This window comes from Paeniglutamicibacter antarcticus (assembly GCF_039544305.1).
GTDB classification, from domain to species: domain Bacteria; phylum Actinomycetota; class Actinomycetes; order Actinomycetales; family Micrococcaceae; genus Paeniglutamicibacter; species Paeniglutamicibacter antarcticus_C.
In genome coordinates this window covers 1-56,001 of the sequence record NZ_BAABLK010000012.1, presented here as the reverse complement: position 1 = coordinate 56,001, position 56,001 = coordinate 1, and the positions used below count along the sequence as shown (strand labels likewise).

Sequence of the window (56,001 nt, the reverse complement as noted above, 5' to 3'; positions counted from 1 at the left end):
CGCCCCGGCGCACATGGCGCACGGTTCCAGGGTGACCACCAGCGTGCAGTCCTCCAGGCGCCAACTGTCTCCGCGTTCGGCGTCGCGCAGTGCACGGGCAGCACCACGGATCGCTACGAGCTCCGCGTGGGCGGTGGGATCGCCGTGGGCCTCGCGCTCGTTGCGGCCGGTGGCAAGCACCTTCGAATCGGGGCCGATGACCACCGCACCAATGGGGACGTCCCCTGTGGCAAGGGCGGCCCGGGCCTCGGCAAGAGCGATGTCCATGAGCGGGAGATGAGAAGAATCAATCATTGTGCACCCCATGCTAGTTTGCCCACCCCGGCCCGGAGACGGCTGCAATGGTGGGAATCACCCGGAGAGAGTCGGCGAAAGCCGGGAACAGAAGGCATTCGGCTGGTAGATTTTGGTGCATGCGCGTACAGGTAATCGACCACCCGTTGGTGGCCCATAAGGTATCGGTCCTCCGGGACAAGAGCACTCCGTCGCCGGTTTTCCGGCAGTTGACCGACGAGTTGGTGACCCTGCTGGCCTATGAGGCCACGCGTGAGGTCAAAACCGTCGAGATCCAGGTGGAGACGCCGGTGGCGATGACCAAGGGAATCGCGTTTGCCAAGCCGACCCCGCTGGTGGTTCCGATCCTCCGGGCCGGCCTGGGCATGCTCGAGGGAATGACCCGGCTGGTCCCCACCGCGGAGGTGGGATTCCTGGGCATGGCACGCAACGAGGAAACCCTCGACATCATCACCTACGCCGAACGCTTGCCCTCGGACCTGACCGGACGCCAGGTCTTCGTGCTCGATCCGATGCTCGCCACCGGCGGCACATTGATCGAATCGATCAAGTTCCTCTTTGACCGTGGAGCAGCCGATGTCACCTGCATCTGCCTCATTGCCGCACCGGAGGGCCTGGCCCGTTTGGAGCAGAGCTACGGCGGGAACGACAAGGTGCACCTGATCCTGGGAGCCCTTGACGAGAAGCTCGATGAGAACGCCTACATCGTTCCCGGACTCGGAGATGCCGGGGACCGCCTCTACGGGGTGGCCCACTAGGCAACCGGGGAAACCCTCACCATTGAGCGGCGTCCAGCAGGCATTCGGAATCCTTCCCGAAGCCTGGTAGGCGCCGCTTCCTTGTGCGCTCTCGTGGGGGCCTCAGCCGTTCGTTGGCCTCGGTCCGGATGCGGGCTTGGCTGCAGCGGGCAGCGGCAGGCGCACCTCGAAGACGGTGTTCCCCGGGGCGGAAGAAACCTCGATGCTGCCCCCGTGCGATTCGACGATGGCCTTGGCGATCGGCAGCCCCAGCCCGGTGGTCCCATCGGCGCCCGATCGGGCGGCATCGGCACGGGTGAAGCGCTTGAACACCTGGGGCAGGAAATCCGCGGCGATGCCTTCGCCGTTGTCGGCCACGCGCAGCATCGCCTTGCTGGCGGTGGCATCGCGCTCAACGCTGACGGTGACGGTGCTTCCCGCCGAGGTATGCTTTCGGGCATTTGCCAACAGGTTGGTGATGACCCGGCGAAGGGCGGCGGCATCACCGGATACGACCAGCCCGTCATCGGGGACCGTCGGGATCCAATGGTGGGACGAGGCCGTGATGGCGAAGTCCTCGGTGATCTCCGCTGCCAGCTTTCCCAGGTCGACCGGAACCTTCTTGATTTGGTGTTTCTCATCCAGCCGCGCCAGCAGCAGCAGGTTTTCCACCAGGGAGCTCATCCGGGTGCTCTGTTCGAGCACGCGGTTCAGCGAACGCTGCCCGTCGTCGGAGAAATGCTCCGTGGCGCTGATCAGTTCCGTGTAACCGCGGATGGCCGAGAGCGGGGTGCGCAGCTCATGGGACGCATCGGCCACGAACTGGCGCATTTGCGCCTCGGAGGCCTCGCGTACGGCGAAGGCGGTGCCGACATTGTCCAGCAACGCATTCAACGCTCGCCCCACTTCCCCTGATTCGGTGCCCGGAACCGAGTCTTCGGGAGTTACGCGCGCCTCCAGCGCTGCGGTGCCCGACTCAAGTTCGGCGGTGGCCACTGAGGATGCCACAGCGGAGACGCGCTGCAAAGGAGCCAAGGACCGGCGAATGATCAGCGATCCGATCAGCCCGATGCCGATCAGCCCGGCCAGCGAGATGGTCAGGGTCAGGACTCCCAGCGCTGCCAGGGTCCGTTCGTTGGGTTCCAGCGGCAACCCCGTGACCAGGGTTCCATGGGACCCGGGGTCCTTCTGGGCAGAGAGCAGGTAGTCCCCGATGCTCAGGTGCTTGATGACCGGGGGAGCATCCAGGGACAACGAGGACAGCGGCAACACATCGGCTTCGGTGATCTCCTTGCGCTCGCCGGTCTTGGGGTCGAGCACCGCCCCGAAAATCAGGAAGCCGGGGACGATCCTGGCGTTGAGCGTGCCCGAGGCCTGGCCGGGGGCAAAAAGCGGGCCGGATGAGGCGTCGGGGCCGTTTTGTGCCGAATAGGTTGCCGCGCGTTCCGAGGCGAATCTCAACTGCTCGTGTAGCTGGGTGGCCAGGGACTGGCGCATGCCGGTGTTTAGCAGCAGCCCGATGAGCGTGCAGATCAGTGCCAAGGAGCCGATGAGCGCCAGCAGCAGCTTGCGCTGCAGGGTGAGCCTGCCGATCCATTGGCCCAGGCGCAGGTGAAAGGGAACCTGCAACGGCTTTGCCGGTGGGCCAGGACTCGGTTCCACTTCGCCGTTCTCCGGCACAAGGGGTGCTCGTTGGCTCATGAGGCGGGCTTGAGCATGTATCCGGCTCCTCGCACCGTGTGGATCATCGCTGGCCCGTCAGCTTCGATCTTTTTGCGCAGGTAGGAAATGTAGAGTTCGACAATATTGGCCTGTCCACCGAAATCGTAGTGCCAGACGTTGTCCAGGATCTGGGATTTGGAGACAACCCGACGGGCATTGACCATCAGGTAGGAGAGCAGGTCGAACTCGGTGGCGGTGAGATTGATGGGCTCGCCGGCCCGGGTGACGTCGTGGGAGTCGCTGTTCAGGACCAGGTCGCCCACCACCAGTTCCGCGCCGTCCGCGGCGGTGGCCCCGGACCGTTCCACAAGCTTGTGCAGGCGTAGCAGGACTTCCTCGAGGCTGAATGGCTTGGCGACATAGTCGTCGGCGCCGATGCCGAGTCCTTCGATACGGTCCTCCACTGCGTCCTTGGCGGTCAGGAACAGCACCGGGACCTCGGGAAGGAAGGTGCGTACCTTGCGCAGCACCTCCGGGCCCTCGAAACCGGGCAGCATCCAGTCGAGCACCAGAACATCCGGTGCGGATTTGCGGCAGGCTTCGACCGCGGAGGGGCCGTCGTAGGCGACCGTTGCCTCCCACCCCAACATGCGGGTGCCCATGGAAACGAGCTCGGCGAGCGAGGGTTCGTCGTCGACAACAAGCACCCGGATGGCTGTTCCGTCCGGGTGGGTCAGGCGGGGCAACTGCGTGGGAGAAAAGCGTGGGCTGGGCATGTTCTTAACTTTCCCTCCTGGGTGTAGGCCGGTCCTGTGGCACGGCTGTGTGCAGGCTGTGAGACCCGCTGGTTCAAGCCTAGGGCCTGAGAGCAATAGGGGGAGGAGCGCGGTGGGCCAACGCAGGGTGGGGTCGTTGCTTGGATCCGGATGCGGGTGTAAGTCCCGCGGCTTGAGCACCGATGGCATTGGGTATTGATCACATTGTCACTTCTTGAAGAGATGACTACGCATACCGCATTGCGTGGAATCGGTACAGCGTACATCTGTGCAATGTGATGCTAATCACGTTAAGCGTCTGCTGTGTCACATCGTGGACTGCATCGAGGTTTGTTACTTGCGGGTTCCTAATATTACGAGGAAACTAGAGATTGTGAATAGCGCATCAGCAACACCCAAGGGCCTTTATCAAGGCATGGCGATGGACCATCGCCGGAGTTGTTGTCGAATGCCCAGCTGAGTGTCGGATCCTTCCAACGCTCAGTGACACTCGCATCGCACCCGCCCCTCGCACCGGCGATCAGGCGAGGCAATCAAGCATTCGCGCCATTCCGTGGCATTCACACGAGTTAGAGGTAAAGAAGCATGTCGGTAACGTCCGGATACGTCCATGTCTCAATCCGCAACGCCCAGTCACGCGCCGCTGCAGCGCAGCGCAACACTGCCCCAGGCGGCTACGCCCCGGCAGGCTATCGCCAGCTCCATGCGGTGTCTGCCACCCATGAGACTCGGCCGATGACGGCTCCGACCCCTGTTGTGACACCCAACGGAACCCCCGGCCCTCAGCCGGTTGCCGGTGACACCACGGCACGCGGGTTCGTGCTCTACGTAGGCCTCGACGAGTCGGTGGCCCAAGCCCAGGGAACCACGCTGGGCAAGCTGGCCACCCAGGTTCGCGCGTTTCTCGCAACGCTGTCCCCGGATGCGCAGACCCACGCGGCCGTCGCACTTGCCCCGTCCAGCGCCCAGGGCGAAAACATCGATGTCGTGCGCCAGGCGCTGGGGGATCCCACCGTCAACCGACGCCCACGGGTCGATGCCCGCCCAGCAGTTCCGCGCCCCTCGGGCGTGCTGATCGATTTGTCTCGCCGTGAAGTGCACCTTGACGGGGAGACGCTGAACCTTACGTTCAAGGAATTCGAACTGCTGAACTACCTGGTGGAGAACGGCACCCGCACAGTGGGGCGCGACGAGCTGCTCACCAACCTGTGGCGCAACGCCGAAGAGGTCCCGAACGAGCGCACCATCGACGTGCACATCCGTCGCCTGCGTTCCAAGCTGGGCCGACTGGCCAACACCGTGCGCACCGTGCGCGGACAGGGTTACCGTTTCTACGAGCACCCCGAGGTCGTCGTCTGGGCAGCCCCGGAATACACGATCTAGTCTGATTCCCTTCTTCCCTGTGGGCCCGGCATCCGTGGATGCCGGGCCCACAGGTGCTTAAGCCCAGGCGGGCCCTAAACTTGTGTGCATGAGTGAACACCACCTGAAGCGACTCGTATTGCTGCGCCACGCCAAGAGCGACTACCCGTTGGGTGTATCGGACCATGACCGGCCGCTGGGCGCCCGAGGAAACAGGGAAGCCCCTGCTGCGGGGGCATGGTTGCGCGAGAACCAAATGGTCCCCGACTACATAGTGCTCTCCGACGCCCAGCGCACCCGGGCCACCTGTGCCTGGGTCATCAGCGAACTGGGCGAAAAGGCACCGACGCCCTACCTGGATTCGCGGATCTATGGTGCCTCAATCACCGCGCTGTGCTCCATCATCAACGAAACCCCCGAGACCGTCACGACCCTGCTGGTCATCGGGCACCAGCCGGTGCTGCAGGAACTGGCCATGTCCCTGGCCTCGGTGGACTCCGACGAAGAGGCAGTCTACGAGCTGGCCATGGACTACCCGACGCTGGGACTGACGGTGTTGCAGACCGACAAGGACTGGGCCGAGATCGACGGCCGCGATATGCGCGTGACCAACTTCGAGGTTCCCCGCTGATCAGTTGCCGGGCAAGGACCGGCGGTTCAGCGCAGAGGTGCGGTGAAGGCCATGACCGCCTGCACGCAGCTTTCAACGCTGCGTTCGGGATGGAAGACCAGGCGGTCGCGTCCCAGGATCAGTGAGGCACCAAAAATCGCCGTGGCCAGCGTATCCAGGTCCACCGCCGGTTCGCTGGGTGTAGGGTCCCCAGCCGCGGCGATCCTGGCCAGCGAATGGCGCACCAAGGCAATCACCTCGTGGCGCATGGTGGCCAGCAGAGATGCCCATTCACTGTCCGTCTGCCACTGCTCGGAGATCCACAGCTGGGCAAACGAGGGGTACTCGGCGATGAACTCCAGCGCATCGACCACCATCAATCGCAGGCCGTTTTCCGGGTCGGGATCTTGGGTTCCCTTTTCGAAACGCTCGAGCAGGATCGCCATGCCGTAGTTCAGTAGTTCCCCGATCAGCTCGGACTTGGAACCGAAGTTGTAGTAGACCGTTCCCTTGGAGACCCCGGCAGCCTTGGCGATCTCGTCGACGCTGACCGCATGGTGGCCGCGCGAGCCGATGAGCTCCATGGAGGCCGCGAAGAGACGGTGTTTAGAGTCGGTCGCCCGTACCCGGGCACGTGGGGTGCTGGACTCGCTCATGCGCTCAGCTCCGGATGCAGTGTCTTCAGCGTCCAGGTCTTGTGCAGGCGTACGGCCACCGTGCTGGCGAGAAGTCCCAGGATCGTGTAGCCGATGAGGCCGGCAACGATGGGCCCGAGCACGCTGAGGTCGGCACCGTACATCAGGTGGCGCAAGCCGGTGACGACGTGTCCCATGGGGAGCCAGCGGTGTGCCACGTGCAGGACCTCCGGTGTGGTTTCCCAGGGGAAGGTACCGCCGGAGGAGACCAGCTGCAGCACCATGAGAACCAGCACGACCATCTTGCCGGGAGTGCCGGCCAAGGCACAGATGCCCTGGATCATGGCGGTGAACGCCATCGAAGCCAGCAGGAACAATCCCCATGTCAACCACGGGTGGGCAGTGCTTAGGCCAAGCCAGAACAGGACAACACCGTAGAGGATCGAGGCCTGGACGATGGAGATCCCCAGGAACGGCAGCCAGCCTCCGATGGCGATCTTCCAGTTCGCGGCGTTGGAGGCCAGCGCGCGCTTGGTGATGGGCCGCATGATCTGCACCAGCATGAAGGCGCCGATCCAGATGGCCAGGGTCATGAAGAACGGTGCCAGGCCCTCGCCGTACACGCTGGCCTTGGCCTGGTCGGTCCGGGTGATGTCGACGGGGTCGCCGATGACCGAGGAGATCTGGTCGCGGGTGGAGGCATTGGGGTTGGGGACTTCATCCGTTCCGTCGGCCAGCTTGGTGGAAAGCTCCCCGGCACCGTCCTGGAGCTCGGTGGCCCCCGAACCCAGGTCGCCGACGCCCGCGCCCAGGTCCTTCACCCCGGAGACCAAGGATCCTGTTCCGTCGTGAAGGGTGTTGGCTCCGGCCGAAAGGGTGCCCGCCCCGGAATTGAGCTTCTTTGCGCCGGCCAGGGCATCTTGCTCGCCAGAAGCCAGGGTGTTGGCGCCGCCGGCCAGCGTCTTGGCTCCGCCGTTGAGCTTGTTCGCTCCGGAGGCCGCAGAGGAGATGCCGTCTTTCAGCGCCGGCATGGCGCCGGCAAGCTGGCGGGTGCCGTCCGAGAGCGTCGAGAGGCCGCCGGAAAGTTCCTTGGCGCCGTCCGCCACCTGGGCCGAGCCGTCGGCGAGCGCGGAAATCTGCGACTGCGCGGTGGCCAGCTGCGCCTTGGTCTCCTTGACCTGTGAAGCGACACCGGAAGATGCGGCCGCGTCCTTGACGTCCTTGCGGATGGCGTCTGCTTCGGAATCGGTGAGGATCTTGGCCTTGACCAAGGCGTCAAGTCGGGAGTCCAAGGCATCCGCGGCGGAATCGATGCGCTTGTGGCCATCTTTTTCCAGTGCGGTGAGGGTTTCGGCAGCCTGGCTGACCTTGTCGTCCAGTGCCTTGTTGCCCGCCGCGACCTCAGCGGCGCCGGAGGAGAGCTTCTTGGAGGCATCGGCGGCCTTTTGCGCACCGCTGTCGAGCTGCTTGGTCTTTGCCGGCAGGGCGGCGGTCTTGGACTTGAGCTCGTCCAGCCCGGCGCTGAGGTCCTTGGCACCCCCGGCCAGCGTGCCCGCACCGCCGGCGAGCTTGTCGGCGCCGGCGGCCAGCTTCTTCTGGCCATCCACCAAGGTGCCGGTTCCCTCGTGCAGGGTTCCGGCACCGGCGCTGAGGTCGCCGGCTCCGGTGTTGAGCTTGGTGCTGCCGTCCTTGAGCGTGTTTACTCCGTCGCCCAGGGTGGTGACGCCGTCGGATAGCTTCACGGTTCCGGTATGCAATTCACCGGCGCCGTCGGCTGCCTTGGCCATGTTGGTATGGATCTGCGAGAACCCGGTCAGCAGTGCGTCGGCCGTCTGGGTGCCAACCTCCTTTGCCACGGTGTTGTGCACCTGGCCAGCGAGCTTGTCGGCGAAGGTGCCGACCATGTAGTTGTTGGCGTCGTTGGTGGTGATCTTCAGGATCGCCTGCTTGGCTTTCTCGAAATCGCCCGGGGAAGCGAGGTTCTTGGAGAAGTCCTTGGGGATGGTCATGGAGAACGCATAGTCTCCGCTGGCAACCCCGGCGCTGGCTTCGGCATCCGAGGTGAGAACGGACCAGCCGAACGTGCCGTCCTCGAGCAGTTCCTTGGTCACGTCGTCGCCGACCCGCAGTTCCGTGCCGTCCTTGGACGAGCCTTCGTCGAGGTTCACGATGGCTGCCTTGACGTTGTTCAGGTGGGCGTAGGGATCCCAGTTGGCGTAGAGGTACAGGGAGCCGTAGAGCAGTGGGACCATGCACAAGGCGATGATGGCCAGCCGTGGCAGGCGCCCGGAGGTCATGCGCTTGAGTTCGGAGAGGGCGAGGCGCAACGTGGTCATGAAAGTTCCTTCGGTGCGTTAAGAGGCGTGGCGGGTTCCGCCGGCCCGGTGGCGGGCGTCGGTTCGATGCTGCGCTCCTGGAGTCTTGAGTCGGGTGCGGGTTCCCCTGCTGCCTCCGGCGTTGCCTCGGGTGCCTCTGCCGTTGTCTCGAGGTCGATTGCCGGGGGAAGGGCTGCGGCCACGGCAAGCTTCTGCTGCACCTGGCCCGCGTAGGCGGTGGGACCGGTCCAGTTCTCCGGGATGCGTTGGACCACGGCCACCACGGCCGGGGCGCGGCGTCCGGTGGCCACTGAGTCCAGGTACCAGAACCATTGGTCCTCGGGGATGCCGTGGCGGTCGGGGGAGTCGAAGACCAGTAGCTCGATGCCGCGGTCCTCAAGAGCCAGGTGGGTAAGCAACGTGAGACGCTGGATCGGTTCGATGGCGTCGAGCCATTCATTGGCCAGGTCGTCCATGCGGTGCTTTTTCATCCAGGCGTCGATGCCGCTGCGTCGCCAGATCGGCCCCGGCTGCAGTGCAAGGTCCTCTGCCACCAGGTCGCGGACCTTCAGGTGCGCCTCGGGTTCGTTGATTTCCGGGGAGTCGACCAGTGCGCTGATCAGCCTCACCGAACGGGTCGCGGGGATTCCCGACCAGCTCACCGTGCCCCTGCCCGGGACCATGCGCGCGCTGAGCGCCAGGGACAGCGCAGTGCGGGTGGGTTGGGGTTCGGCCTGGACCAGCAGGAGTTCGCCGCGCGCGACGGCGAGGCTTGTTGGTTCCAACAGAGGCAGGTGGCGTCCGGCAATAGCCAGGTTATCGGCGATGAGCACACATTGATTCTAAATCATACTGACCAGTCAGTGCAAATAGTGCGATCATCGGATCGGACACGTGAATGACTCCGGCTAGGGATACATAACAACACGATCGGACATCATTTTGGCACCGAGGGGCATGGGTGCCGGTTGACGAGGCAGGATTGATGCATGGACAAGAAGTTTTGGGTTGGCGGATACTCGCCGGACGGTGGCGGTGCGAGCCTGGGCATCCGAGCAGTGGAAATCAGCAACGGCGTCCTGCGGGACCTGGGGCTTGCCCACCATGCGGATTCGCCGTCGTGGATCGCCACCCACCCGAAGCTGCCGGTGATCTATGCGGCGCTTGAACCCCGGGGCGAGGTCGCCGCCTATGCCATCATCGACTACGACCGACTCGAGCTGTTGGGCAAGCCGGTGCCCGCCGGAGACCTGGTATGCCACCTGACCGTTGCGGGCAGCGCGGGCCCGCTTATCGCCAGCTGCTACGGCGACGGGCGGGTGTTGGCCTTCCCCGTCAACCCAGACGGATCCCTGGCCAAACCGGCCGTGGCCCCGGCCTCGAAGGATCCCTTTGCCGTTCCGGGGCATGACGCGCGCGCCTCGCGTTCACACCAGAGCACCGTGTTGCGATCGGGCCGGATCATCACCACCGATTTGGGCCATGACTCACTGCGGGTCTGGGACTTGGACGCAGGGGAGTTGCGGCTTCGCCAACAAATCGCCTTGCGCAAGGGGGACGGCCCTCGCCACCTTGTGGAACACCCCTCGGGTTTGATCTACGTGGTGACGGAGCACGGTGCCGAGGTCGTGGCCCTCCAAGCCGATTTGACAGGCATATACAGGGAAGTTTCACGCACTGGCCTTGGCGAAGCGATTTTTGCCGGCGAGCATTTCCCCGCGGAGATCTCCCTGGACCCGAACACCAACAGGCTCTACGTCGGGGTGCGTGGCGCCCGGGTCGTGGTGGTGCTCGGGTTGAACGCCGGGAGGCCTTTGGTCTTGGGCAGCGCCCCGTGCGAGGGAGAGTGGCCGCGACACCACTTACAGGTAGGAAGCTCCCTTTTGGTGGCCAACCAGCTTTCAAACACCATCCAGGTCCTAGGGATGGACCGCCAGGACGGGTTGCCCAGCAAACGCCTTGGATCCCTGGCCATTGACAGCCCAACCTGCATCGCAGCCCAGGTGGCCGGTCGATAAATGGGGGTCGAGGAATGCGCCGAACACGGGAACCGGATGAGCCAACTCGCGCGGCCCTGGTGGTGGGCGCTGGACTACCTCTATGCCGGATGGCGACAGGTGGTCTCGGTGCTCCGTCGCCGTCCCCCGGGGAACTACGAGGCTGGGGAGTCGTCGCGCCCGGCCGTCGTACTGCTTCCAGGGGTCTACGAAACCTGGTTGTTCCTGGAACCCGCGGCCCAGCGCCTCGTTGATGGCGGGTACCGCGTCTACACGGTTCCGGGACTGGGATTCAACAAACGCCCCGTTCCCGAATCCGCGCGGCTTGTGCGGCAGCGGCTGGAGGAACTGAGCCGGATTCACGGGGTCCGGGAATGCGTGTTGCTCGCACACAGCAAGGGCGGGCTGATCGGGAAGCACGCGATGCTCGATGGGTTGCTGCCCGTGAACAACGGTTCAACCGAGCCCTTGGTCCCCCGGATCCTGGGGATGGTGGCCGTGGGGACACCATTTGCAGGATCGGCCTATGCCAAGTTCCTGTTCTCCCGCACGCTGCGCCAGTTCTCTCCCCGGGATGCGGTGCTGCTGTCGCTTCAGGCCCAGCAGGAAGCGAATGACCGAATAATTTCCATCTTTGCGCAGTTCGACCCACACATACCCGGGGGCAGCGCGCTCGCCGGGGCCAAGAACCTCCGGCTCCCGCTATCTGGACACTTCCGTACGCTGCGCCAACCCCTGGTGCTGGCTGCCGTCGAGGAATCGGTGGCAGCACTGGAAACTGGGAATGGCCGGTCTTGAAACTGTGGCCCAAGCAGAAACGTCAAGAGCTACAATCTTTCGATTGCGGCTCTTGACCAATGTGTGCGCCCAAAGGGATTCGAACCCCTGACCTTCTGTTCCGTAGACAGACGCTCTATCCAGCTGAGCTATGGGCGCATATTCATTTTTTGTCCGACCTCGCGGCCCGACCTCGAATAACTATACATATGATTTGCCCTCCGGTCGATCCAAAAATACGTACCGTGCCCCATCTCACTCCAACGGAGTTCCGTTGCCGCGGGCCCCGGTACCCGATGCCAGTGGGCCACGCAGGAACTGGCCTCGAAGCAAACCCGCCGGGCACCTAGCACGGGGCGACCTGTCGCGCCGATAATTGAAAGACCAAGGTCGGCAACTCGGAGTGATCCTTCCGAAGTCCCCTGTGTCCCGGCCGCGCAAGTGCAACGAGGGAGCGGAACGATGACAGTCGCCAATCCTGCCTCGCCAGGGATACCTGTTCCGGCACAGCCCGGACGGGACCACCGGCCGGTGGACTGGTACGAGCTGTTCTTCGACCTGGTCTTTGTTGTCGTTATTGCCGTCTCCGCGGAAACCCTCGAAGGAGACACCGGATTAGGGGCAGTCGGCGCATTCATGCTCCTGTTCTTTCCGCTGTGGTGGGCCTGGATCAACCTGATGGTCACCAACAATCTCTATGGCCGACGCTATTCATCCATGGGCGTGCTTGTCGTCGCGGCCATGCCCGGCGGTATCGAGGAATACGCGTGGTTGTACGCTGTTGGCGCCGCCTGGGTCCGTATCGTGCTTTTGGCCATGTGGCTCTTCCCGTTTGTGACACGGGCGGTGTCGGTTTCCCCGTGGCGTCCACTGGGATTAAAACCTCGCGGCGGCGGCGTTGTGTCTCGGCTTGATTTTCCGGGAGAGTCCCTACCGCTACCTGTTGTGGGTGGTGGCCGTTATTCTCGAAATGCTCCTGTTGGTGCTTCGTTGCGGCTTTGCCGTCGAGATCTATGAGCAGGTCTCCATCTCGCATTTGCTTGAGCGCATCGGGTTGTGTGTCGTGGTCGTGATCGGCGAAGCCTTCTATCTCAGCGTGACGGGCCTTGCGGAGCATCCACCCATTGGAGGTGCGACCTCGGCGATGTTCGGTTTCGTTTCCTGGGCCTTGCTGGCGAGGGCGTTCTTCCGGTGGGCGGCTCCCATCACGGAGTCCGGGCTTGCTGCGGCCCGGAACGCTCGGTCCTATGGAGCCATGAGGGACGTGGTCATGTATTTCCCCCTTCATCACCGTGCTGGCCCTTACCCTCATCGCGTCCTCCATCGGCATCGCGGTGGAGGGCGCGGGGACACCCCTGGGCGGAGCTGCGCGCTTGCTGCTTGGGGCGGGAGTGGCCGGCTTCTACCTTTCCAACGCCCTGATCGGGCTGCGGCTGGGGCGACGGCCAGGCCGGGTGGCGCTCTTGTTTGCGGCGGGCGCGATTCTTCCGGCGACAGCTTGCCTGCTGACCGGGGGAATTCCGGCTTGGGCGACGCTGGGCTCCGTAGCCCTTGCTTGACGCACTGAGCAGTCTGCTCAACGCGAGGTGGAAGCGGCCAGGCTATATCCCGGCGGAACGAGAAAAGCCACGATTTCTCGTGGCTTTCATCTTTGGTGCGCCCAAAGGGATTCGAACCCCTGACCTTCTGTTCCGTAGACAGACGCTCTATCCAGCTGAGCTATGGGCGCATTTTCAATTTTGGCAGCAACCTCGCGGTTCGACCTCGAATTACTATACAGGCGAATGCGTTTGACACAAAATTAGCCGTGCTTGCTGGTGGCATAGTCCGAAGTTATCCATTTGGATGTAGACCGGTCTACGTGTCCTTCATCACTTATGTGGTTGACTGGAGCCCTACGAAGGCCGCAACGGCGCGGTTTTCACCGAGGAAGAACTGAATTCGAAGATTCTTTGCGACCTGGGTCACACAGGTTAGATGGAGCGGCGCCATAGCATCGAATTATTGCAAATTCAGCCCAATGGAGGGAATGGACATGAGCGAGGGCTCGGACCAGAAGGTCATCGACGCAGCACCGACAACGCACGCAGAGCTTGCGGCCTGGGTGCAGGACGTCGCGGAACTGACGAAGCCCGACAACGTCTATTGGGTGGATGGCACGCAGGAGGAGAACGACCGCCTGACCGCCGAACTCGTTGAAGCCGGCACGCTGAAGAAGCTCACGGATCCTTCATTCCCGAATTCCTTCGCGGCATTCTCCGATCCCAAGGACGTGGCGCGTGTCGAGGAGCGCACGTTCATCTGCTCGGAAAACGAGAAGGATGCTGGTTTCACCAATAACTGGATGGATCCATCCAAGATGAAGGAAAAGCTCAACGAGCTTTTCGACGGCGCCATGCGTGGCCGCACCATGTACGTCATTCCGTTCGTGATGGGTCCGCTCGACGCCGAGCACCCGCAGTACGGAGTTGAGGTTACCGACTCCGCCTACGTCGTTGCATCCATGCGAATCATGGCACTGATCGGCAACAAGGTCTTGCGCAAGATCGAGGCCGAGAACGCATTCTTCGTTCCTGCGGTCCATACCGTCGGTTCACCGTTGGAGCCGGGCGCCGAAGATGTCGCCTGGCCCTGCAACGAAGACAAGTGGATCGTGCACTTCCCCGAAGAGCGCTCCATCTGGTCCTACGGTTCGGGCTACGGCGGAAACGCCTTGTTGGGCAAGAAATGCTACGCGCTGCGCATTGCCTCGGTGATGGCTCGCGATGAAGGCTGGCTGGCGGAGCACATGCTCATCCTCAAGCTCACGAACCCGGAGGGCAAGAGTTACAACGTGGCAGCGGCTTTCCCGTCGGCTTGCGGCAAGACCAACCTCGCCCTGCTTGAACCGACCATTGAAGGCTGGAAAGCCGAGACCCTGGGCGATGACATCAACTGGATGCGCATCGGCAAGGAGGGCGAGCTTCGTGGCGTCAATCCGGAGTACGGCCTCTTCGGAGTTGCACCGGGCACCGGCTGGTCCACCAACCCCAATGCCATGCGTGCCATCGTCAAGGGCAACTCCATCTTCACCAACGTCGCGCTGACAGACGAAGGCGGGGTTTGGTGGGAGGGGATGACGGATGAGGCCCCGGCGCACCTCACCGACTGGTTAGGTGAATCCTGGACCCCGGATTCCGGACGCAAGGCAGCGCACCCGAACTCGCGCTTCTGCACTCCGATCGACCAGGTCGACATGCTCGCCAAGGAATACTACAGCCCGGACGGCATCGAGATCCATGCGATCTTCTTCGGCGGCCGCCGCAAGACCACTATTCCCTTGGTGACCCAGTCCCGGAGCTGGACCAACGGCATCTTCATGGGTTCGACCCTGTCTTCGGAAACGACCGCAGCAGCCTCGGGTGCCGTAGGCGTGGTTCGCCGCGACCCGATGGCCATGCTCCCGTTCATTGGGTACAACGCCGGCGACTACCTGAAGCATTGGGATTCGATCGAGTCCAAGGCCAGCCCGGAGCGCTTGCCCAAGATTTTCTTGGTCAACTGGTTCCGCCGCAATGCCGAAGGCGCAATCGCGTGGCCAGGCTTCGGGGAGAACTCTCGCGTGCTGAAGTGGGCCATTGAGCGGATCGAAGGCAAGGCAGAAGCCGTCGAGACGCCGATTGGCTTCGTTCCAGCCGAGGGCTCGCTTGATTTGACCGGCTTGGACGTGAGCCCGGCCGACATGGAGGCTGCGACTGCCGTGAACCCGGAGGAATGGATCCCAGAGCTGGCCAGCATCGAGCAGTGGTACGCCAAGTTCGGTGATGCCCTGCCTGCTTCGTTGCGTGCAGAGTTGGATGGCCTCAAGGAACGCCTGGACGCCTAATCCCCATTGGGTCTTCTGCTTCACGGCGGCAAGGCACGTAGGCTCACATTCATGAGAGCGAAAGCCGGTGTGCGGAAATTATCCGCACACCGGCCTTCCGCGTCTCTTGGCTTCCTTCTTCCCTGCGCAAGAGGTGGAGAGCCAGCGCATTGTTCTTGCGCTGGGGGCTTGTTTCATCTGCGCGCCTGTTGCGAGACCTTGCAGGCCCGTGAGACCGGATCGGATGACAAGTGGGGTTCGGAGGGGGGATGCGGCTTTGGTGCCCGAATCACCATTGGTCCAGGGCGTGGATACCCCGACCTGATTGAGGTGCATGGCTGGACACCGCTACGGGGTGCCCACTGTGCTCCGGAAACGCTGCCAAACTAGGACAGGGGAGGAAGGGAAGTGCGTGGCTACCTGACAAATCCCCTATTGGATGTGTCAGGATAAAAGCATGATTCTTGCGCGTTTGATCCTCGGGCTCTTGAGCTTGTCGCCCATGACCGGGTACGAGTTGAAGAAGCACTTCGATTCGTCAATCAATCACTTCTGGAACGCCGACAAGGCGCAGATCTACCGCACCTTGGCCCAACTGGTGAAAGACGGGCATGCCACGGTCACTACCATTGCGCAGAAAAATTATCCCGACCGACAGGAACACCACATCACCGAGCTGGGTCATCAGGTGCTCGTTGAGTGGTTGGAAGGTGAGGTCACCGCCCATTCCCCGCGCGAGCCATTCCTGGCCCGGGTGTTTTTCGCTGGCGAACTCGACCGGGACTCGGTGTTGGGACTGATCCAGGCAAGACGCGAAGCAACGCAAGAAGTACTGGATGACTATCTCTCCCAACGGGAAGACATCGACATGAGGGCGGCAGCGGATCGGCGCAGTTTCCTGATGGCCGCAACCCTCGACAACGGCATCAGGCACGCAGCCGCGGAACTTGAGTGGCTCGATGCAGTAACGGAGTACCTGCCATGAGCCAGCGAGATGATGTTTCCGGAGGAGACGCCGGTGCAGACGAGGAATTCATGGATCTCTCCCTGCCGGAGGAAACCGCGATTTCGGATCCGGATAGCAAGAACGGGAAAGCCGCGCTGCGCGCAAAGCAAGCCAAGTTGCCGACGCCCAAACGTGAGCCCAGGGAAGCCAAGCCGGAGCCGTTGCCCAAGAAGCGCAAGCCCGAGCCCAACGCTAAACCCCAAGCAGGGGAGGAATCAAAGAGCGGATCGGCGCAGGGGCCGCTAGCAAAGCCTGGCAATGGCGCAGGGGCCATGGACACCAAGGCCCCGGACAAGCCGCCAGTGGTCAAGGCAAAGAAACCGGCAGGCAGCCAGAAGCCCGAACGTCCCGCCAAACCACCGAGGAGAACCAGGTCCCGAGCTCCGAGGGATCCGGGTGGTTACCCCGAGTTCCATGCGCCCGCGCGTGCCAGGAAAGACGGAAAACCCGCCCAGACCATCGTGTTCCTGCACGGCGGAAACGTGGGGAACTGGTCGTGGGATCCACAGGTTCGCGCCTTTGGCGATTACGAGGTGCTCACCCCGGACCTCCCCGGCTTCGGGGCCCGCTCCCAGGAGGACTGGGCGGGACTAGACAGTGCCGCCGACGACGTGGCAGCAGTCATCGCCGACGAGGTCTCCAATGGAGGCGCCCACCTAGTTGGTCTGTCCTTGGGCGGTGTAGTTGCCTTGCGGGTGCTGGCACGGCACCCGGAGCTCATCGAATCCCTGCTCATTTCCGGTGTTCCGGCCGCAGGCGTTTCAGCCTCGATGCGCACCATGAGCCGCATGCAGCTTCGCCTCTTCGGCAGCGAGTGGTACTGGCGTTTCCAAGCTGGGGCCTATGGAATGGTTGCCGACGAAAAGGACCTTTTCGCCGAACACGGAACGGCGTTGCGTGCAGATAACATGCGGGCCATCCTGGACGAGGTCGATCCCGGCGGTGTTCCGGCCCAGCTGGGCGTTTACCAGGGGCCGGTCTTGGTGATTGCCGGAAGCAAGGAGCCCAAGGTCGTGGCAAGGTCCTTTCCTGCGCTGGCACGGGCCCTTCCGCAGGCCAAGTTCCGCACCGCGGCTGGCTTGCACCACCAGTGGAACATCGAAGACCCGATCCTCTTCAACGCCACGGTGCGCTCTTGGATCGAAAAGGGTGCCGCACACCCACGCCTTCAAAAGCCATCCGTGCAGAACCCACCGCCAGCCTAACGAGCCCGGACCCGGGTAAAGCCCCGGGAAAGGCCGCCGGCACAAATGCGCGAAGACCGCCACCTGGAAAGGTGGCGGTCTTCGCGTTATTCGGGCCTCGCCGATATGCCTATCTGTTTGAAGCCAGAAGTGCTGGGTGCCCTAGGCGGCAAGCCACAGGTCGGGGCCGAAGACCTCGTAATGGATGTTCGTGGCCGGGATGCCGGCGTCGATGGCCTGTGAGCGGACCGCACGCATAAACGGAAGCGGGCCGCAAAGGTACAGGCGTGCATCGGCCGGAAGCTCGAGGTTGGCCAAGGACATGTAGCCCTCAGTTGCCTCCGTGCCCTCAGCCTTGGCGTTGATGTCCTCGAGCCAGAGCTTCAGCTCGGCATTCGGAAGTGCCTCGACCGATTCGCGCATCTGCTCCTTCAGCGCCCAGGCTTCCTCGGTGGCCTCGGCGTGCAGGACCAGCACCTGCCGGTCCGAGCCGGCTGCGACCAGGGTGGCAAGTGCCGATGCGCTCGGGGTGCAGCCGATGCCGGCGGTAGCGAGCACGATCGGGGCGCCCGTGGTGTCGATTGTCAGGTCGCCGTACGGGTTGGAGAGTTCAATGACGTCCCCGACGTTCAGGTGCTGGTGCATGAACGGGGAAACTTCTCCGCCCCCGTCGAACTTGGTGGTGATCACGCGCTCGGTGGTCGAGGTGACTGCATCGCTGAGGGTGTACTGGCGGCACTGGCGCACGCCGTCTAGCAGCGGAACCCTGACCGAGACGAACTGGCCGGCCTCGGCAACGGTGACGGGGGTTTTATCGGCCGGAACGAAGCGGAAGGTGATTGACCCGGTACCAGCTACTTCCTTGGTCACCAGCTTCCAGTCGGTCCAGATCTTGTTGTTGGCTTGCTTGGAGTAGAGGCCCTTTTCGATCTTCACCAGGGCGTCTGCCATGAGCCAGTAGACCTCGGACCAGGCTTCTGCGACCTCGGGGGTCACCGCATCACCGAGGTCCTCGACGATGGCCGCGAAGAGGTGCTCGTACACGATCGGGTACTGTTCTTCGACGATGCCCAGCGAGGTGTGCTTGTGGGCGATGCGGGCCAGGACGGCTTCCGGAAGGGTGCCCGGGTTGTTCAGTAGGTGGCTGGCGAAAGCTGCGATGGAACCGGCAAGTGCCTGCTGCTGGGTGCCGTTCTTCTGGTTTGACCGGGAGAAGAGACCGTTAAGGAGTTCCGGGCGAGCTGCAAACATCCGTGAATAGAACTTGGGGGTGATGTGGGAGATGCGCTCCCCAATGATTGGCAGCGTGGCTTCGATGACCGGGCGGGACTTCTCGGAAAGCATCTTGGGGCTCCTTGGCGAACTGTGGTTCCTATCTTGCATCTTTCATGCAAGATTGATAATTCATTTCTACAGGGAGTAGAAGTTCGAAGCAAATCGGACTGTCGCATTCAGCGGAATTTGCTGTTCACTGGAGATCCAGGGCGCAGGATGCTCTTGGCGCCGTGGACGGACAGAGGCTAGCGGAACCCCGGGAAACCGGGCTTCCTGGAGGCTAAGGAAGCGCCGGGAACGGCACGAAGGTCTTGCTGGAGGCCACGGTGAGATCCTCGACACTGAGCAGGTCGAGCTCGGCATAGAAGGCTTCGCGCGCCCGGCGCAGTGCGCCGCGCAGCGCGCAGGCAGCGATCAGCGGGCAGGGGACCCCGGCTTCGGAAACGCAGTCGACAACGTCTTCGCGAAGATCGAGGTCACGCATCAGGGTGCCCACGCGCAGTGCCAGGCCGAGGTCGGTGATTTGGGATCCCCCGTAGCGCCCACGCGCAACATCCAGGGCGCCGCGCTTGCGCAGTTCCACAACGGCTTTGGCCACGTGGTTATAGGGCACACCGATTTTCTCGGCGATTTCCTTGGTGGTGACCAGTTGGTCGCGACGGGAGCCGAGAAACATCAAGGTGCGCAGACAGACATCTGCGAAGGCGCTGAGCTTCACATGACCTATTCTCGCAGGTGTCATGCCGGGGTACAGCAATCTGTGCCGAGCCGCACTGGCCGCACGGATCAAGAGCTGTGGCCCGGAACCGCTCGCGCGATCCCGGGCCACAGACCAAAGTGTGTATGGAGGCTAGATCCAGACCTGGAGCTGGCCAGCCTCGGCACTGGGCTCGGAAAACTCCCAGACCCCGGTTTCCGGATCCGGTGCGGTGTAGGGCTGGACAATGGCGACCGAACCTCCATCGCGATGCTCGGCGAGGACATGGACGGCGTCCTTGCCCTCATCCAGCAGCGTGACGTCGGAGACGAATGCGACGGCGTTGAAGGTCTCGCGCTGGTCGTTAAGCAGCTGGACCAGGTCTGCCATCATTACCTCGGCGTCGATGTCGGCTTCGGGATTTTCCGGGTCCTCTGCCGGCTGGACGGCGAGCAGGCGCACCTCCGGCTCGGAGTTTTCCTCAGTGGCGGGTTCAACGGCGATGGCGAAAGGCAGGAAGACTCCCTGCTCCTCAAGCTGCTCGCGGGCTACTCCCAGGGCGGTGCCCAGGACCTTGTTCAGCTCTGCCTGGGCAGCGGCGTCGAGTTCGGCGATCTTGTTTTCTGGGGTGCTCATGCGTTGCTCCTGACGATGTCCAGAACTCCGTCGCGGACGAGTTCCATGGTCTTGCTGTCAATGGCTTCTCCGTTGTAGCGGAGGAAGGGTTCGGTGTTGGACGGGCGGAGGTTGAACCAAAATGAACCGTCGGATGCCGTCACCGTCGTTCCATCCAGCGTACTTACCACTGTTTCATGCCCTGCCAAATCCGGGTGGCTTGCAGCGCCGATGACGCCTTGGTTCGCGGGGTTGTTGCCATGTCCGTCGGCGAATTCCGCGAGCACGCGAGCCACGGCGCCGGCTTTGTCCTCGACCTCGGAATTGATCTCCCCGGAAGAGACATACGGCTCGTATTCGGCAGCGAATTCACTCAGTGCGGTTTCTTGGTGGCCCAAGGCCGCCAGCACATGCATGGCTGCCAGCATGCCGGTATCCGCATTGTAGAAATCACGAAAGTAGTAGTGCGCAGAGTGCTCCCCGCCAAAGACAGCGCCTTCGGCGGCCATCACGGCCTTGATGAAAGAGTGGCCCACACGGGTCACCACTGGATGCCCGCCGGCGGCGGTGACTGCCTCGGGGACGGCGCGGGAGGTGATCAGGTTGTGGATGATCACCGGTGTCTGCTCCCCGGCGGCCTGTGCGCGGGCTATTTCGCGAACCGCCACTAGGGCGGTGATAGCCGAGGGGGACACCGGGTCGCCCAATTCATCGATGACGAAGCATCGATCGGCGTCACCGTCGAACGCCAAACCGATATCCGCACCGTGCTTGATCACCGCAGTCTGCAGGTCGCGCAGGTTCTCCGGTTCCAGTGGGTTGGCCGGGTGGTTGGGGAAGGTGCCATCGAGCTCGAAGTACATCTCGATGATTTCCAGCGGAAGCCCCGGCAGCAGTGTGTCGCCCAGGACCGCGGGCGTGGTCAGCCCACCCATCCCGTTTGCCGCATCCACCACGACCTTCAATGGACGGATGTCCGCCAGATCCACCAGCGAGCGCAGGTAGGCTGCATAATCGGCCAAGGCATCGTATTCGGAGATGGTGCCCTCGGGTGCCTCGGTGGACACCGGAAGGCCCTCGTCGAGGTAGATCTGCGCCAAGTCGCGGATCTCATAGAGACCAGTGTCGGAAGAAACCGGGACGGCACCTGCCTTGGCCATCTTGATGCCGTTGTAGGCGGCCGGGTTGTGGCTGGCAGTGAACACGACCCCAGCGCAATCCAGTGATCCTGCGGCGAAGTATAGCTCGTCGGTGGAGATCAGCCCGAGCATCTTCGGGTTGGCACCGCGATAGGCGGCGCCGCGCGCGAAAGCTGCGGAAAATTCGGGGGAGGACGGGCGCATGTCTCCGCCGACCAGCACGTGGTGGCCTGCCAGGCCCAGTACGTCGACAAATGCCGCGCCAATGGCTTCGACCGCCTCGGCGGTAATGGTGGCCCCGACTATGCCGCGCACGTCGTATGCCTTGAAGGACTCAGAAAGATCGATTTCCACACTCACGCTCATGAGCCTATCCGGTTGGCGTCCCGCCGCAAGGAACCGACGCATGCAAGGTGAGTAGTGCCATAGGTGCGGGCAAGTGTCGGCGGACACTGGAATACTGGGGCCCATGGATGCCACAACACCCAGCACTACGGCGGACTTGCGCTCCGCAGCCACTACCATCCTGCGTTCCCTGGTGGGCAGGGACGACGCAGAATTCCATGATGGCCAGTTCGAGGCCATTGAGGCATTGGTCGCCGGGGGCCGCCGTGCCCTGGTGGTGCAGCGAACGGGTTGGGGGAAATCGGCCGTGTACTTCGTGGCATCGCTTCTTTTGCGCGCCCGCGGCGCAGGCCCGACGCTGATCGTTTCCCCGTTGCTTGCGCTGATGCGAGACCAAGTCGCAGCGGCATCGCGCGCGGGGGTCCGGGCAGAAGCCATCAACTCGGCGAACGCACTGGACTGGGAAGCCATTGCCTCCAAGCTCGCCAATGACGAGCTGGACGTGCTGCTGGTATCCCCGGAACGGCTGAACAACCCCGTCTTCCGGGACACACAGCTGCCCACGCTCATCAGGAGAATGGGGCTTTTGGTCATCGACGAGGCGCATTGCATCTCCGACTGGGGTCATGACTTTCGCCCCGACTACCGCCGCATCAAGGACCTGATCAATGCGCTGCCCGGCAACATCCCGGTGCTGGCCACCACCGCCACCGCCAACGAGCGTGTGGTTGATGACGTACAGGAGCAGTTGGCCGTGGGCGGAGCCGACGTCTTTACGTTGCGCGGTGCACTGGCCCGCGAATCCCTGCGACTGGGGGTCCTGCGCTTGCCCTCGCCGCGATCGCAGTTCGCTTGGCTGCTCACCCATCTCAACGACTTCCACGGTTCGGGAATCATCTACACCTTGACGGTCTCGGCCGCCGAGGACATAGCCCGGTTGCTGGCCGAGGCCGGCCACAAGGTGCTGGCGTACTCCGGGCGCACCGATACCGAGGAACGCCAGCGCGCCGAAACCGCACTGAAAAATAACGAGGTCAAGGCGTTGGTAGCCACCAGTGCACTGGGAATGGGCTTCGACAAGCCTGACCTTGGGTTCGTCATCCACGTTGGGGCGCCAAGCTCCCCGGTGGCTTACTACCAACAGGTGGGCCGCGCCGGACGTGGAAGCATCAACGCGGACGTCTTGCTGCTTCCTGGCCCGCAGGACCGCGATATCTGGCGCTACTTCGCCACCAGTTCGATGCCTGATGAACAAAAGGCGCACGCCGTACTGCAAGAACTCGGGGCCACACAGGGCCCGCTCTCAGTGCCGGCACTCGAGGCGCGGGTCAACATCAAACGGACCCCGCTCGAGCTGCTGCTCAAGGTACTGGCCGTGGATGGCGCCGTCGAACGCGTCTCGGGCGGGTGGATCCGGTCCAACGCGCAGTGGTTCTATGACGCCGACCGCTACCAGCGGGTGGCGGCGGCTCGTGTGGCGGAGCAGAACGCGATGCTGGACTACGAAAACCTGAAGACCTGTCGCATGGAGTTCCTTTCCCGGGCGCTCGACGATCCGGCGGCGGTCCCTTGCGGACGTTGTGATAACTGTGCAGGGATCTGGTTCAGCGACGATATCCAGGAATCGGCAAAGGACTCCGCACAGACGGCGTTGGGCCGGGTCGGCGCGTTGGTCGAGGCACGCCGGATGTATCCCGGCGGCATGGAAAAGCTGGGTGTTCCGCTCAAGGGCAAGATCAAGCCCGATTTTCAGGCCGAGGACGGGCGGGCCTTGGCCCGGTTGACCGACCTGGGCTGGGGTGGCAGGTTGCGTGCCTTGCTGCAAAGCGGGGACGAGCCCGATGCTTCTATTCCCCAGGCCATGCTCGACGCGTGTGTAAAGGTACTTAGCGAATGGAAATGGTCGGACAGGCCGGTCGCGGTGGTATCCATGCCTTCGCGATCCCGCCCGCAACTAATCGGATCGTTTGCCCAGGGGATTTCAAGCATCGGGCAGTTGCCCTACCTTGGACAGCTTGAATACAGGGATCACGGTCCGCGCGGTGACTCCGGGGGAAACTCCGCGTTCCGGCTTGCTGCCGTCTGGGACCAGTTTCTTGTTCCCGCGGAGATGGCCGAGCGCCTGGCCGGTGCCCCGGGCCCCGTACTACTGCTCGATGACCTCGCGGACAGCCGGTGGTCGCTGACCGAAGCGGCAAGGACCCTGCGACAAGCGGGAGCGCCCGGGGTGCTCCCCTTTGTCCTTGGCGTGGCCGGCTAGGCGGTGGGCGGGGAACCTGCAGCCGCGGACGCAACCAAAGCTGCAGGTAACTTAGCGCTGGGTCCCGCCGGGCCGTAGTCTAGAGGTATGGAAACACTGCTCTGGGTTCTCGTCCCGCTGCTCATTGCCGGACTAGCCTGGCTGGGCTTGCGGAAGTTGCGCATCAAGAACTCTGCCGAGGTGGCCGCCGCCATCACCCCGGAATCGGCCCAGCTCGTGGCCTCCAAGCTGACGGCCGAGGGCCACCGTGCGGTGTACAAGTCCTTGGCGCAGGGTGATTTCATGGCAGCGGTCCAAAACTACAAGGCGATGACCGGCGAAGGGTACAAAGCCAGCATCGTTGCCGTTCGCAGCCTGGAACGTTTCCCCCAAGTACGCCAGGAACCCGTAGCCGGCCCAACCATCAGCCAGCAGCTCGAAGCCGAGCGTGAGGCGGCCAAGACGGACGAACAGCCGGCTTCGACGACGCGGGAACCCGATGCCGCCACAGAACTTCCGGCACTCCACGCCCCAGGTACTCTTGCCGACGATCCATGGGTGGTGCCCAGCGAATGGGCCGAAGAGTTTGGAAGCGACACGGAGCAGACGTCCACCCAATTCAAGGTTTCCTACCTGGTGGACGGCGAATCGCGGGAATTCGCCAGCGAGGACCTGCCACCTGCCGAATACGACCAGTTCCTTTCGCTCGTCCGCGACCAAGACCTCCCCGGAGCGGCGGCTCTCATAGCCAAGCACTCGGGGCTGGAGCAGGTAGAGATCCTGCGGATGCTGGCGGCCTCACCCTTGAGTGGAAACAGCGCGGCAACCTCCAACATCGCCGATTTCAGCTTTGAAGGGCAGGGACCTGATGGTGTGGTGAAGTTCGGCATCAACGACCTGGATGAGCCCGAGCGTTCGGAACTTCTGGACCACTTGCGCCTAGGAGAGATGGACGCGGCAACGGGCATCGTTGTCCGCCACACGGGCCTTCCCGACGAGATGGTGCGAACATTGCTCAATGCCTTTGGGGATGGCGAGAAGTAAGACCACGAAGCTGGGCACAAGTGGTTGATTCCCGCCACCGGAGCCAGCGCCACGCAGTTTTGCGGTTGTCGATAAATCCGGCCGACTGCTCTGCGCCATAAAGACTAAACGAAACTTAAACGAAAATAGCCTCGAAAAATATCGAGGCTATTTCAGCGGACACGGGGGGATTTGAACCCCCGGTCGAGTTTAACCCCGACACTTCATTAGCAGTGAAGCCCATTCGGCCGCTCTGGCACGTGTCCATTTCACTGTTTCCAGCTCCCCTAGACTACCCAAAGCTGGCTCGGCACACAAAACGAGCACCCCGTCACGGCAGTACCGCACCGAATCCCGCGGAATCCCGGGGCCCGAAAGCGCCGGGAAGGTGGCGTGGAACCCATGACACGCGCAATCTCACTGCTCGTCACCGCCGAACTCGATGACTCCTAGTCAAGCAAAGGCCAGGTATCCGTGGCCGTGCGGCTCGAAATGGTGCTGGAGAACGGAGGCAAGATCCTGCTCCTCGACGACCGGGGATGGGGGCACAAACCAGCAGTGGACCGTTGTCTCGGAGACAGGGATCAGGGAAACGGCGCTCGTCGTGGTCGGTCACGATGAGCCGTTCGAGAGCATGAGCCAGAAGAGCGCGGCCGCTGACCACTGGCAGTACCTTGGCCTGATAGCGCAGCAACACGGGTTCGTTAATGGTCCGTTGGAACTGAGCCTGCTGCCCCACGAGGTCAGGTTGGGCCCGAAACTGCGGTTACGTCTCGGCCGGGCATCCGGCGTTTAGCCCAAACCGCGGCCTTGGCCGGTGATGTTGCGCCACAGGAACTCGTAGCTTGTGCCCAGCATGGTAGCGGTGGCGCCGTTGTCGCTTGCCCCGGCATGTCCGCCGTCAAGGGACTCGTGGTACCGGACATTGCCCACGTCCATGTCCATCATCTTTGCGGCCATCTTGCGGGCCTGCACAGGCCCGACCCGGTCATCACTTGTCGAGCTCCAAATCAGCGAAGCCGGGTAATCTGTTCCCTCGGGCAATGCATCATCCAGACGGTGATAGGGGGAGAACGTCCGAACGAATTCCCAGTCCTGGGGCACATCCGGGTCCCCGTACTCCGCAATCCAGGAATGACCGGCGGCAAGCCGGGTGTACCTGCGCATGTCCAGTAACGGGACGCCACAGGAGATCGCGCCGAACAGCTCCGGGTAGCCGGTGATCATGTTGCCCATGAGCAACCCGCCGTTGGATCGGCCGGTAGCGGCCAAGTGCTCACGGGAGGTGACTCCACGGGAAATGAGATCCCGCGCGATGGCCGCGAAGTCCTCGTACGCCCGATGCCGGTTTTCCTGCAGCGCCGCACGGTGCCATCGCGGACCGTATTCGCCGCCGCCACGGATGTTGGCCACCACGTAGGTTCCGTGCCGGCCCTCCGAGGTGCTTCGCGCCAGCCAGCCCGGACCCAACGCACCGAGATAGCTTGGGGTGAGACTGGCCTGGAAGCCTCCGTAGCCATTCATCAGCACCGGGTTTTTCCCGTCGAGCGGAAGATCCCGCGGGGAGACCTGGAAGTAAGGGACCCGTGTCCCGTCGTCTGAAACGGCAAAGTGTTGGGAAACCTCGAAGTCGCTGGAATCGAAACGGGCGGGTGCGCTCTTGATGGTCTTGGTGGAAGCGTTCTCGCTCTCCGTGGTGGCAACGGTTCCGCGGGCAAGCGCGCTGGGAGTGAGGAATCCGCTCAAGGTCAGCCAGAAATCATCGCTACATTGGGGATCCTCGTCGTCGACGGGAGAGATGCTGAAGCTGTGCAACGGGGAACCAAGGTCCATGGTGCGCATGGCGAAATCGCGGTCGGGATCGCAAATGAGGATCTCGGAGGAGACATCCTTGAGGGTGTTGAGCAGTATATGGTTTGCCGTGAAACCAATTGACTGCAGCGACGTGGAATCCGTGGGGACAAAGATGTCACGCAGGGTTGCGGTGCCGGCCAAGAAACCAGCAAGATCGGCCAAGACGAGTGAACCTGGAACGTGTGTGCCCCCGGCATGGATCCACGGGGTCTGCGGGGAGAACAGCACCCAGCTGCGGTGCAGCGAGACACCGACGTCGGTGGGCACAGCCAGGTGCACCCAATCGTTTCCGCGACGCACAAAGGTCTTGGAATTGTAGAAATCAATGACGTCATGGGCGACGTCGCGTTCAAAGCCCGGGGTCGAGTCATGGGAAACATACGCCAGGACGTGGGAAGGGTCGACGGAGAAGACTTCCTCGGCAGTGGAAAGGTCGCCTCCGCGGACCAGCCGGCGCACGGTGCGGGCGTATGAGGAGAGGGTGAGCGAACCGGCGCCGAAATCGGTGGCCACAAATAACGTGTCGGGATCAGCCCAGGAAACGTTGGTCTTTGCCACCGGCAGGTCGAAGCCTCCTTGGACAAAGGCGAGGTTTGGCATGTCGAACTCCCGCACACGCACCTGGTCCCCGCCGTCGGGGGACAACTTGACCAGTGCCCGGGAGTATTCGTTGCCGGGTTCCGGACGAAGCAACTGTGTTCCGGAAAAGACCCAGTCGATGCCCTCGGACTTGGCCAGGGCATCGACATCAAGCAGTACTTCCCACACCGGATCAGGCTGTTGGTATGACTCCCAGCTGGTGCGCCTCCACAACCCCTTGGGGTGCAACGAATCGCGCCAGAAGTTGTAGTAGTGTGCGCCGTGCTTGGTGACCATCGGGATCCTGTCGGCCGCATCCAGGACCGCGAGGATCCCTTCCCGCGTGGCCGCGAAATCCTCGTCAAAGAGTTCGTCCTCGGTACGGGCGTTCTGTTCGAGGACCCAGGTCATGGCCTCCCCGGAAGCCAGTTCCTCCAGCCACAGGAACTTGTCCTCGGGAGTGCTTCGGTCCATGGTCTCCTCCGGTGGTGCCGGAGCAGTCGTTGCAGCGGTTTTGAGGCCGATGGCCTCGGCCTTTGGATCCGTGGCACGTGGTTCTGTCTGACGAGGTGAAGAAGGGCTCATTGGCACAGTCTCTCATGCAGTGCAAGGAAACGGCGTGGGCGTCGAGCGGTGATCCCGGGGTCCGTGCGACTAGGCTGAAACCGTGAATGCGCAGCAGAAATCCGGTCGTGAACCGTACACCATTGCCATCGTGGGCGCCGGGCCAAGAGGTACCTCGGTCGTTGAACGACTGGCCAGTGAACTGCGGCGTACCAAAAACTATTCACGTCCGATCACCGTGGTGGTGTTCGACGTCGCTGACCCGGGGGCAGGACGCGTCTGGTCCACAACCCAGTCGCGGCTCTACCTGATGAACACCCCGGCAGGGTTCCCCACCGTTGCACCTGAACGAACCCAACCTGGCGAACCGGGACTGAGCTTCGAGCAATGGCGGCTGTCCGGCGGTGACGGCGCTGCCCTCAGCAGCGTCGAAGCCCAGGAGCTAAAGGAGATGGCGCGTGGTTCCTATCCGCCGCGCGCACTTTACGGGAGGTACCTGCGCCATGTCTTTGATCGCTCGGTGGCGGCACTGCGTGCCCACGAGGCGGTTGCTGACGTGCGGGTGGAGCGTGCGGAGATCACGGCACTGAACAGAGGGAAGGCCGACTACCGACTTCGGGGACACCGTCTGGACGATGCTGTTCCGAACAAGGGCCGTGGCGTGGAATTCGAGATGGATGCCGACGCTGTGATCCTGGCGCTGGGCCATGTGCCGGCACGCCTGAACCCCAAACAAGACGCCATGGCGCAGGCCGCTTTGGACATGGGGCTTACCTACCAAGGCCCCAACGTCCCCACCGACGTTCCCTGGGACAAGGTTCCGCCCGGGCAAACCGTATTGGTGCGCGGGTTGGGCCTGAACTTCTTTGATGTGATGGTCGCCCTGACGGTGGGCCGTGGGGGCCAGTTCAGGGAGGTCAACGGCGGTCCCGGGCGGGCGTTAGAATATTGGCCATCGGGACGCGAACCACGCATCGTGGCAGCCTCCCGGCGGGGCACGCCCTACCGTGCGAAATCCTGCATCGAAGAATTCATCCCGAAGTCGGTGAAGCTGCAGTACCTCGACTTCGAGGTCATCGTGCAGAAGGTCGCAGAGGCCCGGCTGCTGGAGCCCGAAGCAACGGTGCGCTTCGATGCCCACGTATGGCCGCTGCTTCACCGCGACGTATTGCTGGCCTACTACAGCACAGCCGCCAGCCGCCACCGCTCCCGATTCGCCATTGACCCGGAAACGTTTGTTCAGAAGCTAGGGACAATCCTTGACGCCGAACACCAGGCAGGGTCGCAGGTGTGGCTCCAAGGCGCCCGCCGGCTGGTTGCGGAACACGCACCGGAACTGGGCTTCCTTGACGTTCCAGGCCTTGGGCATCCTTTTATGGAGCGAGGCTTCTCCTCCTCGAAGGAATATCAGCAAGCGGTCATGGAATACCTGGAATCCGACGCGATCGCCTCCGCGGACGGAGAGAAAAACCCGCTCAAAATGGCCATCGCCACCTTGAACGCCGGTCGCATGGTTGTCAAGAAGATGATTGCCGAGGGCTTGATCTCTGACGAGTCGCGCCTGGATGAAGTCCAAGGGTGGTTCGAGCCGTTGGTCGAGGGGCTTGCCTCCGGCCCACCGGTGCAGCGCATCGAGGAGCTTGCCGCATTGGCCCGCGCCAACGTCGTGGAATTCATCGGTCCGGACCCGGAGTTCGAGATCGATCTGCCGGCACGAAGGTTCACTGCGGCTTCGCCCTGGGTCGATGCCCCCGGGTATACCGCGCGGATCCTCATTGAAGCCATGATGCCGGCGAACAGGGTGCTGCAGAGCTCGTCGCTGCTGCTGCTGCAGATGCTTGCTGACGGAGTGGCTGCGCCTTTTGGGATGCGCACCGATGAGGGGGAACCGCTGCCTGGTTCCGGGTTCGCGGTGAAGGGTGAACCCTATCGACTGGTTGATGCCCTGGGAGTGGCGCACCGTGCGATCTTCGTGATGGGGTTGCAGCTGTCCTCGGTGCAGTGGGGCACCGCAATCGCTGCACAGGCGGGCGCCTCGCTTGAAGGTTCGGCGCGGACCCTTGGCGATGCCCAAGACATTGCCCGCGAGCTGCTGCGGCTAAGCCAGGTACAGGAGCTGAACCAGCCCCGCTAGATCGAGGACGTACGCCGATTCGGGGCCGTCCGGGCCCAAGATGCCGGCATGCGAAAAGAGGCGGTTCCCGTTGGTACGGGAACCGCCTCTTCTCAATTGAGCGGATGGTAAGAGATTCGAACTCTTGGTACGGGGTTACCGCACACTGGTTTTCAAGACCAGCTCCTTAGGCCGCTCGGACAACCATCCAGACATCCAGACCAAAAAAGTATACGCCAGCCGGAGGGTGCCACTGGACCACCACGTCACCTCGCCGGCAATAGGGAACCGAAAACCACGGGCGGTAGAGTGGCCAGCATCGGCCAAGCCAACGAAGTAAAACCAAGGAAGTTGGGCAATAACCATGACGATGATGCGTGCCATTGAATACCAGGGTGCAGGTGGTCCCGAGGTGCTTGCCGAGGTCGCGCGACTCAAGCCGGTCCCCGGGCCGGGGGAGGTCTTGATCAAGGTGGAGGCCTTTGGACTGAACCGTGCCGATGTCCAGCAGCGAAAAGGCGTCTACCCGCCTCCTCCCGGTGCCAGTGACATTCCCGGGCTGGAGGTCTCGGGCACCATCGAATCCGTGGGCCAGGGAGTCGCCGGGATTTCTGAGGGCCAGCGGGTCTGTGCCCTGCTCTCCGGTGGTGGGTACGCCCAGTACGTTGCTGTTCCCGTCGGCCTTGTGCTCCAGGTCCCTGAGAATGTGGACCTGGTGGATGCTGCCGGATTCATGGAGGTGGCCTCCACCGTGGTGTCCAACCTCTTTCTCGAAGCAGGGTTGGAGCAAGGAGATACCGTGCTGCTTCATGGCGGAGCCGGAGGAATCGGTTCCATGGCCATCCAGTTGGCCGTCGCGGCCGGGGCCAAGGTACTGGTGACGGCATCGAACGAGGAAAAGATCGCCTACTGCTTGGCTCTGGGCGCTCACGGAGGAATCAACTACAGGGAAGAAGATTTTGCCGAACGGACCATGGTACTGACCGACGGTGCCGGGGTGGATGTAATCCTGGACGTCGTGGGAGCGAAGTACCTGGCACAGAATGTGCGTGTGCTCGCCAACAACGGCACCCTGGTGGTCATCGGACTGCAGGGCGGGGCCAAGGCCGAACTGAATATCGGGGCCTTGATGGCAAAGCGTGCCCGGGTCATGGGCACGACGCTGCGCGCCCGTCCGCTGGCGCAAAAGGAAGAAATCGTTGCAGCAGTGAGGGAACGAGCGCTGCCCTTGCTCGCCGAGGGCAGCCTCAAGCTGTCGGTCGACCGCCGGTTTCCTTTCCCCGAGGTGGCTGCCGCGCATGAGTACTTCGATTCCGGCCGGCACACGGGAAAGATCATCGTGACCCCCTAGAGCCGTTTCCTGGGCCACACGGCGTCACTGACCGTGAAATTCCGCCGGTCAGGGCAGATTCCACCGTTGGTTTGCGTTAGCAGCGCTTCGGCTACCGGCACCGCTGGTCATGGCAAGATGGAGCCATGAGCGAGCACAGTGAACAGAGCCCGGAGTCCCACGCCGCACCCGATGCCTCCGCATGCACCGAGGGGGACGGACCCGGCACGATGTCAGGGAACCGGACAGATCAGCAAATGCCGGGCAAGGGCCAGCTGCAGGTGTCGAGCATCGGTGAGCCGGCCAAGCTCATGCGCATCGGCGGGATGATCAAGCAGCTGCTGGACGAAGTCCGCTCGGCACCGTTGGATGCCGAGGCCCGTGCCCGGATGGCCGATATCCATGAGCGCTCCGTGCGCGAATTGGAGAGTGGATTGTCCCCGGAACTCGCTGCGGAACTGCACCGCATCCGATTGCCCTTCGCCGACGGGGAAACTCCCTCTGCCCCGGAACTGCGCGTGGCCCAGGCTCAGCTGGTTGGATGGCTCGAGGGGGTTTTCCACGGGCTGCAGGCGGCGATGGCTGCGCAGCAGGCAGCCAACCAGCAACTGGCCCAGCGCATGGCGATGCGACAGCTTCCCCCGGGCACCCAGGTGGCCCCCGGGATCGTGATCAACGAGCAGGGCGAACCCGAACGCATGACCCAGGCGGGCTCGGGCCTTGGCCCCGGCCCCGAAGCGGCGGCCCCGGGCCAAGGCCCGGAAAGCGAAGGCGGGTTTGGTCAGTACCTTTAGAATTAAAGCGGCAAAGGGGAACAACCAGGTTGTCCTCTTGGTATCCCTCACCTGCCCGGTGAACCCGTGGCACTAGCGAAGGCACAGACGTACATGGGGTTGTTCTCCGCAGCACGCGGCATACGCCGCGACAACAAGGAGCTTGGCGACGGAGTGTGGCGCCGCGCCTACGACAGGTTTGGCCGCTCCCTTGACCGGGTGCACCAGGTTCTCGAAGGCATCGAGGACGATGACTTGCACAACGCGCTGATCTTGATCGCCAACCACTTGGCGGAGCTGCAGTCCCGGGTCCGCGTGGTCTGTGTCGCCGCCCAGTGGGCATGCCCCAGTGATGGCGAGGACATCCCGCACGAGCTATACGCCGTGCATCGGTTGCTCTCCAAGGCGGCCAACGACCTGGCCACGACCGCACAGGTCGCCGCGATGGCACGCTTGGATGGCGAGCGCTGGGGCTACGAGTCAGCCGGTCTGGAGAACGTGGCGATGCGTGCGGATCTGGTCGGTGAGGGCATCACCGCAGCCGAGGCCGAACTGGCCAAGCACTAGGTGCCAACCCTGCCTTCGGATCGCTGCTAGCGCGCAGAGGAGAACTTCACGATCTCCCCGCTGGAGGAACCGCAGGTTCCGTTCTTGCCCGTGGGCCAGCCCTTGATGGTGGCCGAGGGGGTATCGGCTGTATCGAGGATGAACCTCGAATCCTTCCCGTCGCCGGACCACGCATTTCCCGTCATGATCCTTAACGGGTTCCGGGCCACGGTGTCGTCCGGGTCGTTGGGCTCGATCATCGTCGTGGAGGCGGTGGCGCCGGCGGGGAAGGACAGGACCTTGTCGCCGGATCCGGTGGTGGCAACGACGCAGGAGCGCGCCTCGGCGGTGGTGTGGGAACGGAATCCCGTGGCCTTGAAGCTCGCAGGTGCCCGCGAAGGGACCTCCTTGTAGCTGTATGCCATTTCGAAGGTGGCAAACTGGGCGAGCATCGCACCGTTGTAGTTGAGGTCGGGTTTCTGCAGGTAGGTGCCGTTGAGGGTCTTGAGGCTGCGGGCCCCGACCAGTGGGCCCGAGGCCAATTCCTGCGGGTCCGAAACCATGACGCCGTAAGGACCCTGAACGGGGGTGATGAGTTCCGCGGTGGGGTTCTCGGCCGCGATGACCACAAGGTGCCCGTTTTGCGCGATGTTGCCCAGCTTGGAGGCGTCGTGTCCGGCAAGGTCGATCGGAACCCAGGATTCGGGGGGATCCATGAGCGAATGGCTTTCATCGCTGCCGCCGGACATCACGGCGATGTTCAGCAGCCAGCCGGTGTCCTGGAGCTCCTGGGGATCCTGAGGCGTTGCGGCCCGCAACCATCCGGTGAGCCGGGTGCCGCCGCCATTGACGAAGTTGTCCAGTTGCGCGCTGTCGTCGGGGTTGAAGTAGCTGTTGTTCGGTGTGGGTCCCGCATCAGGTGCCGCCGGCTGCGGGAAGTTGCCGCCCTGGCCAAGCACCGCGACGCCGGCGATGACCGCACCGGCTGCGGCAAGCGCCAGGACGGCGCCCCAACGCCGTGTGATGGTCCTGCGGCGCGTACCGGTTTCCTGTTCCATGTGGAGGTTCTTCCTGGAGGTTTGCAAAGCAAGGGAAGTACGTTGGGAGATCACCGAACCGTAGCTTCCCCCGGGGATCGAGGAAGTGTGGGCCCGGCTGCGGACAAGTGACTCGCCATGTCCGGGATCCCAGGGATCGCTTCCGCGCAGCATTGACGCCGCGGATGGATCCAGAGAGCCTTTCGATGGTGGGGTTGGAATGGTGTTCATGGCTGTACCGCCTCTCCCGGGGAACCAAGCCGTGTGTATTGGGCTTCAAGGGTTCTGGCGAAGGGCTTTCGCGCCCGATGCAGGCGCACCCGTATCGCCCCGGCACCGGCGACGAGTATCACCGCGATTTCCTCGGAGGTGAAGGAATCCCAGGAGGTGAGCAAGAGCAGTTCACGCCCGGCCTCTTTGAGCATCCCCAGCGCGTGGTCCATCCGGGGATCCTGAACCGTTGGGCGTTGTTGTGCCAGGGCCAGCGAGCTACGCAGCTTCGCGGCCTTGGCCGAGGTCCTGTAGGCGTTGCGCAGCAGATTCCTGGCGATCGCGACGACGTAGGGGATTTCAGGCTCCATGCCACCGAGCACCTTTTCCCAGACAATCATGAACACCTCGCCGGTCAGGTCCTCCGCCAAGTGAGCGGGAATCATCCGCCGGGGAAGATAACGGTAGACGCTGTCATGGCACACCGAGTGCACGGCAGCGAAACGTTCCTCGGCGCTGGGCACCGGCCGCGGTAGTGTCTTCACCCCGATCCATACTCCCCTTATGTCGCCAAGGGCACGCAGTGTTACACCCAGTCCGAATATTCCCTGTTTCGCCGATCGCTGATAGCCCGGGGCAGGCGGCCTGTAGCACAATGCGTGGTGGCAGGATGGGCATATGACGAACCTTGTTTCCCCAGAACTCACATTCCACGATGGCAACACCATTCCCCAGCTTGGCTACGGGGTATGGCAGGTCGAAGACAAAGTGACCACCGACGTGGTCCAGCAGGCCCTTGCCGCCGGCTACCGCCACATCGACACTGCACGGATCTACGGCAACGAAGAGGGTGTGGGGCGTGCGATTGCCGCCGCCGAGGTGCCGCGAGAGAACATGTTCATCACCACCAAGGTCTGGAACGCCGACCAGGGCTTCGAGGAAACGCTTGCCGCCTTCGACGCTTCGATGGAGCGCCTTGGCCTTCAGTACCTCGACCTGTACCTGATCCACTGGTTGCAGCCCAAGCAGGGCAAGTACGTGGACACCTGGAAGGCATTGGTCGAACTGCAGAAATCGGGCCGCGTGAAGTCCATCGGCGTCTGCAACTTCACTGCCGAGGCGCTCGCCGAACTCGGGGAAGCCACCGGTGTGCTTCCGGTGATCAACCAGGTCGAAACCCACCCGTACTTCCCGCAGACGGCATTGCGCGAGTTCGAGGCGTCGAAGGGAATCCTGCACGAGTCATGGTCCCCCCTGGGCCAAGGCAAGGAACTGCTCGAGGATCCGGCACTGATTGCCATCGCCGAAAAGCACAACGCCAGCGTCGCCCAGGTCGTCATTGCCTGGCACCTGGCCCTGGGAAACGTGGTGATCCCGAAGTCGGTGACCTCCTCGCGCATTGTGGAGAACTTCGCCAGCCTCGAGGTGACACTTGACGACTCGGACGTTGCCGCGATCAATGCGTTGGACAAGGGCCCCGAGGGCCGCATCGCCGCCGATCCGGCAGTCAGCGACTTCTCCTAGGTTGAATTCTCCCGTCGCCGATTTCGGCAACGGGACGAACAACGGATGGCTCCGGGAATCCCCAAGGATTCCCGGAGCCATCCGTTGTTAATGCACGTTTTGGTCAGCTGGGGATCGGCCAAGCCTGGAGGCTGCGGTCGTCGCTGGCCAGCAAGCTCCCGCCCCAATCGTCACGAAGTTCGCCCCGCAAGGCAGCGCCCAACCGTGCGGTTCCCTCGAAATGGAAGCCCAGTTTTTGCGCGACTCGTGCCGAGCCGAAGTTTCCCGCATAGGCGTTCTAGCCGATACGCACCAGGCCAAGCCTTCCGGGGCTTCAGCCAAGGAGAAATCCAGCACTGCCGTGCAAGCCTCGGTCACCAGGCCCCTGCCCCTGAATGCCGGGTCCATCCAGAATCCAAGGTCACCGGATCCATTGCCCAACCGGTAAAGGTCCACGACCCCGGCCAGCTTGCCATCGGTGCGGAGGGTCCAGGTGTACTCGGTGCCTTCGTCCCACGTCTTGTCGGTGTGCGTGGTTAGGTACTCGAGGGCGTGCTTACGCAAATAGGGAACCGGGATCGGTACCCAACGCTGGATCTCGGGATCCTGGCATGCGGCAAAGACCGCCTCCAGGTCTTCAGGCGCCGTAGGGACCAAATCCAGGTTCGCGGAGTGCAGCGAGAATTTCACCATGGAAAAAGACTATCCATTCACCACGGTGAAGTAGCTGCGCTGCCAATGCCGGGATTTTTCTGCATTCGCGTTCAGCCCGGTGTCCCAGGGCGTGTAGAGCCTGAAACCACGTTTCCCGGGTTTGGAGGCGGTCGAAAGGACGCCATGCTCCGCGAGGTTTCCCGCGGTGAAAGTGAAAAATCCGTACCCGAGGTCCGTGGATGCGGCGATCTGGAACTCGTCGATGCCATCTGCAGGGGTGTAGGGGCGGGTCTCTTCTTGGTTGTCGCGTTTCCACAGGGTGACGAAGAGCCCTGGTTTCGTGGGTGTCGTCTTCGCCGAACGAAATACCGTGCGGGTGCCAACCCCGTCGGTTCCCGTCAGGAGGAAACTGCACCCCGCATAGGCTCGGGCCTCGGGATGGGGATCCGGTGCGTATCCGGAGATCTCCCGACGCGCCAAAAGGCCGCTGACCTCCAGGAACCGCTCCAGCTCAGGAAGCATTTCCCGGGTTCCGTCTTCCGTGGGTAGCATGGGGTGTTCCGATCGTTGGTCCGAACGCTGAAGGGCCCGTCACCATCAGGTGACGGGCCCTTCAGCCGGAACTACGAGCCCCCTGCCAGAATCGAACTGGCGACCTTTTCATTACGAGTGAAACGCTCTACCAACTGAGCTAAGGAGGCACCGCGGCGCGCAAGCACCACAAGTGATCACTTTATAGGAGCGTATCGGCAGCGGTCAAAACGACCTGGGCGGGCGCCTCAGCACCTCAGCCCGTCTGCCGGTACGATCCCGTCGATGAAGTAGGATTCCACGGCCTCGGAGATGCAGCCGTTGGAACGGCCGTAGGCGGTGTGCCCGTGGCCTTCGAAGGTGACCAACGAGGCCGACTCGAGCTGCTTGGCCAGCGATTGGCTCCAGGCATACGGTGTTGCTGGGTCTCCAGTGGTGCCGATGACCACGATCGGTGCCGCGCCTTGGGCCGTCAATTCGCCGGGCTTGCCGATGGCCGGGTACTTCCAGTCTTCGCAGCCGATTGGACCGTAGGCCAGGTACTTGCCGATGGTGGGTGCTGCTTCGACCAAGGCCTTGGCTTCGGCCCGCATTGTCCCGATGCGTGCATCCATCGGGTAGTCCAGGCAGTTCACGGCGGTGAAGGCGGCGGTGGTGTTGCCGTTGTAGCTCCCGTCGTCCTCGCGCCCGGCGCTGAGATCGGCAAAGTACTGGATTTGGTCGACGTCGCCGGCGACCACCTCGCGCAACGCCTCGGTCAACATCGGCCACGTTTCATTGTCATAGAGAGGGACGATGAACCCGTTGACGAAGTCGATGATCGGGACCTTGCGTCCGTCGCTGCCGGTCATCGCGGTGGCCTCGACCGAATCGAAGATCTCGCGCAGCTGGGAAAGTGCGTCATCGAGGCTTCCGGTGAAGGGGCAATCCCCGGAATCCAGGCAGTCCTGAAGATAGGCGCGGGTTTCGTTTTCGAACCCGACGGCCTGCCCCCGGGTGATTGCGTCGTTGTCCAGCGTGGGGTCCAACGCCCCGTCCAGCACCAGGCGGCCGACGTTCTGCGGGAAAAGCTGCGCGTAGTGGGCGCCGAGCGATGTGCCGTAGGAATAGCCCAAGTAGTTCAGCGTCTTATCCCCGAGGGTCTCGCGCATGATGTCCATGTCGCGTGCGGCCGAAACGGTGTCGACAAAGCCCAGCGACGCGCCGGTGCGCTTGGCGCACAGCTCTGCGTCCTTGGCGGCCGCCTTGCGCATGGTTTCCAGGTCCGCATCGGTGCTGGGATCGAATTGCTCCTGCCGGCTGGCGTCTTGTTCCTCGGGGTTCTGGCATTTCACGGGTGTGGATGAGCCGACTCCGCGGGGGTCGAATCCGATGATGTCAAAGTCGCGTTGAAGTTTCAGCCCGAACGATGCGGGGACGCCTTCGCGCGCGAATTCAAGGCCCGAGGCGCCAGGCCCTCCGGGGTTCACGAGCAATGAACCAATGGCGGACTTCCCGCCGGGGCGCTTGTTCAGCGCGAGGGTCATCTTCTTAGCGTCCGGGTTGGCATAGTCCATGGGGACTTCCAGTTCGGTGCATTGCAGCACGCCTCCACAGGGCTTCCAATCCAGGTCTTGCTTGTAGAACTTCTCCAGCCCCTTGGGGACGGTTGCTGCGGGCCCACTGGGCGGCGCCTGGGCCGCGGGCTCGGAGACCGGTGCCGACGCCGGAGCGGTGGCAGTGGAGCATGCTCCCAGCAGCAGGGCCAGCGAGCCTAGCGCGGCGATCGCGGACAGGGGGCGGCGGGATGCTCTCATGCGTTTTTCTGGCTCCTTGGGACGTGGTTCCGGGGTTTCCCGGAGGGGATTACTTGGTCGGACGCAGTGCGAGCATCATGGCCTCGATGGCCAGCAGCGGGGCCACGTTGGCGCCGATGCGCACCCTGGCCTGCGCAATGGCATCGATCTTCGCCACCGTGGCCTCGGGCCGTGAGGCGTTGGCGTAGGCATGGAGGTTGTCGCTGAGGTAGTCGTTGACCAGGTCGGTGCCGCTACGCAGCTGCAACACCAGCACGTCGCGGAAGAACGTCGTCATGTCGATCAGCGAGCGGTCCAGCGCATCATGGGTCGAACGCCGGGCACGGCGTTTGGCGTTCTCTTCGAGCGCCTTGAACTGGCTGCGTTGCTGGGGCGGGACCGGGGAATCTGTGGCGAGGCCAAGTGCGGTGCGCAGTGCGGTGGCCTCCGCTTCCGAACGCTCAGTGGAGGACGCGGTGGCCTCGGCGGTGGAAAGCTCCACGAGCTCGGCCGCAGCCATCACGGCGTCGGAGACCGAGCGGATGCGCAGCGGCAGGCGCACGGTCCTATCGCGACGGCGCCGTGCTTCCTCGTCGCGGGCCAGCCGGCGTGCAATGCCGATGTGCGACTGGGAGACGCGCGCGGCAAATTCGGCCTGTTCGGCGGTGAGCCCGTCGCGGCGCACCAGCAACTCGGCCACGGCGGCCCGGTTGGGAACCGCCAGGGACACCGAGCGGCAGCGCGAGCGGATGGTCACCAGCACATCTGCCGGGGAGGGGGCGCACAGGATCCATACGGTGTGTGGAGGCGGCTCCTCGATGGACTTGAGCAACACGTTGGTGGTGCGCTCGGTCATCCGGTCCGCATCCTCGACGATGATCACCCGCCAGGGCGCGGTGGAGGGCCGGTCCTGGGCCTTGGTGATCAGCTCGCGGACGTCCTCGATCTGGTAGTTGACCTTCTCGGTGGCGATCAGGGCGACATCCGGGTGGGTTCCGGCCAGCACCGTCACGCATGCCTTGCATTCACCGCAGCCGCGCATCGCCGGATCGGGCAGCTGGCATTGCAGGGCAGCGGCAAAGGCGCGGGCGGCGTTCGAGCGGCCCGAGCCCGGGGGGCCGGTGAACAGCCATGCGTGGGCGGGGTTTCCCTCCGCGACGGCGCGGCGCAGCGCGGTGATGGTCTTTTCCTGCCCCGGCAGGTCATCCCAGACGCTCATGCTCAGGCCTCCAGCCCGTCGAGCAACGCGTCCAGGGCAGCGCTGATGCCGGTGGCCAGCGTGGAGACCTCGGTGGCTGCATCCAGCACCAGGTAGCGCTGCGGGTTTCGCGATGCCAGCAGGATAAAGGCATCGCGGATGCGGGAGTGGAACTCGTCGGGCTCGGACTCCAACCGGTCCTCGACCAGCGGTGCGCCATCGGCACCGACCGTGCGCCGGGACCGGCCGTCCGCGGGGCTGACATCCAAAAGCACCGTCAGGTCCGGGCACAGCCCGCCGGTGGCGAAATCGTTGATCAAACGCACGGCATCCTCACCCAGTGCCCGGCCGATGCCTTGGTAGGCCAGGGAGGAATCGACGAAGCGGTCGCAGATGACCATGGTTCCAGCCGCAAGCGCGGGACGGATGACCTGTTCGACGTGGGCGGCACGGGCCGCGGCATACATCAAGGCCTCGGTGCGGGCATCTACGGTGCCCTGCCCGTGGTCAAGGACCAAGGCGCGTATCTTCTCACCGATCTGTGTGCCGCCGGGCTCGCGGGTGAGCAGCACGGTATGCCCGTTGCTGCGCAGGGTATCGGCGAGCATGGCTGCCTGCGTTGATTTCCCGGCACCGTCACCGCCCTCGAAGACGATGAAGCGGCCGGCGTTCTGGGTTTCTAGCTGCGCGTCACTCACGGCCACTAGCCTATCCGCCCCCGGGCACGACCCATGTCATATGGCCGCGCCAAGGCGGGAACACGGGGGTAACCTGAAAACCATGAGCCATGCAGAATCCCCGCACTGGGCCCCGGACACCGTCGTGGTGGCTGCAGGACGCCCGCCGCACACCGCCGACCAACCCGTGAACCCACCCATCGTGCTTTCCTCGACCTTCCACTCGATGGGCAAGCCCGGCGGAGGGGAAAAAGTATACGGACGCTTCACCAACCCGACCTGGGACCCGTTGGAAGAGACAATCGCCGCACTCGAGGGATGCGGGCTCCCGGCGCTGGCCTACGCCTCGGGCATGGCGGCCGTGGCGGCGGCGTTGTCCCTGTTGCCGGCCGGCGGCACCATCGTGATCCCGTCGCACGCCTACAACGGTTCGCTTTCCCTGGTCGCCGAACTGGAAACGACCATGGGCCTGATCGTTCGCCACGTTGACCTCTCGGACACCGAGGCCTCGTTGGCGGCCTTCGCCGGTGCGGACATGGCGTGGCTGGAATCACCGACCAACCCGATGCTTGAGGTCGCGGACCTGCCGGTGCTGCTGGCCGCGGCCCGGGAAGCCGGGGTGCTCACGGTGGTTGACAACACCTTCTCCACCCCATTGCGCCAGCGCCCGCTGCAACAGGGTGCCGACGTGGTGGTGCACTCGGCCACCAAGTACATGGGCGGGCACTCGGACGTGGTCCTTGGCGCGGTCCTCACATCAAGCCCAGGGCTGCGCGAACGGCTGCACAACAGAAGGACGTTGCACGGGGCCATCCCGGGGCCCTTCGAGGCCTGGCTGACGTTGCGCGGGATCCGCACCATGGCGTTGCGCCTGGATCGGGCCGAGGCGAACGCGATCGAGCTCGCCACCCGCCTGTCCACCCATCCGGCAGTGACCAGGGTCCGTTATCCAGGACTGCCCGGGGACCCCGGGCATGCCCGGGCCGCCGCACAGATGGAGGGTTTCGGCGCGATCCTCTGCATCGAGGTCGCTGGAGGTGCCGCGGCGGCCGACGCCATGCTGGGCAGGCTCCGGCTCTGGACCCCGGCGACCAGCCTGGGAGGGGTCGAGTCGCTGGCGGAGAGGCGCCGCCGCCACGCCGGGGAGCCAAGCACCGTCCCGGAAAACTTGGTGCGCCTGAGCGTGGGAATCGAGAACGTCGACGACTTGCACGCGGATCTGGCTGCCGCGTTGGACGATCGCGGCTAAGCTGAATCCATGGTTTATGCCCACCTCTTTGAGTCTTACCTGCTGCTGGTCCTCAGTGTTCTCGCTGCGTTGCTGGCCCTGTTCGCGTTTGTTGACGCGCTGCGGCACCCGGCAGCCAACTTCCAGCGTGAGAACAAGCGCAGCAAGCCGTTCTGGATGGGCCTGACCGCTGCCGCAACCCTGGTCTGTGGACTGTCGGTGCTTTCCGGCGGCGGCGGCGGGATCTTCCAGCTCATCGGCGCTTGCATTGCGTGCGTCTACCTGGCGGACGTCAAACCGGCGGTTTCGGGCAAGGGCGGCTACTACCCGTACTAGGAGTCGGACGCGCAACAACCACGTCGACAACGAACCCGGCCCCGCATACATGCCCTTGATCAGGGCATGTATGCGGGGCCGGGTTGATTAATCGTGCATGGCGGCAGGCCAGTCCCTATCCGGGATGGACAGCCAGTTCTATGGCCTCGATGCGATCGCCGGGTCCGGCAAGTAGCAAGACATGCCCGGCGGTGAGCCCCTCCAGGGCCTGGAGCACCAGTGCCGGCGCTGCGGAGCAGGCTTGCCCGTCCTGGCGCCGCAGCACGGTGACCTTCGCCCCGGTGTGCGCGGTGATTTCTGTGCCCAGTTCCCGTCCGTCGCTGCCGGCTATGAGCGTGACAAGGCGCAGGCCGGTTGGCGGAGCCGAAGGTGGCGCAGGTGCCAGGGCGCGGTCGTAGCGCCAAAGCCCGAAGTGGTAGCCGGCGACCAGCGCCGTGGCCACCAGCAGGCCCAGCGGTGCCCGGGTGTGTTCCAGCAACCCGCCTCCCGGGACATCCCCGAGCAGTCTTTCCAGGAGCCGGTAGCCAAGCACCAGCATCGTGACCAGTGCGACCAGCGCGCTGACGCCGAACACCGCTACCAGGTAGATGCGACGTCCGGCGGGATCCGCCGGGTGCGTCGGACGCCAGGCAAGCCACCACAGCGGCCCGCCGATGGCCAGCGAACTGATCCCGGCCAGCAGCAGCGTCGTTGCCGGGGTTCCGCCAAGGCTGGTGGTGCCAAGGGCCAATGCCGCGTTGATGACGACCCCGATTCCGGAGGCAGCGGCGGCCAGGGCCACGGCGGAAACGACAAGCCGTGCCGCCAGGACCACGGTCCCGTGTCGCTGCAGCAGGACCGAACCGTGGTAATTCCACGCCAACGCCCCGATGAGCATGGCGGCCAAGGCAGCTGGCGCGGTGCCAAGCACTGCGCTGAAGCCCTCGTTTCGGCCAAGGACAAGGCGAAGCAGCGAGTACAGCACGTAGCCGGCGCCCCAGAGGAACACCAGGACCGTTGCCCCGATGCCGATTCCCACCAGTGCAACGTCGGCCAGCGCCGAGGTGTTCTTCACCGTTGCCTCGTGGAACCAGTGCCACCACCACACCAGCATCCCGCCCGCGGCCCAGACCAGCAGTCCCAGGGCGCCCAGCCACCACGGTGTGCCGAGGCTTGTCCCGGACATGGAGACTTCCAGCACGCGTTCGAAGATGGAGCCCAGCAGTCCCGCCAGGGCGCCAACCCCGATCACCAACCCCAGCACGGAGCCCAGAACCGGGGGAACGTTGGACAAGGACAGCGGACCCCGGGAGGCATGTGCCCACATCCAGCGGTGCCATGCCCAGATCGCGGCCCACGCGATTCCGTAGCCGAGCCCGTTCTTCCAGCTTCCCTTCTCCCCGGCGGCCAGGGCAGCCAGCGCGCCAACGACATAGCTGGTGGAGATCAGCAATGAGAGGAGGTACATGACCGAGACGTACAGCCCCCAGGCCGCGGAAAGGCGTTCGGCTGGGTCGAGGAGCCTGGCCCAAAGAGCGCGGAAGAGCAGCACCGCAAGCGGGCCGCCGACCAGCGCCAGGGCCAGGGGGAGTGCCAGGGAAGAGGAACCGGACTCCGCAAGGACATCCGCCCGGGTGAAGAGGTTGTCCAGCAGGCCACCGACGCCCGTGGCAGCGACGGCCATCAAGATGAACAGCAGCAGATTGACGATCACTCGACGCAGGGTGGTCGTGGCCGAGCCAGCCGGCCGGGGCTTGTGGGTCGTTTCAGCGCTCATGGTGTGTACTCCTGGAGGGTGCAGGCGTGCAATTGCCAGGGCACGAAGGAAATCAGCCAGACACCGTCGACACGGGAGAGCTCAAAGGCCTCGTCACCGGAGTACCCGTTCGGGCCTCCGAAGGGGTCCCGGGCATCGGCGACTGAAACGGAGACCATGACCGTTGCCGCCTGCGCGTGCTCGATCGTGGAAAGCAGCGTCACCCGGGTGCCTTGGGCTATGGGGCCGGCGTATTCGTCGCATTCGCCTTGGGCCTTTGGGGTCAGGTACTTCGCGGCTGCGTCCTTCTGTCCATCAAGGGCTGCGGTGACATAGCGCTGGACGGCGCCGGCCGGGGTTGCCCCATCGATCGGCGGAGGTGTGCCCCGGGAAAAGACGAGCACCAGGGACGCAAGCACCAGCACGCCGACCACCCCCAGCAAGATGGCCGTCAACCGGTGGGGACTTGCCTTGTTTGTGGTCATGGACCCAAGTATGGGCCAAGCCCGGCCCTTTGCCCTGCCGTGGCACAAGCAAGGTAGTCAGAGTGTTATTTTTTTGGCATCCGCGCGATGGTTGAATGTGGCTGGCGGGGCCGCGGAACTCAGTTCAGGTCGGCCAGGGCAAGTGCGCCGGCACGCGGGGCAACGGCGTGCCACCTCACCGTCATCTCGCCGAGCCGCCAACGCGAAGCGGTGTCGCAGATCGGCCAGCCGGAGGCACGCAGGGCAATGCACATCGCCACGAAGCGTTGCTTGTTTCCGAAGGAGGCCAGTGGTGCGGTGAGCAGCCATGCGGCATCCGCCGCGGCGAGGAACCCGTGGATGCGTTCGCCGTCGACATTGCGGTGGATCAGTGCCTTGGGCAGGCGCTCGGCAACGTCCGAAGGCCGCGAGAAGGCGCCGAAGCGCAGGGAGATGCTCAGGGTTTGCGGACCGTCCTTGGTGATGGCCACCCAGGAGCTGCGCCTACCGATCTCATCGCACGTGCCCTCGATCAGCACCCCGTCATCGGTCAGCCGTGCGGCCATGGTTTTCCAGATGCCGGGCACGTCGGCTTCGTCATATTGCCGCAGCACATTGAATGCCCGGATCACCGATGCGCGTTGCTCGATGGGGATCTCGAACCCGCCGAGGCGGAAGTCAAGGCCCTGCAGATGTAGCGCGATGCCGCGGGCAACGCGTTCGGGTTCGATCTCGATGCCGAAGACCTGCGCAAGGGGGGACACGGAGCGCACGCTGTCGAAGAATTCGACGGCGGTTCCTGGTGATGCCCCGTAGCCCAGGTCCACGGCAATGGGAGGGGCCCCGGTGACCCCGGGGCGCAGGCGCCAGGCCTGTGGCCCGGTCATCCAGCGGTTGACGCGGCGCATGCGGTTGGGATTCGTCGTCCCACGGGTGGCATGACCCAAGGGGCGACCGGTACGCGACCGTCCGCCGAGCCGAGTCGCTTTCTGAACCATTGGTTTAAGGATAAAGCGCCGCACGCCGCGCTGAAGACAAGTCACGGAATAAAGTAAGGCACTTCACGCGTCCTAGAATGGGATCATGACTTACACCCTGATCCTGCTGCGCCACGGGCAAAGCGAGTGGAACGAAAAGAACCTGTTCACCGGTTGGTACGATGTAGAGCTCACCGAGAAGGGCCGTGCCGAGGCAACGCGCAGCGGCCAGCTACTCACCGAGGCCAAGCTGGCCCCGGCGGTGCTGTACACCTCGCTGCTCAAGCGAGCCATCATCACCGCCAATCTGGCCCTTGAATCCGCGGACCTGAATTGGATCCCGGTCAAGCGCAGCTGGCGCCTGAACGAACGCCACTACGGCGCACTGCAGGGCCTTGACAAGGCGGCGACCTTGGCTGAATACGGGGAGAAGCAGTTCATGGACTGGCGCCGGTCCTACGACACCGCGCCGCCGAAGCTCTCCGACGACTCAGAATTCAGCCAGGCCAACGATCCACGGTATGCGGCACTGGGTGAGGACGCGCCTCGCTCCGAATGCCTCAAGGACGTGCTGGAGAGGATGCTGCCTTACTGGGAAGACGAGATCAAGCCGGACCTGGCAGCAGGCAAGACGGTACTGGTCACCGCGCACGGGAACTCGTTGCGCGCCCTGGTCAAGCACCTGGACGGAATCAGCGACGAGGACATCGTTGGGCTGAACATCCCCACCGGGATCCCGTTGGTCTACGAACTCAATGAGGACTTCACCCCGGTCACCACCGGTGGACAGTACCTGGATGCCGATGCGGCAGCCGATGCCATCAATGCGGTGGCCAACCAGGGCCGCTAGGCCCCAACGTATTTCCCGTTCCCGCTTTGGGAAAAAGTCGGGGCCCAAACCCCCAGTTGTCGCTCGATGCGCACGACGGGTCGGGCCTCGGACCGGTTTAGCCAAAGTCCGTGGTTGCCGGATCCCAGGGTGCGTATGCCGTGCTTTGCGCCATGACTTACCACGGACGGGAGTGCAACAAGCGTGCTTTTGGTCACAAAACGTGCACGACGGGTTTGGAATTTGGATTTACCCCTTGCGCTCACGGGTTCATGCTGTACTGTGCTGTCTCGACGTACCCCTGAATCTCGTAAGGACTGCAATTCGTGGCAACTGATTATGATGAGGTCCGGCCTGACGTAGCCGAGGCCCGCAAGGCCTCCCTTGAAGCGGTCAAGACCGCCAACGCCCCCGACGCACGCAGTGTGTCCCGGGATCTGGACGAGGAAGATACCTCCGACGGTGTTGAGCTGGCGGGTGCCGATCTTTCGAATGAGGAACTGTCGGTTACCGTTATTCCCCAGAAGGAAGACGAGTTCCTTTGCGGCTCGTGCTTCCTGATCCGCCACCGCACGCTACTGGCGCGCGAGGCCAAAGGCGTGGCGTACTGCCGCGACTGCGAAGGCTAAGGACCCAGCGCCAGGAAACACCGCCGTTGCGCCAAGATTCTGCGCCGCTGATTTTCGCGAGCAGGAAATGAGGTGATGGTTTGGCGTTTAAGAACGCCTTTCGATGAAAAAACCCGAAGAGACCGCCGTTTTTCGGCCGTCCCGTCGGGTTTTTTGTATCTGCCATATGTTTTGGCCGGGCAGGGCGGCTGCTGCTAGAAGCCGGTGATGTCCGGTTCCCACTCGCCGGTGACCAGATAGGAAACCTTGCGGGCCACCGATACCCCGTGGTCACCGAAGCGTTCCATGTAACGGCTGGTCAAGGTGATGTCCGCGGTGGTCGGTCCGGAAAGGTTCCATTCGGGTGCGGCAACGGCCTTGAAGATGGAAACATGTAATTCGTCGATCTTGGCGTTCAGGTCGATGATTTCCCGGGCAACGGCCAGGTCGCGGCTTTCGAGCAATTGTCCGACCTTTCCGGCAATGGCGATGTCGAGCTCCGCCATGGTCTTGAAGGTCGGGGCGAGCGCCTCGGGAACCACCTGCTGCGGGAATCGCAGGCGCGCGAGTTGTGCGACGTGGCGAGCCAAATCACCCATGCGTTCCAGCGATGCGCTCATGCGCAGCGACCCGACGATCATGCGCAGGTCCGAGGCCACGGGGCCCTGAAGCGCCAGGACGTCAATGGCGCGCTCGTCCAACTGGTTCTGCAGGAAATCGATCTTGGCGTCCTCGGCGATGACTTCCTCGGCCAGTTCGATATCCGCATTCGCAAACGACTCATAGGCGCGTTCCATGGCCGCGGCCACTAAACGCGACATCTCAATGAGCTCTTCTCCGATTTGTTGCAGATCGGCGTGGAAAACCTTACGCACGCGGGCGTCCTTTCACTACGGTGGGCACCGCGTCCGGCACGGACGGCGGAACTGTTCTTCATCTATTGTTACAGCACCAAGTGAACCCCTGACGCGTCCAAGGTGAACGTTTGGTGAATGAGTCGTTCCAGCCCCGGTTTTGCCCGTGGCCAGTGGCAACCACCGCTAGGCTGGGATACGTGAATGATGTCTTGCTATCGGTGGTTGCGGGCCTCGTCGGATTGGCCCTGGGCCTTGTGGGCATCATGGCGTACCGCGGCTCGGTGCTCTCCCGCGGCGGGTTGCCCGTTGTCGGTGAGCCGACCCTGCCCGAAGGTGCCGCAGAAGTGCTCTCGGTCATTGGCCGTGCCTTCGTCATCCTCGACGAGGTCGACGGGGTGGTGCGTGCCAACCCGGCCTCGTATGCCTATGGACTGGTGCGCGGACACACGCTGATCCATGAAGACCTGCGCGACATGGCCCGCAAGGTCCGCGCCGACGGAGTCATTGCCGAACGCCAGTTTGAACTCCAACGCGGCACCATGGGTGCAACCAACATGTTCGTCCACGTGCGGGTGGCGCCGTTGGGCGAGGAATACATCCTCTTGTTGGCCGATGACCGTACCGAGATCACCCGGACTGCCGCGGTGCGCAACGATTTCGTCGCCAACGTGTCGCACGAGCTCAAGACCCCGGTCGGGGCGATCTCGTTGCTTGCCGAGGCCATCGAAGGGGCAGCCGACGATGCGGTCGCGGTGCGCCGCTTCACCGCACGGCTGCACAAAGAATCGGCCCGGCTGGCCGCACTGGTCCAGGACATCATCGAACTCTCCCGACTGCAGGGCGCCGACGTGGTTTTGGCAGGTGCGGGCATAGACCTCAACGAGGTGCTGGCCGAGGCCGTTGACCGCAACAAGCTGCCGGCCGAGGAAAAGCGGATCACGATCTCAGTAGGCGGCACGGTCGAGCAACAGGTCTTCGGGGACAGGGATCTTTTGATGACAGCGCTGCGCAACCTCATCGACAACGCGATCAGGTACTCCCCGGAGGATACGACTGTAGGGGTGGGCCTGCGCCAGCGAGACGGTTTGATCCAGGTCTCGGTCACCGACCAAGGCCCCGGCATCGCCCCCGAAGAGCAGGAGCGGGTCTTTGAACGCTTCTACCGCATTGACGCGGCACGCTCCCGCCATACCGGGGGCACGGGCCTGGGACTGAGCATCGTCAAGCACGTGGTGGCCAACCACGGCGGAGAAATTTCCTTGTGGTCCCGGCCCGGACATGGCTCGACCTTCACGGTTCGCCTGCCGGTCATTGAGGACGCGGTCGAAAACGACCAAACGATTTCCTAGCGACATACAAACACAACACGGTCCATGCGCCTGCGCGCGTTGCCGGAAGGAGAAAACGGGTGACCCACATTTTGCTGGTCGAGGACGAGGAATCGCTCTCCGACCCATTGACGTACCTCTTGGAGAAGGAGGGCTTCGAGGTTCGTGTGGCAGAGAACGGGTTGGATGCCGTGAAAGAGTTCGAGCGCCACGGCGCAGACCTGGTCCTGCTGGACCTGATGCTTCCGGGCCAGCCGGGAACAGAGGTGTTCCGACAGATCCGCACGATGTCGCAGGTGCCGGTGATCATGCTGACCGCCAAGGACTCGGAGATAGACAAGGTGATCGGCCTGGAGCTGGGAGCCGACGACTATGTCACCAAGCCCTATTCGTCCCGCGAGCTGGTGGCCCGCATCCGCGCCGTCCTTCGCCGGCAGGGCGAGGGCGAGGAACTCATCAGCAACGTCGTGGCCGCGGGGCCGGTGCGCATGGACGTGGAACGCCACGTGGTCTCGGTGCGCGGCACGGAGGTCTCGATGCCGTTGAAGGAGTTCGAGCTGCTCGAGATGCTGTTGCGCAACGCCGGCCGGGTGCTGACCCGCGGGCAGCTGATCGACAGGGTCTGGGGCGCGGACTACGTCGGGGACACCAAGACGCTCGATGTGCACGTGAAGCGGCTGCGATCAAAGATCGAGCCGGATCCAGCCACCCCGGTGCACCTGGTCACCGTGCGCGGGCTTGGCTACAAGTTCGAGGCCTAACAGCCTGTTGCGGGCCCCGGGTTTGACCGGTGGCGAGACGATGGGCCCGAAGGAATTCCTTCGGGCCCATCGGTTATTGCTTTCCTGCATTGGCACCGTGGTGCCGAAGCGGACCTAGTGTTCGGCCGGTTTTGGTGACGGGGTCAGGTGCGAAAGCTCGCTCGGATCAAAGCCGCCCGGGACGAACTCGCGGTATTCCTCAAGGGTTCCATCGATGACAGGGATCTTGGCCTCATCGGAGTTTGGGCCGACGCTCAAGGTCGCCCGTGCCTGCGCGCCGGGTGCAACGCCGGTCGAGGTCAACAAGGTCTTGTTCTTGTCCTTCTCAAAATCCACGACGCTCTTGGCCGGGACCTTGACGGAAGTCGATCCGGTTGAAAGCTTCATTTCCAGGGTCATCGCTTGGTCGGTGTCATTGACAAGCGATCCGAGCACGCGGGCCTCATCGGTGGCGCTGTTGGTGATCAGCATCAGGTTGCGGACATCCAAGTCGCCGACGTTCAGCACGATTCCGTCGGAAGCGGCGTAATGCAAGGTCGTTGCCTGTTGGTTGATTGCGCTACAGCTGGTAACACCAAAGGTCAACATGGCCAGGGCGGCTACCGCAACGACGCGGCGTCCACGGTTCTTCTGTGCGGTCATCACGGCACAAACTCCTCAATCAGGTTCGAGTTCGGGTGAGCTCGTGGGCGCACGGGATGCACCCGAGGGAGCCACTCTCGTCCCTTAGCCTAGAGTGTTTTGTCCCGAATGTATGATTCGGCCCCCGGCGTAAGTGTCATCAATGTGCTGATCAAGGCGCTGAAATGGACCGAAACAGACACTTTACATAGCACTAGTTGTGCCACTTGGGAAGAGCCAAAACCGCGCCATTACTAGGGAGTAGAGGATCCCGCCGAATCGTTTTGCCCAATTACCATGGTAAACTAGGAGTTGGGAAAGGGGTTTATCCACATGGTTTTTGAGGTTGGCGAGACAGTTGTCTACCCGCACCACGGTGCAGCAATGATCGAAGAGATCAAGATGCGCACCATCAAGGGCGAAGAGAAGATGTATCTCAAGCTTAAGGTTGCCCAGGGTGATTTGACCATCGAGGTTCCGGCAGAAAATGTCGATCTCGTTGGTGTGCGCGACGTTGTTGGTCAGGAGGGTCTGGACGAGGTCTTCGATGTATTGCGGGCTGAGTTCACTGAAGAGCCTACCAACTGGTCACGCCGTTACAAGGCGAACCTGGAAAAGCTTGCTTCCGGTGACGTGATCAAGGTGGCAGAGGTCGTTCGCGACCTGTGGCGTCGGGATAACGACCGGGGTCTATCCGCAGGTGAAAAGCGCATGCTTGCAAAGGCGCGCCAGATCCTGATCAGCGAACTTGCTTTGGCCAAGAAGCTGGACGAAGAAAAGGCAGAGACCGTCCTGGACGAGGTTCTGGCTTCGTAATTGCCGAGAGCACTCATTAATTCGAATCCCTGGTGGGGGCACGGAACGCCGAAAGGCGTTTTGGGCCCCCACCGGCGTTTAAAACCTGTCGCCGGCTCGTCTCTGCAGGCACGGGACCGGAAGCTAACACCGCTAGGCTGGCCTATGTGAGTGACCCGATTGCGCTTAGCGACAAAGAACTTCAGGAAACGGCGATCATCGTGGTCGCGGCCGGCTCCGGAACCCGGCTGGGATACGGGATGCCCAAGGCCCTGGTCCCCTTGGCGGGACGTTGCCTGCTCGAGCACGCACTGGACGGCATCGAGCTGGCCGGGTGCGCTTCCCAGGTGATCGTCGTACTTCCCGCCGGAGCGCCGGAACTCGAGGAACGTGCCGCCGGGCATCGGCTGAAACCGATCTGCCGCACCGGCGGTGCGACCCGTAACGACTCGGTCCGGGCAGGGTTGGATGCGCTGAGGCCGGAAACCGAACGCGTCCTGATCCATGATGCCGCCCGTGCCCTGACGCCGCCGGAAGTCTTCCGGCAAGTGGTGCTCGCGCTGTTGTCCGGGGCACGTGCAGTGATCCCGGTCCTGCCGGTGGTGGACACCATCAAACAGGTAGCCACCGACCCCGGGGAGGAACAGGCGCACATCATCGGCACTCCTGCCCGTGGAACGCTGCGCGCCGTACAAACCCCGCAGGGATTCCACGCGCCGGCGCTGCTTGCCGCCCACCGGCAAGCAGCCGGGTGGAAAAGCCCAGCTGCCGAGGCCGTCACAGACGACGCCATGCTCATGGAAATGCTCGGCGAGCGCGTGGACACCGTCCCGGGAGCGGCAGCTGCCTTGAAGATCACCACCCGGCTCGACCTTGTCTTGGCCGAGTCCATGCTGCCGCTGCACCCCGGGAAGGAAACCCCCATGGCCGAGCCGTCAAACACCCCCGCACCGGTATTGGTCCCGCGCACCGGAATCGGCGTCGACGTCCACGCGGTCGCCGATGCCTCCGAACCCCGCCCCATGTGGCTTGCAGGGCTTCATTTCCCGCAAGACCAAGGCCTGTCCGGACATTCCGACGGCGATGCGGTGGCCCACGCCGCGTGCGACGCGCTCTTTTCAGCCGCCGGCATCGGGGATCTGGGTACACACTTTGGTACCGACCGCCCCGAGTACGCAGGTGCACCCGGCACCACGCTTCTCACCGAAGCTGCCCGGCTCGTGCGGGAAGCGGGCTTCGAGATCGGGAACGTCGCAGTCCAGTTCGTGGGCCGCCGGCCCAAGTTCGCTGCCCGGCGCCAAGAAGCCGACGCGGTGCTGAGCAAGGCGGCCGGTGCCCCGGTAACCGTCACCGCCACCACCTCCGACGGCCTGGGCTACGAAGGAACCGGGGAAGGCGTGACGGCCTACGCCACGGCCTTGGTTTATGCGGTGCCGCGGCAAGGCAACCCTCCGGGCAAGGTGCCTGCCGGTTGACCGGCTCGGATAACCTTTAGGGGTGAGCATCCGTTTTTACGACACCAAACAGGCAACCACCCGGGACTTCGTTCCCCTGAACGAGGGCAAGGTCGGGCTCTACTACTGCGGCGCCACCGTCCAGGGCATGCCCCACGTCGGCCACGTGCGTAGCGCCATCGCCTTTGACATCCTCTCCCGCTGGTTGGAAAACCGCGGCTACGAGGTCACCGTGGTTCGCAATGTCACCGACATCGACGACAAGATCCTGGAAAAGTCCGCAGCCTCCTTTGGCGAGGACTTTGCAGGGGACGATGACTACTTCGCCCGCGAGCAGTGGTTTGCCCTGGCGTACAGGTTCGAGCAGGAGTTCGCCAACGCCTACGACACCCTCGGGGTTCGCCGGCCGACCTACGAACCGCGTGCCACCGGGCACATCACCGAGATGCACCAGCTCATTGCCACGCTTATCGCCCGAGGCCACGCCTATCCGGCGTTGGATGATTCGAATGATGTCTACTTCGATGTGCGTTCCTTCCCGGCCTATGGTTCCTTGACGCACCAGAAAGTCGATGACATGCAGGGTGCTCCGGATGCCGATCCCCGTGGAAAGCGCGATCCACGCGACTTCGCGCTGTGGAAGGGCAACAAGCCCAGCGATCCCGCAACAGCTTCGTGGCCGAGCCCCTGGGGCACAGGACGGCCGGGATGGCACCTTGAATGCTCCGCGATGGTCACCAAATACCTCGGCACCGCGTTTGACATCCATGGCGGCGGCCTTGACCTGCGCTTCCCGCACCACGAGAACGAGATGGCCCAATCGATGGCCGCCGGCCACGACTTCGCTAATTTCTGGATGCACAACGGCATGGTCACTTACCAGGGTGAAAAGATGTCGAAGTCCATCGGCAACACTATTTCCCCGTCCGAAATGCTTGAGCTCGCTTCGCCTCGGGTGGTCCGCTATTTCCTGGGGCAGGCGCACTACCGCTCGCAGCTGGACTACCGTCCCGATTCGCTCACCGAGTCCACCGCCGCAGTCGAGCGCATCGACACCTTCGTTGCCAATGCGCTTGACCGCATCCACGGGGTCGGGGCAAACGCGGACTTCTCCATCGACATGCACCACTTCGAGGTCACCGACGCGTTCGCCGCGGCGATGGACGATGACCTGAACGTGCCCCAGGCCCTGGCCGCGTTGCACGACGCCGTGCGCCAAGGCAACACCGCGTTGGCCGCCGGGGAGCTGGAAACGGCCGACGCAGCCATGCAGCAGGTCATGGCGATGACCTACGCACTGGGCCTGGATGACACCATCGAGGCATCCGGAGCCGCAGACTCGGCGCAGGCCGCGGCCCTGGACGTGTTGGTTGCCGCGCAACTGGCCGACCGGGCAGCTGCCCGCGCAACCAAGGACTGGGCTCGATCCGATGCCATCCGCGACACCCTCGCAGCTGCGGGAATCATTGTCGAGGATTCTACCGAAGGCGCCCGCTGGAGCCTGAAAGCGTAAGTTCGCCCACAAAGGGCACGGAATCTGCATCCCTTGCCGCTAAAATGGGCGGGGCGGTGAGTGAAATCGCCGTGCCGTCCGCCCCGATTCTAGGAATACACCATCATGTCTGCTGCACCGAAGCGTTCCGGCGCTAAAAGCAAGAGCAAGAAGGGCCCCTCCGTCGGAACCGGCGGATATGGCCGCAGGGCCCTCGAAGGCAAGGGCCCCACGCCCAAGGCCGAGGACCGCCCGTATCACAAGGCTTTCAAGAACAAGGAGCTCGCCGAGCGCTCCGCGGCCAAACGCGGGCCGTCCAAGGGCGGAAGCGCCCCACGCGGCCGCAGCACCGGGGGCCGTTCGAAGAACAGCGAAGAGCTGGTCACTGGACGCAACTCGGTGGTGGAGGCGCTCCGCGCCGACATCCCGGCGAAGGCACTTCACCTGGCCATCCGCATCGAGATGGACGAGCGCGTGCGCGAATCCCTGAAGATCGCCGCCGAACGCGGCATCCCCGTGATGGAGACCGGAAAGCCGGAACTGGACCGGATGACGGACGAAGCGATCCACCAGGGCCTGGTTTTGCAGGTTCCGCCTTACGACTATGCCGATGCGCTGGAGACTGTCAAAGCCACCATCTCCAAGTTCAAGAAGGGCCACGTCAAGAACGCACCGCTGTTCATTGCCCTGGACGGGATCACCGACCCGCGCAACCTCGGTGCCATCATCCGCTCGGCCTCGGCATTCAGCGCCCACGCCGTCATCGTGCCCGAGCGACGCTCGGTGGGAATGACCGCTTCCGCTTGGAAGACCAGCGCCGGTGCCGCGGTGCGTGTGCCGGTCACCCGCGCTCCCAACCTGAACTCCACGCTCAAGGGAATGAAGGAAGCCGGTGTGTTCGTCCTTGGCCTGGATGGCGATGGTGACATCTCCCTTCCAGACCTCACGCTGGCCAAGGAGCCGCTGTGCATCGTGGTGGGTTCCGAGGGCAAGGGCCTTTCCCGCCTGGTACGCGAGAACTGTGATTCGATCCTGTCCATCCCGATCGATTCAGCGATGGAATCCCTGAATGCTTCGATGGCCGTGGGCATCACGCTGTACGAGATTTCGCGCAAGCGCAGCGTGTAGGGCGGTCCGTGCACCGGGCCCCGCCCGCAAGGCACTAGGATTTCATGAAAGCGGTTCGACGTTTCCGGCAAGGATTCGTCGGACCGCTTTTTGTTGCTGCATGTCGCCTGGCTGCGGCAGCGGAAAACCTGTATTCCCAAGCACGCCGATTCTCGATAGCGTGAGACGCACGGGCAACCCGGTTGTCCGAGGGCAGCATGGGTGCGAATCCTTTGCTGCAGCGACGGGACGGAGAAACACCATGGGGCCGGCGGAGCTCGATGCACAAGACTATGCACCGCAACGGCTTGAGGAGTCTTTGGGCGCACCATTGCATGTATGGCCTGAGATCCTGGAAGCCGTTGAACGAGGCGAGTACAAATCTCCGCATGCCGTTCTCGGCCCGCATTTGAATCTCTCGGGTCACGTGAGCGTCCGGACCTTGCAGCGTGAGGTGTCCGAGGTTAACGTCTTGACCGCCACCGACACCATGGCGATGACCCGAGAACACGGGGACCTCTGGGTCGGCCTGCTTGAAGCCAAGGACGTTGGGCGAGTCCCCGACTACCGGATCCAACGTATCGGGCCCAATGGCGCAGTAGTCATCGACGACCCGTACCGCCATACCCCACGCCTGGGGGAGATGGAGCTGCACCGCATCAGGGCCGGGGGAGCGGAAGCCCAGCAGATCCTGCTCGGTGCCCATCCCCAACACTATTCCTCACCCATGGGGGAAGTCGAAGGCACAGGGTTCGTTCTCAAACAGGAAGAAGCGATGGCTGTACGGGTATGCGGGGACTTCAATATCTGGAAAGGCTCATCCCACGCGATGCGCGAGCTCGGAAACAGCGGGATTTGGGAAATCTTCATTCCGGGCGTTGCCGTCGGAGCTTTGTATCGCTTCGAGTATCTTGAGCTGACCGGGACATGGGTCGAGTACGCCGATCCCGCTGGACACTATTCAACCGATGATCCGGACACTGTCTGCGTGGTTCAGCCAGAGGGCTTCGAAACCTAGTAGTTGTCGCCGGCACGGAATAAGGATGGTCCACGAGAAGGCGTATTTCGCTGTGTGCCAGTTCACAAGTATCGGATTCCGGCGTTTCTGCTTGTTTCATAGCCCCTGGCACCCGGGTTTCGGCGCATTCCCGGGGTTTTTGTGTGCCCGGTGACAAGGTAGGGGGTGTTTGGACTTTAGAGCCAGGTGCGCGTAGAGTTATTTCTCGCACCGAGCCCCGCAGCTCAGCCCGAAAGGGAGTGAGGCGGAGGCTGGTTGCAGGATTTATTGGAAGACTTTGGATGTCGATTTGACTCCGGGCCTGCCGGGTCCTAAGATTGAAAAGTTGCTCCAGAGCGAAGCGGCCGGGTCAGTAATTCCTGGTGGTGGGTGTTGGAAGTGTCTGTTATTTGAGAACTCAATAGTGTGCCAAGTTTGTTGATACCAATTTATTTATTTTATTGGTGAATGGTTTTTAGGTGTACACCTCCGTGTGCATGCTAGGAGCAATTTGCCGGGATTTTTTTACTTGGTGC

Annotated in this window: 52 protein-coding genes, 5 tRNA genes and 1 pseudogene (1 of these 58 only partly in view); 30 read left to right on the top strand and 28 right to left on the bottom strand. The window is 63.4% G+C overall.

Translation table 11 applies throughout. From position 1 onward, the window contains the following. Positions 1-294, bottom strand: partial view of a tRNA adenosine(34) deaminase TadA gene (gene tadA, locus ABEA12_RS03375; RefSeq protein WP_210102022.1) — the 5' portion only. 189 nt of this gene lie to the left of the window's left edge; only the first 294 of its 483 coding nucleotides appear in the window; its start codon is at positions 292-294; its stop codon lies off the left edge, out of view. Between the two features lie 119 nt (positions 295-413). Here tadA and upp point away from each other — a divergent pair, with 119 nt between their 5' ends. Then, positions 414-1,052, top strand: coding sequence for a uracil phosphoribosyltransferase (gene upp, locus ABEA12_RS03370; RefSeq protein ID WP_210102021.1), 639 nt, complete (start codon positions 414-416; stop codon positions 1,050-1,052). Between the two features lie 102 nt (positions 1,053-1,154). On the opposite strand, the gene ABEA12_RS03365 is transcribed toward upp, so the two are convergent. After that, positions 1,155-2,732, bottom strand: a complete 1,578-nt coding sequence (locus ABEA12_RS03365) for a sensor histidine kinase (RefSeq protein ID WP_210102020.1) — start codon at positions 2,730-2,732, stop codon at positions 1,155-1,157. Continuing rightward, on the bottom strand, positions 2,729-3,469 hold the full coding sequence (locus ABEA12_RS03360) for a response regulator transcription factor (RefSeq protein ID WP_210102019.1): 741 nt from the start codon (positions 3,467-3,469) through the stop codon (positions 2,729-2,731). The genes ABEA12_RS03365 and ABEA12_RS03360 overlap by 4 nt, the downstream gene beginning before the upstream one ends. A gap of 585 nt (positions 3,470-4,054) precedes the next feature. On the opposite strand from ABEA12_RS03360, the gene ABEA12_RS03355 reads away from it, so the two are divergent. Both ABEA12_RS03355 and ABEA12_RS03350 read left to right on the top strand, forming a co-directional pair. Then, on the top strand, positions 4,055-4,852 hold the full coding sequence (locus tag ABEA12_RS03355; RefSeq protein WP_210102018.1) for a winged helix-turn-helix domain-containing protein: 798 nt from the start codon (positions 4,055-4,057) through the stop codon (positions 4,850-4,852). Positions 4,853-4,940: 88 nt separating this feature from the next. After that, on the top strand, positions 4,941-5,462 hold the full coding sequence (locus tag ABEA12_RS03350) for a SixA phosphatase family protein (RefSeq protein WP_210102017.1): 522 nt from the start codon (positions 4,941-4,943) through the stop codon (positions 5,460-5,462). Positions 5,463-5,488: 26 nt separating this feature from the next. On the opposite strand, the gene ABEA12_RS03345 is transcribed toward ABEA12_RS03350, so the two are convergent. Genes ABEA12_RS03345 through ABEA12_RS03335 form a run of 3 tightly spaced genes read right to left on the bottom strand, consistent with a single transcriptional unit; the run spans position 5,489 to position 9,224 of the window. Further along, positions 5,489-6,097 carry a TetR/AcrR family transcriptional regulator gene (locus ABEA12_RS03345; RefSeq protein WP_210102016.1) on the bottom strand — a complete coding sequence of 203 codons (609 nt, stop codon included), beginning with the start codon at positions 6,095-6,097 and terminating at the stop codon, positions 5,489-5,491. After that, complete coding sequence (locus tag ABEA12_RS03340; RefSeq protein ID WP_210102015.1) at positions 6,094-8,412, bottom strand: YhgE/Pip family protein; 2,319 nt, start codon at positions 8,410-8,412, stop codon at positions 6,094-6,096. The genes ABEA12_RS03345 and ABEA12_RS03340 overlap by 4 nt, the downstream gene beginning before the upstream one ends. After that, complete coding sequence (locus ABEA12_RS03335) at positions 8,409-9,224, bottom strand: ABC transporter ATP-binding protein (protein WP_210102014.1); 816 nt, start codon at positions 9,222-9,224, stop codon at positions 8,409-8,411. The genes ABEA12_RS03340 and ABEA12_RS03335 overlap by 4 nt, the downstream gene beginning before the upstream one ends. 156 nt (positions 9,225-9,380) lie before the next feature. Here ABEA12_RS03335 and ABEA12_RS03330 point away from each other — a divergent pair, with 156 nt between their 5' ends. Then, positions 9,381-10,409, top strand: a complete 1,029-nt coding sequence (locus ABEA12_RS03330; protein ID WP_210102013.1) for a lactonase family protein — start codon at positions 9,381-9,383, stop codon at positions 10,407-10,409. A gap of 36 nt (positions 10,410-10,445) precedes the next feature. Beyond that, positions 10,446-11,186: an esterase/lipase family protein gene (locus ABEA12_RS03325; protein ID WP_210102012.1), complete on the top strand. Its 741-nt coding sequence runs from the start codon at positions 10,446-10,448 to the stop codon at positions 11,184-11,186. Positions 11,187-11,250: 64 nt separating this feature from the next. Here the strand turns inward: ABEA12_RS03325 and ABEA12_RS03320 are convergent. Beyond that, positions 11,251-11,324, bottom strand: a tRNA-Arg gene (locus tag ABEA12_RS03320). 303 nt (positions 11,325-11,627) lie between these two features. Here ABEA12_RS03320 and ABEA12_RS03315 point away from each other — a divergent pair. The 3 genes and pseudogenes from ABEA12_RS03315 to ABEA12_RS03310 all read left to right on the top strand — a co-directional run bounded on the left by ABEA12_RS03315 (position 11,628) and on the right by ABEA12_RS03310 (position 12,724). After that, entirely contained in the window at positions 11,628-12,182 is a 555-nt protein-coding gene (locus ABEA12_RS03315; RefSeq protein WP_210102011.1) for a low temperature requirement protein A, read from the top strand. After that, positions 12,064-12,348 (top strand): annotated as a pseudogene (locus ABEA12_RS18595) (low temperature requirement protein A); the annotation flags it as partial. The gene ABEA12_RS03315 and the pseudogene ABEA12_RS18595, both read left to right, overlap by 119 nt. A gap of 109 nt (positions 12,349-12,457) precedes the next feature. Beyond that, a complete protein-coding gene (locus ABEA12_RS03310; protein WP_345466388.1) occupies positions 12,458-12,724 on the top strand; it encodes a hypothetical protein in 267 nt (88 codons plus the stop codon). A gap of 93 nt (positions 12,725-12,817) precedes the next feature. Here the strand turns inward: ABEA12_RS03310 and ABEA12_RS03305 are convergent. Next, positions 12,818-12,894 (bottom strand) — tRNA-Arg (locus ABEA12_RS03305). 306 nt (positions 12,895-13,200) lie between these two features. Here ABEA12_RS03305 and ABEA12_RS03300 point away from each other — a divergent pair. The 3 genes from ABEA12_RS03300 (at position 13,201) to ABEA12_RS03290 (ending at position 17,220) form a co-directional block, all read left to right on the top strand. Next, entirely contained in the window at positions 13,201-15,030 is a 1,830-nt protein-coding gene (locus ABEA12_RS03300; protein WP_210102009.1) for a phosphoenolpyruvate carboxykinase (GTP), read from the top strand. Between the two features lie 436 nt (positions 15,031-15,466). Continuing rightward, on the top strand, positions 15,467-15,994 hold the full coding sequence (locus tag ABEA12_RS03295) for a PadR family transcriptional regulator (RefSeq protein ID WP_210102008.1): 528 nt from the start codon (positions 15,467-15,469) through the stop codon (positions 15,992-15,994). Further along, positions 15,991-17,220: an alpha/beta fold hydrolase gene (locus ABEA12_RS03290; RefSeq protein ID WP_210102007.1), complete on the top strand. Its 1,230-nt coding sequence runs from the start codon at positions 15,991-15,993 to the stop codon at positions 17,218-17,220. The genes ABEA12_RS03295 and ABEA12_RS03290 overlap by 4 nt, the downstream gene beginning before the upstream one ends. A gap of 141 nt (positions 17,221-17,361) precedes the next feature. Here the strand turns inward: ABEA12_RS03290 and ABEA12_RS03285 are convergent, their stop codons facing one another. From ABEA12_RS03285 to ABEA12_RS03270, 4 genes are all read right to left on the bottom strand, one after another. Then, positions 17,362-18,543, bottom strand: a complete 1,182-nt coding sequence (locus ABEA12_RS03285; RefSeq protein WP_210102006.1) for a globin domain-containing protein — start codon at positions 18,541-18,543, stop codon at positions 17,362-17,364. 211 nt (positions 18,544-18,754) lie between these two features. Then, positions 18,755-19,192, bottom strand: coding sequence for an RrF2 family transcriptional regulator (locus ABEA12_RS03280; RefSeq protein ID WP_210102005.1), 438 nt, complete (start codon positions 19,190-19,192; stop codon positions 18,755-18,757). Between the two features lie 132 nt (positions 19,193-19,324). Beyond that, positions 19,325-19,807, bottom strand: coding sequence for a hypothetical protein (locus ABEA12_RS03275; protein WP_210102004.1), 483 nt, complete (start codon positions 19,805-19,807; stop codon positions 19,325-19,327). Further along, entirely contained in the window at positions 19,804-21,291 is a 1,488-nt protein-coding gene (locus tag ABEA12_RS03270; protein WP_210102003.1) for a phosphomannomutase/phosphoglucomutase, read from the bottom strand. Before ABEA12_RS03270 ends, ABEA12_RS03275 begins: the two co-directional genes overlap by 4 nt. Before the next feature lie 103 nt (positions 21,292-21,394). On the opposite strand from ABEA12_RS03270, the gene ABEA12_RS03265 reads away from it, so the two are divergent. Together ABEA12_RS03265 and ABEA12_RS03260 are read left to right on the top strand one after the other, a co-directional pair. Next, positions 21,395-23,530 carry a RecQ family ATP-dependent DNA helicase gene (locus tag ABEA12_RS03265; RefSeq protein ID WP_210102002.1) on the top strand — a complete coding sequence of 712 codons (2,136 nt, stop codon included), beginning with the start codon at positions 21,395-21,397 and terminating at the stop codon, positions 23,528-23,530. 87 nt (positions 23,531-23,617) lie between these two features. After that, positions 23,618-24,553, top strand: a complete 936-nt coding sequence (locus ABEA12_RS03260; RefSeq protein ID WP_210102001.1) for a hypothetical protein — start codon at positions 23,618-23,620, stop codon at positions 24,551-24,553. A 156-nt stretch (positions 24,554-24,709) separates the two neighbouring features. On the opposite strand, the gene ABEA12_RS03255 is transcribed toward ABEA12_RS03260, so the two are convergent. After that, a tRNA-Ser gene (locus tag ABEA12_RS03255) sits at positions 24,710-24,798 on the bottom strand. 368 nt (positions 24,799-25,166) lie between these two features. On the opposite strand from ABEA12_RS03255, the gene ABEA12_RS03250 reads away from it, so the two are divergent. Continuing rightward, a complete protein-coding gene (locus ABEA12_RS03250; RefSeq protein WP_210102000.1) occupies positions 25,167-25,328 on the top strand; it encodes a hypothetical protein in 162 nt (53 codons plus the stop codon). Here the strand turns inward: ABEA12_RS03250 and ABEA12_RS03245 are convergent. Then, complete coding sequence (locus tag ABEA12_RS03245; protein ID WP_210101999.1) at positions 25,325-27,550, bottom strand: prolyl oligopeptidase family serine peptidase; 2,226 nt, start codon at positions 27,548-27,550, stop codon at positions 25,325-25,327. The genes ABEA12_RS03250 and ABEA12_RS03245 overlap by 4 nt on opposite strands. Before the next feature lie 82 nt (positions 27,551-27,632). Between ABEA12_RS03245 and ABEA12_RS03240 the strand changes: the two genes are divergently transcribed. After that, on the top strand, positions 27,633-29,663 hold the full coding sequence (locus ABEA12_RS03240) for an FAD/NAD(P)-binding protein (RefSeq protein WP_210101998.1): 2,031 nt from the start codon (positions 27,633-27,635) through the stop codon (positions 29,661-29,663). A 101-nt stretch (positions 29,664-29,764) separates the two neighbouring features. Here the strand turns inward: ABEA12_RS03240 and ABEA12_RS03235 are convergent. Further along, positions 29,765-29,852: transfer RNA gene (locus tag ABEA12_RS03235), tRNA-Ser, on the bottom strand. A 163-nt stretch (positions 29,853-30,015) separates the two neighbouring features. On the opposite strand from ABEA12_RS03235, the gene ABEA12_RS03230 reads away from it, so the two are divergent. From ABEA12_RS03230 to ABEA12_RS03220, 3 genes are all read left to right on the top strand, one after another. Continuing rightward, positions 30,016-30,993, top strand: coding sequence for an NAD(P)H-quinone oxidoreductase (locus tag ABEA12_RS03230; RefSeq protein ID WP_210102676.1), 978 nt, complete (start codon positions 30,016-30,018; stop codon positions 30,991-30,993). Positions 30,994-31,118: 125 nt separating this feature from the next. Further along, a complete protein-coding gene (locus tag ABEA12_RS03225) occupies positions 31,119-31,766 on the top strand; it encodes a proteasome activator (RefSeq protein WP_345466379.1) in 648 nt (215 codons plus the stop codon). Positions 31,767-31,859: 93 nt separating this feature from the next. Beyond that, positions 31,860-32,312 (top strand): hypothetical protein, encoded by a 453-nt coding sequence (locus ABEA12_RS03220; protein WP_210101997.1) that lies wholly within the window; start codon positions 31,860-31,862, stop codon positions 32,310-32,312. Between the two features lie 26 nt (positions 32,313-32,338). Here ABEA12_RS03220 and ABEA12_RS03215 read toward each other — a convergent pair whose 3' ends face one another. Both ABEA12_RS03215 and ABEA12_RS03210 read right to left on the bottom strand, forming a co-directional pair. Continuing rightward, a complete protein-coding gene (locus tag ABEA12_RS03215) occupies positions 32,339-33,559 on the bottom strand; it encodes a hypothetical protein (protein ID WP_210101996.1) in 1,221 nt (406 codons plus the stop codon). Then, positions 33,556-34,083 carry an RNA polymerase sigma factor gene (locus tag ABEA12_RS03210; RefSeq protein WP_210101995.1) on the bottom strand — a complete coding sequence of 176 codons (528 nt, stop codon included), beginning with the start codon at positions 34,081-34,083 and terminating at the stop codon, positions 33,556-33,558. The genes ABEA12_RS03215 and ABEA12_RS03210 overlap by 4 nt, the downstream gene beginning before the upstream one ends. A 133-nt stretch (positions 34,084-34,216) precedes the next feature. Here ABEA12_RS03210 and ABEA12_RS03205 point away from each other — a divergent pair, with 133 nt between their 5' ends. Further along, positions 34,217-35,062, top strand: a complete 846-nt coding sequence (locus ABEA12_RS03205; protein ID WP_210101994.1) for an aldo/keto reductase — start codon at positions 34,217-34,219, stop codon at positions 35,060-35,062. 87 nt (positions 35,063-35,149) lie between these two features. Here ABEA12_RS03205 and ABEA12_RS03200 read toward each other — a convergent pair whose 3' ends face one another. The 6 genes from ABEA12_RS03200 to tmk form a co-directional block, all read right to left on the bottom strand. Next, positions 35,150-35,734 carry a GNAT family N-acetyltransferase gene (locus ABEA12_RS03200; protein WP_210101993.1) on the bottom strand — a complete coding sequence of 195 codons (585 nt, stop codon included), beginning with the start codon at positions 35,732-35,734 and terminating at the stop codon, positions 35,150-35,152. A 9-nt stretch (positions 35,735-35,743) separates the two neighbouring features. Next, positions 35,744-36,247 carry a MepB family protein gene (locus ABEA12_RS03195; RefSeq protein ID WP_210101992.1) on the bottom strand — a complete coding sequence of 168 codons (504 nt, stop codon included), beginning with the start codon at positions 36,245-36,247 and terminating at the stop codon, positions 35,744-35,746. 76 nt (positions 36,248-36,323) lie between these two features. Beyond that, positions 36,324-36,396: transfer RNA gene (locus ABEA12_RS03190), tRNA-Thr, on the bottom strand. Between the two features lie 78 nt (positions 36,397-36,474). Beyond that, a complete protein-coding gene (locus ABEA12_RS03185; protein ID WP_210101991.1) occupies positions 36,475-38,022 on the bottom strand; it encodes an alpha/beta hydrolase in 1,548 nt (515 codons plus the stop codon). Positions 38,023-38,071: 49 nt separating this feature from the next. Next, on the bottom strand, positions 38,072-39,220 hold the full coding sequence (locus ABEA12_RS03180; RefSeq protein ID WP_210101990.1) for a DNA polymerase III subunit delta': 1,149 nt from the start codon (positions 39,218-39,220) through the stop codon (positions 38,072-38,074). Between the two features lie 2 nt (positions 39,221-39,222). Further along, on the bottom strand, positions 39,223-39,897 hold the full coding sequence (tmk, locus tag ABEA12_RS03175) for a dTMP kinase (RefSeq protein ID WP_210101989.1): 675 nt from the start codon (positions 39,895-39,897) through the stop codon (positions 39,223-39,225). Positions 39,898-39,979: 82 nt separating this feature from the next. On the opposite strand from tmk, the gene ABEA12_RS03170 reads away from it, so the two are divergent. Beyond that, positions 39,980-41,125: a trans-sulfuration enzyme family protein gene (locus ABEA12_RS03170; protein WP_210101988.1), complete on the top strand. Its 1,146-nt coding sequence runs from the start codon at positions 39,980-39,982 to the stop codon at positions 41,123-41,125. A gap of 9 nt (positions 41,126-41,134) precedes the next feature. Continuing rightward, positions 41,135-41,440, top strand: a complete 306-nt coding sequence (locus ABEA12_RS03165) for a DUF2516 family protein (protein ID WP_210101987.1) — start codon at positions 41,135-41,137, stop codon at positions 41,438-41,440. Between the two features lie 115 nt (positions 41,441-41,555). Here ABEA12_RS03165 and ABEA12_RS03160 read toward each other — a convergent pair whose 3' ends face one another. From ABEA12_RS03160 to ABEA12_RS03150, 3 genes are all read right to left on the bottom strand, one after another. Continuing rightward, on the bottom strand, positions 41,556-43,196 hold the full coding sequence (locus tag ABEA12_RS03160) for a DUF5671 domain-containing protein (RefSeq protein WP_210101986.1): 1,641 nt from the start codon (positions 43,194-43,196) through the stop codon (positions 41,556-41,558). Next, complete coding sequence (locus ABEA12_RS03155; RefSeq protein WP_210101985.1) at positions 43,193-43,660, bottom strand: LpqB family beta-propeller domain-containing protein; 468 nt, start codon at positions 43,658-43,660, stop codon at positions 43,193-43,195. The genes ABEA12_RS03160 and ABEA12_RS03155 overlap by 4 nt, the downstream gene beginning before the upstream one ends. A gap of 119 nt (positions 43,661-43,779) precedes the next feature. Next, positions 43,780-44,637 carry a class I SAM-dependent methyltransferase gene (locus ABEA12_RS03150; protein ID WP_210101984.1) on the bottom strand — a complete coding sequence of 286 codons (858 nt, stop codon included), beginning with the start codon at positions 44,635-44,637 and terminating at the stop codon, positions 43,780-43,782. Between the two features lie 85 nt (positions 44,638-44,722). Between ABEA12_RS03150 and ABEA12_RS03145 the strand changes: the two genes are divergently transcribed. Together ABEA12_RS03145 and ABEA12_RS03140 are read left to right on the top strand one after the other, a co-directional pair. After that, positions 44,723-45,466, top strand: a complete 744-nt coding sequence (locus ABEA12_RS03145; RefSeq protein WP_210101983.1) for a phosphoglyceromutase — start codon at positions 44,723-44,725, stop codon at positions 45,464-45,466. Between the two features lie 305 nt (positions 45,467-45,771). Next, entirely contained in the window at positions 45,772-46,074 is a 303-nt protein-coding gene (locus ABEA12_RS03140; protein ID WP_210101982.1) for a DUF4193 domain-containing protein, read from the top strand. Between the two features lie 194 nt (positions 46,075-46,268). On the opposite strand, the gene phoU is transcribed toward ABEA12_RS03140, so the two are convergent. Then, entirely contained in the window at positions 46,269-46,928 is a 660-nt protein-coding gene (gene phoU / locus ABEA12_RS03135; protein ID WP_210101981.1) for a phosphate signaling complex protein PhoU, read from the bottom strand. 179 nt (positions 46,929-47,107) lie between these two features. Between phoU and ABEA12_RS03130 the strand changes: the two genes are divergently transcribed. Beyond that, complete coding sequence (locus tag ABEA12_RS03130; protein WP_210101980.1) at positions 47,108-48,259, top strand: sensor histidine kinase; 1,152 nt, start codon at positions 47,108-47,110, stop codon at positions 48,257-48,259. A gap of 59 nt (positions 48,260-48,318) precedes the next feature. After that, positions 48,319-48,999 carry a winged helix-turn-helix domain-containing protein gene (locus tag ABEA12_RS03125; RefSeq protein ID WP_210101979.1) on the top strand — a complete coding sequence of 227 codons (681 nt, stop codon included), beginning with the start codon at positions 48,319-48,321 and terminating at the stop codon, positions 48,997-48,999. A 114-nt stretch (positions 49,000-49,113) separates the two neighbouring features. Here ABEA12_RS03125 and ABEA12_RS03120 read toward each other — a convergent pair whose 3' ends face one another. Then, positions 49,114-49,644: a hypothetical protein gene (locus ABEA12_RS03120; RefSeq protein WP_210101978.1), complete on the bottom strand. Its 531-nt coding sequence runs from the start codon at positions 49,642-49,644 to the stop codon at positions 49,114-49,116. Between the two features lie 309 nt (positions 49,645-49,953). Between ABEA12_RS03120 and ABEA12_RS03115 the strand changes: the two genes are divergently transcribed. From ABEA12_RS03115 to ABEA12_RS03095, 5 genes are all read left to right on the top strand, one after another. Further along, a complete protein-coding gene (locus tag ABEA12_RS03115; RefSeq protein ID WP_007272495.1) occupies positions 49,954-50,436 on the top strand; it encodes a CarD family transcriptional regulator in 483 nt (160 codons plus the stop codon). 146 nt (positions 50,437-50,582) lie between these two features. Further along, complete coding sequence (gene ispD, locus ABEA12_RS03110) at positions 50,583-51,890, top strand: 2-C-methyl-D-erythritol 4-phosphate cytidylyltransferase (RefSeq protein ID WP_345466358.1); 1,308 nt, start codon at positions 50,583-50,585, stop codon at positions 51,888-51,890. 22 nt (positions 51,891-51,912) lie between these two features. Beyond that, the gene (cysS, locus tag ABEA12_RS03105; protein WP_210101977.1) at positions 51,913-53,382 is read left to right on the top strand and encodes a cysteine--tRNA ligase; all 1,470 of its coding nucleotides are present in this window, start codon (positions 51,913-51,915) and stop codon (positions 53,380-53,382) included. A gap of 105 nt (positions 53,383-53,487) precedes the next feature. Continuing rightward, a complete protein-coding gene (rlmB, locus tag ABEA12_RS03100; RefSeq protein WP_210101976.1) occupies positions 53,488-54,489 on the top strand; it encodes a 23S rRNA (guanosine(2251)-2'-O)-methyltransferase RlmB in 1,002 nt (333 codons plus the stop codon). A gap of 241 nt (positions 54,490-54,730) precedes the next feature. Further along, complete coding sequence (locus tag ABEA12_RS03095) at positions 54,731-55,486, top strand: GlgB N-terminal domain-containing protein (RefSeq protein WP_345466354.1); 756 nt, start codon at positions 54,731-54,733, stop codon at positions 55,484-55,486. Positions 55,487-56,001: the final 515 nt, after the last annotated feature.

What these genes read in the sequence shown, in the direction of transcription:
- upp (WP_210102021.1), top strand. Translation starts at nt 414, where the DNA reads ATGCGCGTACAGGTAATCGACCACCCGTTGGTGGCCCATAAGGTATCG.
- ABEA12_RS03365 (WP_210102020.1), bottom strand. Translation starts at nt 2,732, where the DNA reads ATGAGCCAACGAGCACCCCTTGTGCCGGAGAACGGCGAAGTGGAACCG.
- ABEA12_RS03360 (WP_210102019.1), bottom strand. Translation starts at nt 3,469, where the DNA reads ATGCCCAGCCCACGCTTTTCTCCCACGCAGTTGCCCCGCCTGACCCAC.
- ABEA12_RS03355 (WP_210102018.1), top strand. Translation starts at nt 4,055, where the DNA reads ATGTCGGTAACGTCCGGATACGTCCATGTCTCAATCCGCAACGCCCAG.
- ABEA12_RS03350 (WP_210102017.1), top strand. Translation starts at nt 4,941, where the DNA reads ATGAGTGAACACCACCTGAAGCGACTCGTATTGCTGCGCCACGCCAAG.
- ABEA12_RS03345 (WP_210102016.1), bottom strand. Translation starts at nt 6,097, where the DNA reads ATGAGCGAGTCCAGCACCCCACGTGCCCGGGTACGGGCGACCGACTCT.
- ABEA12_RS03340 (WP_210102015.1), bottom strand. Translation starts at nt 8,412, where the DNA reads ATGACCACGTTGCGCCTCGCCCTCTCCGAACTCAAGCGCATGACCTCC.
- ABEA12_RS03330 (WP_210102013.1), top strand. Translation starts at nt 9,381, where the DNA reads ATGGACAAGAAGTTTTGGGTTGGCGGATACTCGCCGGACGGTGGCGGT.
- ABEA12_RS03325 (WP_210102012.1), top strand. Translation starts at nt 10,446, where the DNA reads ATGAGCCAACTCGCGCGGCCCTGGTGGTGGGCGCTGGACTACCTCTAT.
- ABEA12_RS03315 (WP_210102011.1), top strand. Translation starts at nt 11,628, where the DNA reads ATGACAGTCGCCAATCCTGCCTCGCCAGGGATACCTGTTCCGGCACAG.
- ABEA12_RS03300 (WP_210102009.1), top strand. Translation starts at nt 13,201, where the DNA reads ATGAGCGAGGGCTCGGACCAGAAGGTCATCGACGCAGCACCGACAACG.
- ABEA12_RS03295 (WP_210102008.1), top strand. Translation starts at nt 15,467, where the DNA reads ATGATTCTTGCGCGTTTGATCCTCGGGCTCTTGAGCTTGTCGCCCATG.
- ABEA12_RS03290 (WP_210102007.1), top strand. Translation starts at nt 15,991, where the DNA reads ATGAGCCAGCGAGATGATGTTTCCGGAGGAGACGCCGGTGCAGACGAG.
- ABEA12_RS03285 (WP_210102006.1), bottom strand. Translation starts at nt 18,543, where the DNA reads ATGCTTTCCGAGAAGTCCCGCCCGGTCATCGAAGCCACGCTGCCAATC.
- ABEA12_RS03275 (WP_210102004.1), bottom strand. Translation starts at nt 19,807, where the DNA reads ATGAGCACCCCAGAAAACAAGATCGCCGAACTCGACGCCGCTGCCCAG.
- ABEA12_RS03270 (WP_210102003.1), bottom strand. Translation starts at nt 21,291, where the DNA reads ATGAGCGTGAGTGTGGAAATCGATCTTTCTGAGTCCTTCAAGGCATAC.
- ABEA12_RS03265 (WP_210102002.1), top strand. Translation starts at nt 21,395, where the DNA reads ATGGATGCCACAACACCCAGCACTACGGCGGACTTGCGCTCCGCAGCC.
- ABEA12_RS03260 (WP_210102001.1), top strand. Translation starts at nt 23,618, where the DNA reads ATGGAAACACTGCTCTGGGTTCTCGTCCCGCTGCTCATTGCCGGACTA.
- ABEA12_RS03250 (WP_210102000.1), top strand. Translation starts at nt 25,167, where the DNA reads ATGAGCCAGAAGAGCGCGGCCGCTGACCACTGGCAGTACCTTGGCCTG.
- ABEA12_RS03245 (WP_210101999.1), bottom strand. Translation starts at nt 27,550, where the DNA reads ATGAGCCCTTCTTCACCTCGTCAGACAGAACCACGTGCCACGGATCCA.
- ABEA12_RS03230 (WP_210102676.1), top strand. Translation starts at nt 30,016, where the DNA reads ATGCGTGCCATTGAATACCAGGGTGCAGGTGGTCCCGAGGTGCTTGCC.
- ABEA12_RS03225 (WP_345466379.1), top strand. Translation starts at nt 31,119, where the DNA reads ATGAGCGAGCACAGTGAACAGAGCCCGGAGTCCCACGCCGCACCCGAT.
- ABEA12_RS03220 (WP_210101997.1), top strand. Translation starts at nt 31,860, where the DNA reads ATGGGGTTGTTCTCCGCAGCACGCGGCATACGCCGCGACAACAAGGAG.
- ABEA12_RS03215 (WP_210101996.1), bottom strand. Translation starts at nt 33,559, where the DNA reads ATGAACACCATTCCAACCCCACCATCGAAAGGCTCTCTGGATCCATCC.
- ABEA12_RS03205 (WP_210101994.1), top strand. Translation starts at nt 34,217, where the DNA reads ATGACGAACCTTGTTTCCCCAGAACTCACATTCCACGATGGCAACACC.
- ABEA12_RS03200 (WP_210101993.1), bottom strand. Translation starts at nt 35,734, where the DNA reads ATGGTGAAATTCTCGCTGCACTCCGCGAACCTGGATTTGGTCCCTACG.
- ABEA12_RS03195 (WP_210101992.1), bottom strand. Translation starts at nt 36,247, where the DNA reads ATGCTACCCACGGAAGACGGAACCCGGGAAATGCTTCCTGAGCTGGAG.
- ABEA12_RS03185 (WP_210101991.1), bottom strand. Translation starts at nt 38,022, where the DNA reads ATGAGAGCATCCCGCCGCCCCCTGTCCGCGATCGCCGCGCTAGGCTCG.
- ABEA12_RS03180 (WP_210101990.1), bottom strand. Translation starts at nt 39,220, where the DNA reads ATGAGCGTCTGGGATGACCTGCCGGGGCAGGAAAAGACCATCACCGCG.
- ABEA12_RS03170 (WP_210101988.1), top strand. Translation starts at nt 39,980, where the DNA reads ATGAGCCATGCAGAATCCCCGCACTGGGCCCCGGACACCGTCGTGGTG.
- ABEA12_RS03165 (WP_210101987.1), top strand. Translation starts at nt 41,135, where the DNA reads ATGGTTTATGCCCACCTCTTTGAGTCTTACCTGCTGCTGGTCCTCAGT.
- ABEA12_RS03160 (WP_210101986.1), bottom strand. Translation starts at nt 43,196, where the DNA reads ATGAGCGCTGAAACGACCCACAAGCCCCGGCCGGCTGGCTCGGCCACG.
- ABEA12_RS03155 (WP_210101985.1), bottom strand. Translation starts at nt 43,660, where the DNA reads ATGACCACAAACAAGGCAAGTCCCCACCGGTTGACGGCCATCTTGCTG.
- ABEA12_RS03150 (WP_210101984.1), bottom strand. Translation starts at nt 44,637, where the DNA reads ATGGTTCAGAAAGCGACTCGGCTCGGCGGACGGTCGCGTACCGGTCGC.
- ABEA12_RS03145 (WP_210101983.1), top strand. Translation starts at nt 44,723, where the DNA reads ATGACTTACACCCTGATCCTGCTGCGCCACGGGCAAAGCGAGTGGAAC.
- ABEA12_RS03115 (WP_007272495.1), top strand. Translation starts at nt 49,954, where the DNA reads ATGGTTTTTGAGGTTGGCGAGACAGTTGTCTACCCGCACCACGGTGCA.
- rlmB (WP_210101976.1), top strand. Translation starts at nt 53,488, where the DNA reads ATGTCTGCTGCACCGAAGCGTTCCGGCGCTAAAAGCAAGAGCAAGAAG.
- ABEA12_RS03095 (WP_345466354.1), top strand. Translation starts at nt 54,731, where the DNA reads ATGGGGCCGGCGGAGCTCGATGCACAAGACTATGCACCGCAACGGCTT.